The organism is Mycobacterium sp. SM3041 (genome assembly GCF_039668335.1).
Classification (GTDB): Bacteria; Actinomycetota; Actinomycetes; order Mycobacteriales; family Mycobacteriaceae; genus Mycobacterium.
Window position 1 is genome coordinate 1 of record NZ_JAYXBQ010000017.1, and the last position, 55,176, is coordinate 55,176.

60 protein-coding genes (1 of these 60 only partly in view) are annotated in these 55,176 nt (G+C 67.5%); 29 read left to right on the forward strand and 31 right to left on the reverse strand.

Features of this window, described 5'->3' with window-relative positions; all coding sequences use genetic code 11:
• On the forward strand, positions 1-183 hold a 183-nt coding region (locus tag VXD91_RS04965), incomplete at its 5' end, for a hypothetical protein (protein ID WP_346414822.1).
• Here the strand turns inward: VXD91_RS04965 and VXD91_RS04970 are convergent.
• Together VXD91_RS04970 and VXD91_RS04975 are read right to left on the reverse strand one after the other, a co-directional pair.
• Positions 171-455 carry a hypothetical protein gene (locus tag VXD91_RS04970; protein ID WP_318987337.1) on the reverse strand — a complete coding sequence of 95 codons (285 nt, stop codon included), beginning with the start codon at positions 453-455 and terminating at the stop codon, positions 171-173. The genes VXD91_RS04965 and VXD91_RS04970 overlap by 13 nt on opposite strands.
• Before the next feature lie 2 nt (positions 456-457).
• Positions 458-1,321: an STAS domain-containing protein gene (locus tag VXD91_RS04975; protein ID WP_318987336.1), complete on the reverse strand. Its 864-nt coding sequence runs from the start codon at positions 1,319-1,321 to the stop codon at positions 458-460.
• Between the two features lie 700 nt (positions 1,322-2,021).
• Here VXD91_RS04975 and VXD91_RS04980 point away from each other — a divergent pair.
• Positions 2,022-2,372: a YiiD C-terminal domain-containing protein gene (locus VXD91_RS04980; protein WP_318987051.1), complete on the forward strand. Its 351-nt coding sequence runs from the start codon at positions 2,022-2,024 to the stop codon at positions 2,370-2,372.
• Positions 2,373-2,375: 3 nt separating this feature from the next.
• Here the strand turns inward: VXD91_RS04980 and VXD91_RS04985 are convergent, their stop codons facing one another.
• Positions 2,376-3,098, reverse strand: coding sequence for a MerR family transcriptional regulator (locus VXD91_RS04985; RefSeq protein WP_318987052.1), 723 nt, complete (start codon positions 3,096-3,098; stop codon positions 2,376-2,378).
• 80 nt (positions 3,099-3,178) lie between these two features.
• On the opposite strand from VXD91_RS04985, the gene VXD91_RS04990 reads away from it, so the two are divergent.
• The 3 genes from VXD91_RS04990 to VXD91_RS05000 are packed head-to-tail and all read left to right on the forward strand — an operon-like array spanning position 3,179 to position 6,627.
• Entirely contained in the window at positions 3,179-3,970 is a 792-nt protein-coding gene (locus VXD91_RS04990; protein WP_318987053.1) for an SDR family oxidoreductase, read from the forward strand.
• 32 nt (positions 3,971-4,002) lie between these two features.
• A complete protein-coding gene (locus VXD91_RS04995) occupies positions 4,003-4,992 on the forward strand; it encodes an SDR family NAD(P)-dependent oxidoreductase (protein ID WP_318987054.1) in 990 nt (329 codons plus the stop codon).
• Between the two features lie 12 nt (positions 4,993-5,004).
• Positions 5,005-6,627 carry an AMP-binding protein gene (locus VXD91_RS05000; RefSeq protein WP_318987055.1) on the forward strand — a complete coding sequence of 541 codons (1,623 nt, stop codon included), beginning with the start codon at positions 5,005-5,007 and terminating at the stop codon, positions 6,625-6,627.
• 15 nt (positions 6,628-6,642) lie between these two features.
• Here VXD91_RS05000 and VXD91_RS05005 read toward each other — a convergent pair whose 3' ends face one another.
• The 5 genes from VXD91_RS05005 to VXD91_RS05025 all read right to left on the reverse strand — a co-directional run bounded on the left by VXD91_RS05005 (position 6,643) and on the right by VXD91_RS05025 (position 10,360).
• Positions 6,643-7,302 carry a cation transporter gene (locus VXD91_RS05005; protein ID WP_318987056.1) on the reverse strand — a complete coding sequence of 220 codons (660 nt, stop codon included), beginning with the start codon at positions 7,300-7,302 and terminating at the stop codon, positions 6,643-6,645.
• A complete protein-coding gene (locus VXD91_RS05010) occupies positions 7,302-7,640 on the reverse strand; it encodes a winged helix-turn-helix domain-containing protein (protein ID WP_318987057.1) in 339 nt (112 codons plus the stop codon). Before VXD91_RS05010 ends, VXD91_RS05005 begins: the two co-directional genes overlap by 1 nt.
• A gap of 64 nt (positions 7,641-7,704) precedes the next feature.
• Positions 7,705-8,847 carry a protein kinase gene (locus VXD91_RS05015; protein ID WP_346414824.1) on the reverse strand — a complete coding sequence of 381 codons (1,143 nt, stop codon included), beginning with the start codon at positions 8,845-8,847 and terminating at the stop codon, positions 7,705-7,707.
• 61 nt (positions 8,848-8,908) lie between these two features.
• The gene (locus VXD91_RS05020) at positions 8,909-9,274 is read right to left on the reverse strand and encodes a group 1 truncated hemoglobin (RefSeq protein ID WP_318987059.1); all 366 of its coding nucleotides are present in this window, start codon (positions 9,272-9,274) and stop codon (positions 8,909-8,911) included.
• 111 nt (positions 9,275-9,385) lie between these two features.
• Entirely contained in the window at positions 9,386-10,360 is a 975-nt protein-coding gene (locus VXD91_RS05025; protein WP_318987060.1) for an oxygenase MpaB family protein, read from the reverse strand.
• Between the two features lie 99 nt (positions 10,361-10,459).
• On the opposite strand from VXD91_RS05025, the gene VXD91_RS05030 reads away from it, so the two are divergent.
• From VXD91_RS05030 to phoU, 5 genes are all read left to right on the forward strand, one after another.
• Positions 10,460-11,047, forward strand: coding sequence for a TetR/AcrR family transcriptional regulator (locus VXD91_RS05030; protein WP_020098821.1), 588 nt, complete (start codon positions 10,460-10,462; stop codon positions 11,045-11,047).
• Between the two features lie 130 nt (positions 11,048-11,177).
• On the forward strand, positions 11,178-12,179 hold the full coding sequence (locus VXD91_RS05035) for an acyl-ACP desaturase (protein ID WP_212813375.1): 1,002 nt from the start codon (positions 11,178-11,180) through the stop codon (positions 12,177-12,179).
• Complete coding sequence (gene dusB / locus VXD91_RS05040; protein ID WP_318987086.1) at positions 12,167-13,342, forward strand: tRNA dihydrouridine synthase DusB; 1,176 nt, start codon at positions 12,167-12,169, stop codon at positions 13,340-13,342. The genes VXD91_RS05035 and dusB overlap by 13 nt, the downstream gene beginning before the upstream one ends.
• 2 nt (positions 13,343-13,344) lie before the next feature.
• Positions 13,345-15,444 carry an LCP family protein gene (locus VXD91_RS05045; protein WP_318987061.1) on the forward strand — a complete coding sequence of 700 codons (2,100 nt, stop codon included), beginning with the start codon at positions 13,345-13,347 and terminating at the stop codon, positions 15,442-15,444.
• A 78-nt stretch (positions 15,445-15,522) separates the two neighbouring features.
• On the forward strand, positions 15,523-16,191 hold the full coding sequence (phoU, locus tag VXD91_RS05050; protein WP_212813379.1) for a phosphate signaling complex protein PhoU: 669 nt from the start codon (positions 15,523-15,525) through the stop codon (positions 16,189-16,191).
• On the opposite strand, the gene VXD91_RS05055 is transcribed toward phoU, so the two are convergent.
• Complete coding sequence (locus VXD91_RS05055) at positions 16,188-16,700, reverse strand: MarR family transcriptional regulator (RefSeq protein ID WP_212813381.1); 513 nt, start codon at positions 16,698-16,700, stop codon at positions 16,188-16,190. The genes phoU and VXD91_RS05055 overlap by 4 nt on opposite strands.
• Positions 16,701-16,776: 76 nt before the next feature.
• On the opposite strand from VXD91_RS05055, the gene VXD91_RS05060 reads away from it, so the two are divergent.
• Positions 16,777-17,751, forward strand: a complete 975-nt coding sequence (locus tag VXD91_RS05060; protein WP_346414826.1) for a zinc-binding alcohol dehydrogenase family protein — start codon at positions 16,777-16,779, stop codon at positions 17,749-17,751.
• 254 nt (positions 17,752-18,005) lie between these two features.
• Here the strand turns inward: VXD91_RS05060 and pstB are convergent, their stop codons facing one another.
• From pstB to VXD91_RS05090, 6 genes are all read right to left on the reverse strand, one after another.
• On the reverse strand, positions 18,006-18,782 hold the full coding sequence (gene pstB / locus VXD91_RS05065; protein ID WP_020098814.1) for a phosphate ABC transporter ATP-binding protein PstB: 777 nt from the start codon (positions 18,780-18,782) through the stop codon (positions 18,006-18,008).
• Between the two features lie 15 nt (positions 18,783-18,797).
• A complete protein-coding gene (pstA, locus tag VXD91_RS05070; protein WP_346414884.1) occupies positions 18,798-19,712 on the reverse strand; it encodes a phosphate ABC transporter permease PstA in 915 nt (304 codons plus the stop codon).
• Positions 19,713-19,720: 8 nt separating this feature from the next.
• Entirely contained in the window at positions 19,721-20,752 is a 1,032-nt protein-coding gene (gene pstC, locus VXD91_RS05075; protein ID WP_036427561.1) for a phosphate ABC transporter permease subunit PstC, read from the reverse strand.
• A 72-nt stretch (positions 20,753-20,824) separates the two neighbouring features.
• Positions 20,825-21,934 (reverse strand): phosphate ABC transporter substrate-binding protein PstS, encoded by a 1,110-nt coding sequence (gene pstS / locus VXD91_RS05080; RefSeq protein WP_346414827.1) that lies wholly within the window; start codon positions 21,932-21,934, stop codon positions 20,825-20,827.
• A gap of 149 nt (positions 21,935-22,083) precedes the next feature.
• Positions 22,084-22,974 carry a mycothiol synthase gene (mshD, locus tag VXD91_RS05085; protein WP_346414828.1) on the reverse strand — a complete coding sequence of 297 codons (891 nt, stop codon included), beginning with the start codon at positions 22,972-22,974 and terminating at the stop codon, positions 22,084-22,086.
• Positions 22,971-23,747, reverse strand: a complete 777-nt coding sequence (locus VXD91_RS05090) for a response regulator transcription factor (protein WP_346414829.1) — start codon at positions 23,745-23,747, stop codon at positions 22,971-22,973. The genes mshD and VXD91_RS05090 overlap by 4 nt, the downstream gene beginning before the upstream one ends.
• A gap of 208 nt (positions 23,748-23,955) precedes the next feature.
• On the opposite strand from VXD91_RS05090, the gene lmeA reads away from it, so the two are divergent.
• The 6 genes from lmeA (at position 23,956) to VXD91_RS05120 (ending at position 27,952) form a co-directional block, all read left to right on the forward strand.
• Positions 23,956-24,753 carry a mannan chain length control protein LmeA gene (lmeA, locus tag VXD91_RS05095; RefSeq protein WP_318987066.1) on the forward strand — a complete coding sequence of 266 codons (798 nt, stop codon included), beginning with the start codon at positions 23,956-23,958 and terminating at the stop codon, positions 24,751-24,753.
• Positions 24,750-25,175, forward strand: coding sequence for a thioredoxin family protein (locus tag VXD91_RS05100; protein ID WP_318987067.1), 426 nt, complete (start codon positions 24,750-24,752; stop codon positions 25,173-25,175). Before lmeA ends, VXD91_RS05100 begins: the two co-directional genes overlap by 4 nt.
• 204 nt (positions 25,176-25,379) lie before the next feature.
• A complete protein-coding gene (locus VXD91_RS05105; protein ID WP_346414830.1) occupies positions 25,380-25,850 on the forward strand; it encodes a DUF4395 domain-containing protein in 471 nt (156 codons plus the stop codon).
• Positions 25,851-25,888: 38 nt separating this feature from the next.
• Entirely contained in the window at positions 25,889-26,725 is an 837-nt protein-coding gene (locus VXD91_RS05110; RefSeq protein WP_061001504.1) for a sulfurtransferase, read from the forward strand.
• A 1-nt stretch (position 26,726) separates the two neighbouring features.
• On the forward strand, positions 26,727-27,029 hold the full coding sequence (locus VXD91_RS05115) for a DUF1416 domain-containing protein (RefSeq protein ID WP_020098804.1): 303 nt from the start codon (positions 26,727-26,729) through the stop codon (positions 27,027-27,029).
• 236 nt (positions 27,030-27,265) lie between these two features.
• Positions 27,266-27,952: an FABP family protein gene (locus VXD91_RS05120; protein WP_061001505.1), complete on the forward strand. Its 687-nt coding sequence runs from the start codon at positions 27,266-27,268 to the stop codon at positions 27,950-27,952.
• A gap of 349 nt (positions 27,953-28,301) precedes the next feature.
• Here VXD91_RS05120 and VXD91_RS05125 read toward each other — a convergent pair whose 3' ends face one another.
• A complete protein-coding gene (locus VXD91_RS05125) occupies positions 28,302-29,108 on the reverse strand; it encodes an aminodeoxychorismate lyase (RefSeq protein ID WP_133428304.1) in 807 nt (268 codons plus the stop codon).
• Positions 29,109-29,146: 38 nt separating this feature from the next.
• Here VXD91_RS05125 and VXD91_RS05130 point away from each other — a divergent pair, with 38 nt between their 5' ends.
• Both VXD91_RS05130 and VXD91_RS05135 read left to right on the forward strand, forming a co-directional pair.
• Positions 29,147-30,211, forward strand: a complete 1,065-nt coding sequence (locus VXD91_RS05130; protein WP_133428305.1) for a folate-binding protein YgfZ — start codon at positions 29,147-29,149, stop codon at positions 30,209-30,211.
• Between the two features lie 169 nt (positions 30,212-30,380).
• Complete coding sequence (locus VXD91_RS05135; protein WP_060998895.1) at positions 30,381-30,593, forward strand: DUF3073 domain-containing protein; 213 nt, start codon at positions 30,381-30,383, stop codon at positions 30,591-30,593.
• 64 nt (positions 30,594-30,657) lie between these two features.
• Here the strand turns inward: VXD91_RS05135 and purM are convergent, their stop codons facing one another.
• Positions 30,658-31,740, reverse strand: a complete 1,083-nt coding sequence (gene purM / locus VXD91_RS05140) for a phosphoribosylformylglycinamidine cyclo-ligase (protein WP_020098790.1) — start codon at positions 31,738-31,740, stop codon at positions 30,658-30,660.
• 63 nt (positions 31,741-31,803) lie between these two features.
• Positions 31,804-33,336 (reverse strand): amidophosphoribosyltransferase, encoded by a 1,533-nt coding sequence (gene purF / locus VXD91_RS05145; protein WP_060998897.1) that lies wholly within the window; start codon positions 33,334-33,336, stop codon positions 31,804-31,806.
• 216 nt (positions 33,337-33,552) lie between these two features.
• Here purF and VXD91_RS05150 point away from each other — a divergent pair, with 216 nt between their 5' ends.
• Positions 33,553-34,896 (forward strand): DoxX family protein, encoded by a 1,344-nt coding sequence (locus VXD91_RS05150; protein WP_237163070.1) that lies wholly within the window; start codon positions 33,553-33,555, stop codon positions 34,894-34,896.
• A 3-nt stretch (positions 34,897-34,899) separates the two neighbouring features.
• Here VXD91_RS05150 and VXD91_RS05155 read toward each other — a convergent pair whose 3' ends face one another.
• Genes VXD91_RS05155 through VXD91_RS05165 form a run of 3 tightly spaced genes read right to left on the reverse strand, consistent with a single transcriptional unit; the run spans position 34,900 to position 38,096 of the window.
• Positions 34,900-35,280 carry a sterol carrier family protein gene (locus tag VXD91_RS05155; RefSeq protein WP_060998900.1) on the reverse strand — a complete coding sequence of 127 codons (381 nt, stop codon included), beginning with the start codon at positions 35,278-35,280 and terminating at the stop codon, positions 34,900-34,902.
• A 53-nt stretch (positions 35,281-35,333) separates the two neighbouring features.
• Positions 35,334-37,622 carry a phosphoribosylformylglycinamidine synthase subunit PurL gene (purL, locus tag VXD91_RS05160; protein ID WP_346414831.1) on the reverse strand — a complete coding sequence of 763 codons (2,289 nt, stop codon included), beginning with the start codon at positions 37,620-37,622 and terminating at the stop codon, positions 35,334-35,336.
• 51 nt (positions 37,623-37,673) lie between these two features.
• Positions 37,674-38,096 (reverse strand): DoxX family protein, encoded by a 423-nt coding sequence (locus tag VXD91_RS05165; protein WP_346414832.1) that lies wholly within the window; start codon positions 38,094-38,096, stop codon positions 37,674-37,676.
• A gap of 137 nt (positions 38,097-38,233) precedes the next feature.
• On the opposite strand from VXD91_RS05165, the gene VXD91_RS05170 reads away from it, so the two are divergent.
• A complete protein-coding gene (locus VXD91_RS05170; RefSeq protein ID WP_163692779.1) occupies positions 38,234-38,404 on the forward strand; it encodes a hypothetical protein in 171 nt (56 codons plus the stop codon).
• Positions 38,405-38,408: 4 nt separating this feature from the next.
• Here VXD91_RS05170 and VXD91_RS05175 read toward each other — a convergent pair whose 3' ends face one another.
• Positions 38,409-38,762 (reverse strand): VOC family protein, encoded by a 354-nt coding sequence (locus tag VXD91_RS05175; protein ID WP_133428308.1) that lies wholly within the window; start codon positions 38,760-38,762, stop codon positions 38,409-38,411.
• Between the two features lie 14 nt (positions 38,763-38,776).
• Positions 38,777-40,036 carry a M18 family aminopeptidase gene (locus VXD91_RS05180; protein WP_346414833.1) on the reverse strand — a complete coding sequence of 420 codons (1,260 nt, stop codon included), beginning with the start codon at positions 40,034-40,036 and terminating at the stop codon, positions 38,777-38,779.
• 51 nt (positions 40,037-40,087) lie between these two features.
• Between VXD91_RS05180 and VXD91_RS05185 the strand changes: the two genes are divergently transcribed.
• Positions 40,088-41,104 carry a Dyp-type peroxidase gene (locus VXD91_RS05185; RefSeq protein WP_346414834.1) on the forward strand — a complete coding sequence of 339 codons (1,017 nt, stop codon included), beginning with the start codon at positions 40,088-40,090 and terminating at the stop codon, positions 41,102-41,104.
• On the forward strand, positions 41,101-41,898 hold the full coding sequence (locus VXD91_RS05190) for a family 1 encapsulin nanocompartment shell protein (RefSeq protein ID WP_133428311.1): 798 nt from the start codon (positions 41,101-41,103) through the stop codon (positions 41,896-41,898). The genes VXD91_RS05185 and VXD91_RS05190 overlap by 4 nt, the downstream gene beginning before the upstream one ends.
• Positions 41,899-42,122: 224 nt before the next feature.
• Here the strand turns inward: VXD91_RS05190 and purQ are convergent, their stop codons facing one another.
• Together purQ and purS are read right to left on the reverse strand one after the other, a co-directional pair.
• On the reverse strand, positions 42,123-42,797 hold the full coding sequence (gene purQ / locus VXD91_RS05195) for a phosphoribosylformylglycinamidine synthase subunit PurQ (RefSeq protein WP_135355853.1): 675 nt from the start codon (positions 42,795-42,797) through the stop codon (positions 42,123-42,125).
• Positions 42,794-43,033: a phosphoribosylformylglycinamidine synthase subunit PurS gene (gene purS / locus VXD91_RS05200; RefSeq protein WP_020098778.1), complete on the reverse strand. Its 240-nt coding sequence runs from the start codon at positions 43,031-43,033 to the stop codon at positions 42,794-42,796. The genes purQ and purS overlap by 4 nt, the downstream gene beginning before the upstream one ends.
• Positions 43,034-43,115: 82 nt before the next feature.
• On the opposite strand from purS, the gene VXD91_RS05205 reads away from it, so the two are divergent.
• Positions 43,116-43,766 (forward strand): MBL fold metallo-hydrolase, encoded by a 651-nt coding sequence (locus VXD91_RS05205; RefSeq protein WP_133428312.1) that lies wholly within the window; start codon positions 43,116-43,118, stop codon positions 43,764-43,766.
• A 17-nt stretch (positions 43,767-43,783) separates the two neighbouring features.
• Entirely contained in the window at positions 43,784-44,377 is a 594-nt protein-coding gene (locus VXD91_RS05210; protein WP_061002477.1) for a phosphatase PAP2 family protein, read from the forward strand.
• A gap of 3 nt (positions 44,378-44,380) precedes the next feature.
• Here VXD91_RS05210 and VXD91_RS05215 read toward each other — a convergent pair whose 3' ends face one another.
• From VXD91_RS05215 to VXD91_RS05225, 3 genes are all read right to left on the reverse strand, one after another.
• Positions 44,381-46,021, reverse strand: coding sequence for an FAD-binding dehydrogenase (locus tag VXD91_RS05215; RefSeq protein WP_346414835.1), 1,641 nt, complete (start codon positions 46,019-46,021; stop codon positions 44,381-44,383).
• A gap of 49 nt (positions 46,022-46,070) precedes the next feature.
• The gene (locus tag VXD91_RS05220) at positions 46,071-46,775 is read right to left on the reverse strand and encodes a DUF2334 domain-containing protein (RefSeq protein WP_061002481.1); all 705 of its coding nucleotides are present in this window, start codon (positions 46,773-46,775) and stop codon (positions 46,071-46,073) included.
• 322 nt (positions 46,776-47,097) lie between these two features.
• Positions 47,098-47,649, reverse strand: a complete 552-nt coding sequence (locus VXD91_RS05225; RefSeq protein WP_138247840.1) for a TetR/AcrR family transcriptional regulator — start codon at positions 47,647-47,649, stop codon at positions 47,098-47,100.
• 80 nt (positions 47,650-47,729) lie between these two features.
• Between VXD91_RS05225 and VXD91_RS05230 the strand changes: the two genes are divergently transcribed.
• The gene (locus VXD91_RS05230) at positions 47,730-48,176 is read left to right on the forward strand and encodes a DoxX family protein (RefSeq protein WP_133428317.1); all 447 of its coding nucleotides are present in this window, start codon (positions 47,730-47,732) and stop codon (positions 48,174-48,176) included.
• Here VXD91_RS05230 and VXD91_RS05235 read toward each other — a convergent pair.
• A complete protein-coding gene (locus VXD91_RS05235; RefSeq protein ID WP_346414836.1) occupies positions 48,105-50,261 on the reverse strand; it encodes a S9 family peptidase in 2,157 nt (718 codons plus the stop codon). The genes VXD91_RS05230 and VXD91_RS05235 overlap by 72 nt on opposite strands.
• On the reverse strand, positions 50,258-51,157 hold the full coding sequence (locus VXD91_RS05240) for a phosphoribosylaminoimidazolesuccinocarboxamide synthase (RefSeq protein ID WP_346414837.1): 900 nt from the start codon (positions 51,155-51,157) through the stop codon (positions 50,258-50,260). Before VXD91_RS05240 ends, VXD91_RS05235 begins: the two co-directional genes overlap by 4 nt.
• Before the next feature lie 30 nt (positions 51,158-51,187).
• Between VXD91_RS05240 and VXD91_RS05245 the strand changes: the two genes are divergently transcribed.
• The 3 genes from VXD91_RS05245 (at position 51,188) to VXD91_RS05255 (ending at position 54,038) form a co-directional block, all read left to right on the forward strand.
• On the forward strand, positions 51,188-51,817 hold the full coding sequence (locus tag VXD91_RS05245) for a hypothetical protein (protein ID WP_346414838.1): 630 nt from the start codon (positions 51,188-51,190) through the stop codon (positions 51,815-51,817).
• A gap of 397 nt (positions 51,818-52,214) precedes the next feature.
• On the forward strand, positions 52,215-53,078 hold the full coding sequence (locus VXD91_RS05250; RefSeq protein WP_135355864.1) for a cyclopropane mycolic acid synthase family methyltransferase: 864 nt from the start codon (positions 52,215-52,217) through the stop codon (positions 53,076-53,078).
• A gap of 75 nt (positions 53,079-53,153) precedes the next feature.
• Positions 53,154-54,038: a cyclopropane mycolic acid synthase family methyltransferase gene (locus VXD91_RS05255; RefSeq protein WP_346414839.1), complete on the forward strand. Its 885-nt coding sequence runs from the start codon at positions 53,154-53,156 to the stop codon at positions 54,036-54,038.
• A gap of 73 nt (positions 54,039-54,111) precedes the next feature.
• Here VXD91_RS05255 and VXD91_RS05260 read toward each other — a convergent pair whose 3' ends face one another.
• Positions 54,112-55,176, reverse strand: the 3' portion of a protein-coding gene (locus VXD91_RS05260; protein WP_346414840.1) for a geranylgeranyl reductase family protein. 147 nt of this gene lie beyond the right edge of the window; 1,065 of the gene's 1,212 nt are visible here — the last part of the coding sequence; the start codon falls outside the window, past its right edge; its stop codon occupies positions 54,112-54,114.

Below are 55,176 nucleotides of genomic sequence, written 5' to 3' on the forward strand. Positions count from 1 at the left end.
ATGCTCAACATCGAATGTCTACGAAATGCCGCAATCCATTACCGAAACCAGCTGACCGAGTTCTATCTGATGTTCGGCGAACCCCAAGACCCGCTGGACGCGAACAGGTCCGTGCCGACCCTCCAGCAGCTCAATGACGAGCACGCGTACCTATCAGCCAAGTTGAGGCGCTACGAAACCTGAAGACGGTCCGCGACGTTGTGAACCTCGGCGCGGTCACGCAGGTATCCGATGAACTCGCGATCGGAGACGCTACTGACTTCAAGTCGTCGGGCGTTCCGTTTGACGAGGACTTCCCGCACGATTTCATCAGCGAACGACGCGGCAGCCGCGATCAGCGAGGCGCAATGCAACTGCACCACTTGACCCGACAGATCATGAGGAAGCTCTGCAAGGATCTGCTGTGCCCGCGGGCGCGAACCTGCCAATGCTGGTGCTTCGAGTGAAACCGTCATCCTTACACCTCCTTCGCGCTCGGTTTAAACCCAGCGTAGATCACTGTTCCTGGGAAGGCAGCGGTTACCCGTCGACACGAGAGAGGGCCACTGCTACCACTGTTCTGTCCAATCGCCGCGCCGCTCCAAGCCGTCAAGCTCCCCTGATGCCGGCGGATGCGTTGATGAAGATCATCGAGCCCTGCGCCGCGCCCTGCTTCGCCAGTACCCGAGACTGTGCGCTGGAAGGCTTTCGCCATCGCGTCCACAGGGCCTGATACCCAGTAACGCCGACTCAGCGTTGTTTCGAACCCGTGCCCAGCGTCTGCTACCGCGAAGTTGATCAAGCCGGTACCTAGGCTACTCGGCATCACTTGCATCGCCGCCCATCCGCCGCCGGCCCCACTGTGGTCGGCAACATTGTTGACGACTTCGGATATTCCCTTGAAGAATTCGATTGCATCAGCTTGGTTGCTTCCGTCCGCAACCATTGCCTGGAATACGCGTTCAGCGAGTTCGTCTCCGCCGTTAGTGTCGAAGCGCTGTAATTCGAATAGGCGGTGTCCAGTATCTCGCTCATTAACTTTGGGAAGAGTGACACCAGAGCAAAAGTATTGTCGCAGACAATCGTCCAAATGCATACGTGACATGTAGGTCCGGACCGCGTGGTGCTGAGGCTCGATAAATCTCAGCGCCCGTCCGCAGTTCGCGGCGTCTTCGGCAACTGCGGCAATCGTGGCGAGTCCCATACTGTCGATAAAGGCCGCCTTCGACATGTCAATCACAACTTCATCGGCATCCGCGGGAGTTTCTGCACTCCATTCGCCAAGCGTTGAGGCCTTGAAAGGCCCGGCATACCTGATGCCTGGCGGCGGCCGCAGATTCACTGCCAGATCATGTCACGCCCCAGAATCCTCATTGTGACTGTGGGACCCATTGTCGAAAACGCGGGACTGATCGAGCTTCAGGCGCATGTCGAGCAGGCGGACCATCGCGCTCATGGCCGGGGAGCGGTTCGGTAGGCGCACCGCAGCGTTCGTGGTCACAAACCTGGCTTGCCCATATCCAAGCAATTAAGCCGCCCGACGTTCCATCGAGGTGTCGTCGGCCACCAAACGAGTTTCGCTCGTCGAGTAGCTGGTCCAACGCGGTGGTGCTATCGACCGCGCCAAATTCGCGCTGGCCGACTCCCACGATGGCGATCATTCTGAGATCGGCGTCGATGGCGGCAATGTTTCGCATATCGGTATAGACGTATCCGGCGCCCCAACGGTTCCATTGAACGTACGATCGAACAATGGGTGACCCGCCGGCGGTCCCGATACCGGCCGACACGTGGCGGGGGACTTCCGCCGGATCGACCCACCGCTGCCCGTGCGAGTTGACCTCGGCGACATGTTCCGCGCCCACCACACCACGACGGCAAATACCAGCCTGGAGGCTTGCAGCTGCACCTCGTGGTTACCGGGCAGCTCATTTGCTGGGGCGCGCTGAAGAATCAGCAGCCGACGGCGGCCGACGAGGAGCCCCCTATGGGCGGTCTGTCGAAGGGGACACAAGCAAGGCGGGTCGGCTCGAAGCTATCACTTGCGGAGGTTAACGACAGCCCCAATCGCGGGGAACGGCAACCACTTTGGCGTGATGTATGCCGGGGTGTTGTTCACCGTCGCTGAGGTGCTCGGCGGGATTCTCGCGCTCACCGCGTTCGACCAGAGCCAGTTCTTCCCGCTCGTCAAGGACATGTCGATCCAGTACAAGGCACCCGCCAAATCCGATGTGCGGGCCCAAGCCGAGATGAGCGGCGACGACATCGCGCGGATCGAGGCCGAAGCCGCACAGAACGGTAAGTCGGAGTACGTCGTCGAAGCCGTGGTCACCGACGCCGACGGGACCGTCGTCGCCACCACCCAGGCGACCTGCCAGCTCCGGCGGAAGTAGCGCCTATTTGGCCGGAATCTCCAGTTCCGCCACGCGTTCCTGCACCGCCTGACTGATCGCGGCAGTGAAGCGGTCGGCCATCATCTGCGCCGCCAGCGGCCGCAGGTTCGGCACCACCTTGGCGATCCGCCCGAGGTACACATTGGGGTCCTCCGCCTCGCGAATCCGGCTGAACACGACGTCCGTCACCTCATTGGCGAGGGCATCGATGTGCTTGTCGACGACGCCGGCCAGGCGCCGGATGTCGTCGGCCGGCACGTTGGTGTCGCGCAGGTTCATGGCGGCGCCGAGCACCGACTGCCGGACGCTGAAACGGCCGTCATCCAGGCGTCGAATCGCACCCAAGGCTTCGAGCGTGTCGAGGGCCCGGTCGTCCAGCGCCAGACCGGCACGTTGTTCAAGTTCGCGTAGGTCGACGGCCTCATCGTCAGCCGGGCTCCACGGTGTGAGAAGTGCCGCACGCACGGCGAGGTCGTGGGCCGTCGCGCCTTCCGGCAGCCGCGCCAGCACCTTGGTGATGGCGGCCAGCGTGTAGCCGTGCTGTTGCAGCTGCTGCACCAACTCGAGCCGAATGCGATGTGGCGCACCGTAATACGCGAGGCGGCCGCGCCTCTCGGCGGGCGGCAGCAGGCCGCTCTCGTTGTAGAAGCGAATGGTTCGCACCGTCGTGCCGGTACGCGCGGCCAGTTCGTCGATGGTGAATTCCTCGACTGTGACATCTGTCATTCCACGAAGTATAGACACCAACATTCACACTGTGCCAGTGTTACTGGCACAGTCACACGTCACTAGGAAATGAGAGCCACATGACCCTGCCGAAGCCCGATGGCACCACCGAGGTCGTCATCACTGGCGCCTCCTCCGGAATCGGAACCGAACTGGCCCGCGTGCTCGCCGCCCGCGGCTACAGCCTCTTCCTGGTCGCACGTCGCCAGGACCGCCTCAACGCCCTCGCCGACGAACTGCGCACCGACCACGGCGTCGGCGTGACGGTGCGCCCATGCGATCTGGCCGACGCTGCGCAGCGACAGACGCTGATCGAAGAACTGCGCACCCGGCCGGTCGCCGGCCTCTGCAACTCCGCCGGCTTCGGCACCAGCGGCGCCTTCCACACGCTGCCGATGGACCGCGAGCGCGAGCAGGTCGAGGTCAACGTTGTTGCGCTGCAAGAACTCACGCACGCCGTGCTGCCCGGCATGGTGGAACGCGGCGCCGGCGCCGTCCTCAACGTCGCCTCCGTCGTGGCCTTCCAGCCCATGCCGTCGATGGCGACCTACGGCGCGTCCAAGGCGTTCGTCAACTCGTTCTCCGAAGCCGTGCACGAAGAACTGCGCGGCACGGGCGTCTCCTGCACCTCGCTGTGCCCCGGACCGGTCCCCACCGAATGGGCCGAGGTCGCCTCGGCACACGAGTTCAGCCTGCGGCCGGCTCAGGTCTCCCCCGTCGACGTCGCGACGCAGGCCGTCGACGGCATGCAGGGCGGCGCCCGCCAGATCGTGCCCGGCACCGTCGTCAAGCTCATGGCCATCACCGGCTCGATCACTCCCCACACCCTGCTGCTGCCCGCCCTCCGCCTGGCCCGCCGGGCCCTGGGCTGAAATCGACCCCGCTCAAGAACGGACCACCTGCCATGAACCTCTCCGACATCACCGCACTGGCGACCAAGCCCGTCGCCGCCGTCAGCGCCAAGCCGCTCGCCGTGTTCGCCAGCGTCATGAACACGCCCATCAAGACCCGCCCGATCTACCTGCAGACCGTGGTCGACGCCCTCACCGGCTACACACTCGAGGACGCCGTCGCGGGGAAGATCGTGGTGATCACGGGCGCCTCGGCCGGTATCGGCGAGACCACCGCCCGCCGCATCGGCGCCGCCGGCGGCGAGGTCGTGCTGGTGGCCCGCACCCGGGAGAACCTGGAACGCGTCGCCGAGGACATCCGCGCCGACGGCGGCACCGCGCACGTGTACCCGTGCGACCTGAGCGACCTCGACGCCATCGGCGCCATGGCCGACCAGGTGCTGGCCGACCTGGGTCATGTCGACATCCTCATCAACAACGCCGGCCGGTCCATCCGCCGCTCGCTGGAGCTGTCCCACGACCGGATGCACGACTACCAGCGGACCATGCAGCTCAACTACTTCGCGCCCGTCCAGCTCATCCTGAAGTTCACGCCGGGCATGCGTGAGCGCGGCTTCGGGCACATCATCAACGTGTCCTCGATCGGCGTGCAGACCAAGCTGCCGCGCTTCGGCGCCTACATCGCCAGCAAGTCGGCACTGGACGGACTGTGCGACACGTTGCAAGGTGAGACGGTGTCGGAGAACATCACCTTCACGACGGTGCACATGCCGTTGGTGCGGACCGCGATGATCGCCCCGACCAAGATGTACGACCGCTTCCCCACCCTGACGCCCGAGCAGGCCGCGGCCACGCTGTGCGACGCGATCATGCACCGGCCGCGCCGCCTGAGCCCGCCGTCCGGACAGCTGACGGCCCTCACCGACGCCCTCAGCCCGCGTCCGTTCGACCTGGTGCGGAACAAGGTCTACTCGATGTTCGGTGAGTCCGCCGCTGCGCAGGCGGCACCGGCAGAGTCCGCCGAACCCGTTGCGGCTGAATAGAAAAGGAACCTGATGGAGCTGAACTCACTGCTTGCCGAGCCGGCCCGGCGGGCCGGTCTCGAAACCCGCGCCCTCGTGGCATTGGTGCGGGCCGGCGCCATCGGCGTCGACCTGCCGCACCGGTTGGTGCAGGTCCTGGCGGCACTCAACACCTACGGGCCGTTCGGCGCCGCACCGCGCATCGCCGCGATCCGGCACGGCGCCTATCCGGCGATCGCCGACGAGCGCGGCGAGCTGACGTACGCCGAATTCGATCAGGCGGTCAACCGGATTGCCAACGCATTGCGTGCTCGCCTGGCCCCCGGAGCCACCGTCGGCATCCTCTGCCGCAACCACCGCGCACCCCTGATCGTGGCGTTCGCCGCGTCGCGCGCCGGGGTCAACGCGGTGTGGCTCAACACGGCGTTCTCGGCCCGCCAGGCCGCAGAGGTCGCCAACCGCGAAGGCGTCGACCTGCTGGTGCATGACGTCGAGTTCACCGATCTGGTCGCCGACATCGAGGCCCCGCGCGGCACGTACGTCACCGATATCGACAGCGCCAGTGACGATCTCGACGCCCTCGCGGCCGACGCGTCGCCCAAGGCGCCGCCGGCTCCAGCCAAGCAGGGCCGGATCATCCTGCTGACGAGCGGCACGACGGGCACGCCCAAGGGCGCACCGCGCGCCGAGCCGCGCAGCTTCATCCTCCCGGGCGGTCTGTTGGAGCGGCTGCCGATGCGTGCGCGTGAAGCCACCATCATCGGGCCGCCCCTGTTCCACGGCACGGGTCTGCTGATCGCCATCATGACGATCGCGCTGGGTTCAAAGTTGGTGCTGCGGCGCAAGTTCGAGGCCGAACAACTGGTGGCGGACATCGAGCGGCACCAGGCCACCACGGTGTGCGTCGTGCCGATCATGCTGCAGCGGGTGCTGGGCCTCGGCGCGGACACCGTCCGCAGCTACGACACCACGAGCCTGCGCGCCGTCTTCTGCGCCGGCTCCCAGTTGCCCGCGGCCGTCGCCACCGCCGCACAGGACCTGCTCGGTGAGGTGGTCTACAACCTCTACGGCTCAACGGAAGTGGCGCTTGCGACCATGGCGACACCCGCCGACATCCGCGAGGCACCCACTTCTGTCGGCAAGCCGATGCTCGGCTGCCGGATCAAGATCTTCGACGATAACGGCCACGAGGTGCCTTCCCCCGGAACCGGCCGGATATTCGTCGGTGCGGCAACGCAATTCGAGGGCTACACCGGTGGCGGCACCAAGGAGTTCATCGACGGCTTGATGGCCAGCGGCGACGTCGGGCACTTCGACGACAAGGGCCGCCTCTACATCGACGGCCGCGACGACGACATGATCGTCTCCGGCGGCGAGAACGTGTTCCCCGTCGAGGTCGAGGAACTGCTGATCACCCACCCCGCCATCGTGGAGGCCTCCGCCGTCGGCGTCGACGACGAGGAGTTCGGAAAACGCCTGCGCGCCTTCGTGGTCACCGTCGAGGGGACCGAGGTGTCGGAGGATGAGGTCAAGCAGTTCGTCAAGGACAACCTGGCCCGCTACAAGGTGCCGCGCGAGGTGGTGTTCCTCGACGAGCTGCCGCGCAACCCGACGGGCAAGGTGCTCAAGCGGGATCTGGTCGCCCGGAACGACTGAGAGCCCCCGTCGGGCTCAGTCAGAGCAGCCACACCCGTCGGGTGCTGCGGCGGGCTCGCGGACGGCCGGCGCACAGCACACATCGCCTCGCAAGGCGCCCACACCTTCCCTCACCGCGATCCCGGCGATCACCAACGCCGCGATCGGGTCGGCCCACGACCAGCCCAGAACACTGTTGACCACGAGACCGATCAACAGCACGGCCGACAGGTAGGTGCACAGCAGTGTCTGCTTGGAATCAGCCACCGCCGAACGCGATCCGAGTTCCCGGCCGGCCCGTCGTTGTGCGTACGACAGCACCGGCATGACGATCAGGCTTGCCGCCGCGAGCACGATGCCGACAGTCGAGTGCCGGGCTTCGCCGAAACCCAGCAGGGCACGGATCGCGTCGGCCGTCACGTAGGCGGCCAGCGCGAAGAACGAGAACGCGATGACGCGCAGGGCGGCCTTCTCGCGGGCTTCCGGATCGGCGCCCGCGAACTGCCAGGCGACCGCCGCAGCCGAAGACACCTCGATCACCGAGTCGAGGCCGAAACCGACCAACGCAGCCGATGACACCCGGGCCCCTTCCGACAGCGCCACGACGGCCTCGATGACGTTGTAGGAGATGGTCGCCGCGACCAGCCACCGGATGCGTCGCGCCAGCTGCCCGCGACGGGGCTCGGCGAGCGTCATCAGGCGCACCCGCACGGCTCGCCGTCGGCACCGATGCACACGCAGTCAGGATCCACCGCAAGGACCAAACCCATGAGGTCGTCGAGCGCACGCCCGATGCGGTGGTCCGCGAGCTCGTATCGCATGCGGCGACCTTCCGGTACTGCGACCACCAGCCCGCAGCCGCGCAAGCATGTCAGGTGATTGGAGAGGATCTGCCGAGAGACGCCTAACTGGTCAGCGAGCTCGGACGGATACCCGGGAGACCGGTTGAGGCTCAACAGGACTCGCGCCCGCGTCGAATCCGACAGGGCATGCCCGAAACGAGACAGAGCGTCGGTGTGCTGCGCGGTTGCCACGTCTTGAAATGTACATGAAATTCTGTATCCATAAATCTATGTACACTCTGCGCGCTATCGCGGTTCAGTCGCGGTGCTTGTTCTTCGGGCCTTTGCCGTGCCCGTTTCCCGGACCGTTGGGCGTGGGACGGTCGTCGATGGGCACCGGGGTGGAGGTCAGCGGCGGCGCCGACGTGGACGTCGGGGTCGGCTCCGGTGTGCTCGTGCCGACCGGCGCCGGCGTCGACGGCCGTGACGCGGCGTCGACGATCACCGCGACGACCGTCACCAGCACCACGATGACAGCCGCACCCCAGAGCAGCAGTCGCGAGCTGCGGCGCGGCGCGGCGACCGGCAGCAGCGACGTCGTCGGGTCCGGTAGCGGCTGCCCGAGCACCAGCGTCGGGGGACGACCGGCGGGCACGGCGCCGGACAGGCCGGCACGCATCTCCTCGGCACTGCCGAAGCGCGCCCGCGGGTCGCGGGCCATCGCCCGTTCGACGACGACCGCCAGCGTGGGGTCGACATCGGGACGCAACGCCCGCAGTGGCACCGGATGCCCTTCGGTGACGGCCCGCGCCAGGTCGACGAGGTTGTCCTGCGGAAAGGGCCGCCGGCCGGTGAGTGCCTCGTACCCGACGACCCCGACGGCGTAGAGGTCGTCGGCCACCGTCGCGGGCCGTCCCGACAGCCGCTCGGCGCTGAGATAGCCCATCGTGCCGACCACCTGGCCGGCCACGGTGTGGTTCGAGTCGGCGCTCTTGGCGATGCCGAAATCGGCGATCTTCGCCGCTCCCGAATCGGCCAGGAGGATGTTTCCGGGCTTGATGTCGCGGTGCAGAATGCCTGCCGCGTGGGCCGCGGCCAGCGCCGAGAGCACGCCGTCGAGGACGGCTCGGACCACGTGTTGGGGCAGCGGACCCGCGGCGATCACGTCGGCCAACGTCCGTCCCGGCAGCCGTTCCATGACGATGAACGGGGTGCCGTCCTGCTCGCCGTAATCGTGCACCGCGACGACGTGCGGATGGTTCAGCCCGGCCGCCGCGCGGGCCTCGACCTGGAAGCGATGCCGGAAGTCCGGCTGATTACTGAACTGCGCGTACAGCAGTTTGACGGCCACCGGGCGCTGCAACTGGGTGTCCCAGGCGTCGCGCACCTCTGCCATACCGCCGTGGCCCAGCGTCCCGCGCAATTGGTAGCGGTCGGCGAGAACGCCCGGCACTGACATGGCCTCAACGCTAGTCCTGATGCCACCCCGCGGGCCCAGGCAGAGTCGGTGCCGTGGGCGCTCAGGCGCTCTTTGCCGTAGCGATGTCGTCGGCCAGCGGCGCGATCGCTGCCATGATCCGCTGCACTGTCCGCGCCGGAACGCCCGCCGCAGCCAGGCTTTCACTCAGATATGCGGCGACCAGATTGAAGTGCTGCCTGGAGATCCCCCGGCCGCGGTGGATGTCCCGCATGGATGCGCCCGTGTAGGGCTCCGGCCCACCCAATGCCGCGGCGAAGAATTCCACCTGCCGACCCTTGAGCCGTGGCATGTTCGCCCCGGCGAAGAAGCCGGCGAGTTCCGGGTCGGCCAGCACGCGCTCGTAGAAGTCCGCCACCACCTGTTCGAGCGCCTCTGCCCCTCCGATCTGTTCATAGATGCTCGTCATGCGTCGAGCCAACACCGGCCGTGTTGCCTAACCATTGCTCGACGGTGACCCAGCGACTAAATCGATCTCACAGACCCCTCGAAATGCTGCGAGTACCGCAAAACGCCTGGGTCAGTCCACCTTTGGGCAGTAGAACTGCGGCTGGCCCCGGTACTCGACCGGCGGCAGGTTACGTGCGGGCGTCTCCACCAGCGGTGAATCGATGGGCAGCCGGCCGGTCGCCCGGTCGATCGCCGATCGCTTGCGCGGATGCATGAGCCTGCGCTTCGGGCCGTATTTCGAGACCAGCGTGATGACCTGGCACAGGCGGTCATGCACCCATTGCTGACGAGCAGACCACGTGTAGCCCATCAGTTCGCGCACCGGCGGGTCGTAGAGGGCCACCGTCATGAACGTCAGGAAGCGCTGCATCACCTTGAGGTTCTGGGCCCACAGCCAGTCCGGAATCCATTGCAGCGACGGATGTTTGGGCATGGTCGACAAATCCATGACCTCGCGCGCCGCATAGTTGTTCTCCAGGACGTTGCGGCACATGTGATCCCAGTAGACCTCGAAGTCCTCCCAGCTCTTCGGCACGGGCCGCATGCTCATGCCGTACATGCGGTACCACTGCACGTGCTCGTCGAACAGCTGTCGCTTGTCCGCTTCGGAGATGCCGCCGCCGAACTTCTCGGCGGCCAGCAGGGTCGACTTGAAGAACGTCGAATGGGCCCAGTAGAAAACGTCGGGGTTCAGCGCGCTGTAACGGCGCCCCTGCTTGTCGACGCCCTTGATCCCGATGTGGTAGTCCCGCACCTCGGCGCCGGTCTGGGGCGCGCGATCGCCGTCGAACACCACGCCGCCGATCGGGTAGATCGACCGGAGCAGCCGCGGAATCCGCTCCATGAAGAAGATCGAGTGCTCCTCGACTGCCGCCCCGAGCTGCGGATGCATGTTCTGCATCGAGCCCGCCCAGGTGCCCTGGAACAGCCCGGTCCACTGGCCGAAGTACTTCCACGTCAGCGAGTCGGGCCCCAGCGGCACCGCGTCATAACCACCGGCAGTGACCGGGCAGCCGGCCGCCACGGGCGCAGAGTCGCTGGTCATGGGGCATGCGTCGGAAGTATTTTGAGTCACCGGCATTCTTTCCTGGATGTCAGCGGGTATCCTGACTACACGCGTTGTCAGCCACAGCTTAGGAGTCACGTGCCTTCCGGTCAACGACAGGGCCGCTGGTCCGCCGTCCCCCTGGCGGACCGCCCGACGCGGCGCCGCGAGGCGCTCATCGAAGCCGGCATCGCCGCCCTCGGCCATTCCGACGGCCCGGCGGCGACGGTCCGGACGGTGTGCCGCACCGCCGGCCTGACCGAGCGCTATTTTTACGAAAGCTTCACCGACCGTGAGGATTTCGTCCGCGCCGTGTACGACGAGGTGTGCACGACGGCCATGGCGGCACTGACCACCTCACAGAGTCCGCGCGACGCCGTCGAGCGATTCGTCACCATGATGGTCGACGACCCCACCCGCGGCCGTGTACTGCTCATCGCCCCGGCGCAGGAGCCGGTCCTCACCCGGTCGGGCGCCGACTGGATGCCGAGCTTCATCGAACTGCTGCAGCACAAGATGTTCCCCGACGGCGATCCGGCGCGGCGGGCACTCGAGGCCACCAGCCTCATCGGCGCCCTCACCGCGCTGTTCACCGGATATCTGGGCGGCAAGCTGCCCGTCACCCGCGAGCAGTTCGTCGACTACTGCGTCGACATGCTGATGAGCCGGGTCCCGTCGCACCGGTAACACCTACGAAGCCGCGACATCACAGTTCAGATTCACCGATCGGACATGCGTCACAGCAACTTGATGTCACTACGGGACACAGATACTCTGACTGCTACCAACAGGTACAGATATCTATTCGGGAGGCGCCATGACAGCCGACTACACCGACCTTCAGCTGCTGCATGAGCTGGAGCCGGTCGTCGAGACGCTCGTCGACCGCCACATGAGCATGCGGAAAGACTGGAACCCGCACGACTACATCCCCTGGAAAGAGGGCAAGAACTACTACGCCCTCGGCGGCCAGGACTGGGATCCGGAGCAGTCGAAGCTCTCCGAGGTCGCCCAGACCGCCATGGTCCAGAACCTGCTGACCGAGGACAACCTGCCGTCCTACCACCGCGAGATCGCGATGAACATGGGCATGGACGGCGCCTGGGGCTACTGGGTGAACCGGTGGACCGCCGAGGAGAACCGCCACGGCATCGCCTTGCGCGACTACCTCGTCGTCACCCGCAACTGCGACCCGGTCGAGCTCGAGGAACTGCGCGTCGAGCAGGTCACGCGTGGCTTCTCGCCCGGCCAGAACCTGCAGGGCGACCTGTTCGCCGAGAGCCTGTTCGACTCGGTCATGTACGTCTCGTTCCAGGAGCTGGCCACCCGCGTCTCGCACCGCAACACCGGCAAGGCCTGCAACGACCCCGTCGCCGACCAACTGCTGCAGCGCATCTCGGGTGACGAGAACCTGCACATGATCTTCTACCGCGATGTCTCGGCCGCCGGCCTGGACATCAACCCGAACCAGGCGATGGCCTCGCTGCACCGCATCGTGGAGAACTTCAAGATGCCCGGGTACACCGTGCCCGACTTCCGCCGCAAGGCCGTCATCATCGCCGTCGGTGGCGTCTACGACCCGCGCATCCACCTCGATGACGTCCTCATGCCGGTGCTCAAGAAGTGGCGCATCTTCGAGCGCGAGGACTTCACCGGTGAGGGCGCGCGCCTGCGCGACGACCTCGGCCGGATCATCAAGGAGCTCGAGGACACCTGCGCGAAGTTCGAGGTGGCCAAGGAACGTCGCCTCGAGCGTGAGCGGAAGATGGCCGAGAAGAAGGCCATGAAGAACCTCCTGGTGTCGACATCAGCGTCGTAACCGAAGCTGTCAACGAGACGGCCCGATCCCTTCGGATCGGGCCGATCTCGTTGCGTTCTCCGGTCGTCCTCGCGCCGATGGCCGGTGTGACGAACGTCGCCTTCCGCACTCTGTGCCGCGAGCAGGAGCTCGCCCGCGTGGGCACCGTGAGCGGCCTGTACGTCTGTGAAATGGTCACCGCGCGGGCGCTCGTCGAGCGCAACGCCGCGACGCTGCACATGACGACGTTCGCGCCCGAGGAATCGCCCCGCTCCCTGCAGCTCTATACCGTCGACCCGGCGACCACGTACGCTGCGGCCAAGATGATCGTCGACGAGAACATGGCCGACCACATCGACATGAACTTCGGCTGCCCGGTGCCCAAGGTCACGCGCCGCGGCGGTGGCTCGGCCCTGCCCTACAAACGCAAGCTGTTCGGCCAGATCGTGGCGGCAGCCGTCCGCGCGACCGAAGGCACCGACATTCCCGTCACCGTGAAATTCCGGGTCGGGATCGACGACGCCCACCACACGCACCTCGATGCCGGCCGGATCGCCGCCGAGGAAGGTGCCGCGGCCGTCGCACTGCATGCCCGCACCGCCGCGCAGCGCTACTCCGGCACCGCCGACTGGGACCAGATCGCCGCACTGAAAGCCCATGTCACCGGCATCCCGGTGCTCGGTAACGGCGACATCTTCGACGCCGACGACGCACTGCGGATGATGGCCGAGACCGGCTGCGACGGCGTCGTCATCGGCCGCGGCTGCCTGGGCCGGCCCTGGCTGTTCGCCGAACTGTCCGCCGCCTTCAACGGCCAGCCCCGCCCCACCCCGCCGACGCTCGGCGAGATCGGGGACATCATCCGCCGGCACGGCCAGCTGCTCGCCGATCATTTCGGCGAGGACAAGGGCATGCGCGACATCCGCAAGCACGTCGCCTGGTACCTGCACGGGTTGCCCGCCGGCGCTGAGCTGCGTCGCGCGCTGGCCCTGGTGAAAACCCTGGCCGAACTCGACGAGCTGCTCACCCAACTGGATTCCGATGTGCCGTTCCCGGACTGCGCAGAGGGCCCACGAGGCCGGCAGGGGTCGCCGGGTTCCGTGGTGCTGCCCGAAGGCTGGCTGGACGACCCCGACGACTGCACGGTGCCGTTCGGCGCCGACATGGTCAACTCCGGCGGGTAAACGTGAGCGACCGCGACCGGACCACCCCCGGTGAGGGTGACGGCGATGCTGCCGGTGACAACCCCTGGGTAACCCGTACGACGCGGGCCGCGGGCCCCGTCCGGGCGCCGTGGGAACGGGCCGGTCGCCTGCAGAGCCAGCCGGACGACGAGAGCGCGGACGACGAGGAAACCGGTAGCCACGGCGGCGGTGGCGTCACCGTCGCCGAACTCATCGCCCGGCTCTCGGGCGGCGCGGTGCCGCCGGCACCTGTCGTCGAGGCACCCGCACCACCCGAGCCGCCGAAGCCCCAGCGGCCCGCGCCGAAGCCGGCCCCGGCGCCACGGAACGCGCCGAAGCTCGAGCCCGTCGCCCCACCAGTGGCCGAGGAGCCCGCGCGCACCGCCCGCCGTCGAGTCGAATCCGAGCCCGTCACAGAGGTTTTCGGCGCGCCGCTCGCCGACCCCGACGCGCTGCCCGAACGGCCGCGGGCCGTGGTGCGCACGGACGTCCGGAACTACATCGACCATCCCGAGCGGCCGGCGCACATCGACGCGCCCCCACCGGTCGATCACCACACCCGCCACAGGTTCGCGGTCGCCGGTCGCATCCTCATGGCGCTGGTGGCCGTCATCGCGCTGTCGATGACCGGCGCCGCCTGGCAGTGGCAGAACATCAAGAACAACAACATGAACCGGGTCTCGGCGCTGGACCTCAACTCCCGCGACATCATCGACCCCAACGCACAGTTCGGCGACGAGAACTTCCTGATCGTCGGCGTCGACAGCCGCTACGGCCAGAACGCCGACATGGGTGCCGGCACCACCGAAGACGCCGGCGGCACCCGCTCCGACACGATCATGCTGGTCAACATCCCGGCGAACCGCAAACGCGTTGTGGCGGTGTCGTTCCCGCGCGACCTGGCCATCAAGTCGACGCAGTGCGAAGCCTGGGATCCGAAGACCGGCGGCTACGGGCCCATCTACGACGAAGACACGAAAAGCTATGGGCCCGACCAGGTTTACACCGAGACCAAGCTGAATTCGGCCTACTCTTTCGGCGGGCCGAAGTGCCTGGTGAAGGTGATCCAGAAGCTGTCCGGCCTGTCGGTGAACCGGTTCATGGCAGTCGATTTCGCCGGCTTCTCCAAACTCGTGGACGCCGTCGGCGGCGTCGAGGTCTGCAGCAGCACACCGCTCGAGGACTACGAACTGGGCACCGTGCTGGAGCACTCCGGCCGCCAGGTCATCGACGGTCACACCGCGCTGCAGTACGTGCGCGCCCGCCAGGTCACCACCGAGGTCAACGGTGACTACGGCCGCATCAAGCGCCAGCAGATGTTCCTGTCCTCCCTGCTGCGGTCGATGATCTCCAAGGACACGTTCTTCAACATCGGCAAGCTCAACAACGTCGTCAACCTGTTCATCAACGACTCCTCGGTCGACAACGTCACCACCAAGGACCTGGTGCAGCTCGGCCAGTCCATCCAGGGCGTCAGCGCCGGCCGCGTCACCTTCGTCACCGTGCCCACCGGCGTCACCGACTCCGAGGGCAACGAACCGCCGCGGGTCGACGACATGCGCGCGCTGTTCGACGCGATCATCAACGACGAGCCACTGCCCGAGGAACGCAACGCCGACAACACCCCGGTTCCGCCCACGCCGGCTGCCCCCAGTAGCACCGCGGCCAGCCCGGACGGCGAAGAGGTCAACACCACGACGACCGACCCGAGCCAGGTGACGGTCCGGGTGTCCAACTCGACCGGCCAGGACGGCTTGGCCGCGACGGCGACCAAGGAACTCGAGCAGCACGGCTTCACCGTCAACTCGCCGGACGACTACCAGGGTCAGGTGACGTCGACGACGGTGTTCTACTCGGCAGGGCACGAACAGGCCGCCGCGACCGTGGCGTCCACGTTGCCCAACGCCCACGTCGAGCGGGTGTCGGGCCTGGGCGACGTGGTGCGCGTGGTGCTCGGGACCGATTTCACCGCGGTGGGAACCCCGGCCGCCAGCGGTTCAGCCGCCCAGATGCGGGTGACCCATGGCAGCCTGTCGGGTGAGCCGACCAAGTTGCCGGAAGACCTCAGCATCACCAATGCGGCCGACACCACCTGCAAATAGCATCTGACCTGTCCCATTCACCGGCCGTTCATTGCCAGATCACGGCATGTCCAAGGGCCAGAAAGTAGTCTGGAGCCCATGCGTACCGCGTACCACGAGCAGCTTGAAGGCCTGACCAACCGCCTAGGCGAGATGTGCGGACTGGCGGGTGTTGCCATGGAGCGCGCAACCCAGGCTTTGCTGCAGGCCGATCTGGTGCTGGCCGAGCAGGTCATCTCCGACCACGAGCACATCTCCGCCCTGAGCGCGCAGGCCGAGGAGCAGGCGTTCGTCCTGCTGGCCCTGCAGTCCCCGGTCGCCGGTGACCTGCGGTCCGTCGTCGGCTCCATCCAGATCGTCGCCGACGTCGACCGGATGGGTGCGCTGGCGCTACACGTCGCCAAGATCGCCCGCCGCCGGCACCCGCAGCACGCGCTGCCCGAGGAGGTCAACGGCTACTTCGCCGAAATGGGCCGCCTCGCAGTCGAATTGGGCAACACCGCACAAGAGGTGCTGCTCACCCGGGACCCGGAGCGCGCGGCCCGCATCCAGGAAGAAGACGACGCGATGGATGACCTGCACCGTCATCTGTTCAGCGTGATGATGGACCGCGAGTGGAAGCACGGCGTGACCGCGGCGGTCGACGTGACCCTGCTCAGCCGCTTCTACGAGCGCTTCGCCGACCACGCCGTCGAGGTCGCGCGGCGGGTGATCTTCCAGGTCACCGGCCGGTTCTCCGACGACGACGGCCTGCCCACCATCAGCTAGGCCCGTTCGGCGGGTACCAGCCGCACGCCGTCGCGGCCGGCGGCCAGCAGGTCCTGCAGCATCTTCTCCAGCACCGACAATTCCGCGGCGGTGTAGCGCGACAGGAAGTCGTGCCGGCCGGCGTCCATCTCGTCGTGCATGCGCTGGTGTACCTCGATGAGGCGTTTTCCGTCCGCGGTGGGGGTCAGCTGCAGCTCTTTGCGGTTGCCCGGCACCGGCGTGCGGGTCACGAGCCCGGCGTCGACGAGTCTTTGGACGTGCTTCGACACGGTGCCCTTGAGCTGCCCGGCGCGGGCGGCCAGGCCCACCACACTGATCGGGCCGTCGGCGAGCTCCGCCAGTAGATGCAGACCGAGGGTGGGCAGCTCACGCACGGTACGTTCCAGCCGCGGCGGGCAGTGTGCGGCGAGATAGTCGCGCTCGGCGTCGACCTCGTCAGTGTCGAACTTGTCCCCCACCGCGCCGACCAACGCACTGATGTCGGCGATCAGCGCGGATTTGGTTTTCATGGAAACCATCTTGCCATTCGGCGAGCCATCGGCATATAGTTTCCGCAGAAACCATATTCTGAGTCGAGGAGCGCACATGAAGGCAGCGGTCGTGCACGAGTGGGGCCAGCAGCCCCGGTACCTGGATTTCCCCGAGCCTCAGCCACACGACGGCGCCGTCGTCGCCACCGTTGAGGCGTCGGCACTGACCAACCTGAGCCGCATGGTCATCATGGGAAACCACTACAGCAGCAAAGAGATTCAGCTCCCTGCCATCGCCGGGGTCGACGGCGTCGCCCGCCTCGATGACGGCACACGGGTGTACACCGGGTCGCTCGCCCCGTACGGGCTGATGGCCGAACGCACCCTCGTCGTCCCGGCCGGCGCCGTCCCGGTGCCCGAGCACGTCGACTCGGTGACCGCGGCGGCGGTGCCCAATCCCGGCATGTCGGCGTGGATGAGCCTGGACTACGCGGCTCAGACCAAACCCGGCGACCACGTGCTGATCCTCGGCGCCACCGGCGTCACGGGATCACTGGCAGTGCAGTTGGCCAAATTCGTCTTCGGGGCGGGACGCGTTGTGGTGGCCGGCCGCAACCCCGAACGGCTGGAGTGGCTCCGCACCGTCGGAGCCGACGACGTCATCGCGCTCGGCACCGACGATCTCGCGGAAAGCGTTGTGGCCCAACACTCGGCGCGGCCGTTCGACGCCGTCATCGACTACCTGTGGGGCACACCCGCGGAGCAGACGCTGACCGCCCTCGCCGCCGCGCATCCGTCGACCCATTTCCACGCCACGCGCTTCATCCAGGTCGGTTCGATGACCGGCGCGAGCATCAGCATCGACGCCGCGACGTTGCGCAGCACGGGCATCACGCTTCAAGGCGTGGGCATCGGCAGCGTCCCGCCCGAGGCCCTGCAGCGCGCCCGTACCGAAGGCCTGCCCCGGTTGTTCGCGATGCTCGACGCCGGTGAGCTGCAGCTGACCACCGTCGCCCGCCCCCTCGCCGACATCGAAAACGTCTGGGCGGCAAAGGAACCCTCCGGCACCCGCGTCGTCATCACGCCGTAGGGATTGCGTGCATTGCCGGAGCGGCGCGAGAAGTCCGTGAGTTCAATCGGGGTGGCCGTACGCCAGTGCTGATTGAACTCAGGGACCTCTGATCGCCGAAAAAGGTACCTGTCTTCAATCACGATGGCCGCAGTGTCTTCGTGATTGAAGACACGTACCTCCGAGGCCGACCCAGCGCTCAGATGCCGCACCACCGCGCCACGTACGCCCGCGCCGACAAAGCAACCCCCGCGCATATCCGCGGGTGGCCCGACCTAACCGAAGCGGCCGGAGATGTAGTCCTCGGTGGCTTTCTTGGACGGGTTGGAGAAGATCTTCTCGGTGTCGTCGATCTCGATCAGCTGGCCGGGCTTGCCGGTGGCCTCGAGATTGAAGAACGCGGTCTGGTCGCTGACACGCGCCGCCTGCTGCATGTTGTGCGTGACGATCACAATCGTGAAGTCCTGCTTCAGTTCTGCGATCAGGTCCTCGATGGCGAGCGTCGAGATCGGGTCCAGCGCCGAGCACGGCTCGTCCATCAGGAGCACGTCGGGCTGCACCGCGATGGCGCGGGCGATGCACAAGCGCTGCTGCTGACCACCGGAGAGACCACCACCGGGCTTGTCGAGGCGGTCCTTGACCTCGTTCCAGAGGTTGGCGCCCTTGAGCGACCGCTCGGCGACCTCGTCGAGCGTCTTCTTGTTGCGCACGCCCTGCAGCTTCAGCCCGGCCACCACGTTGTCGCGAATGGACATGGTGGGGAACGGGTTCGGGCGCTGGAACACCATGCCGATGGTCTTGCGGACGCCAACGGGGTCCACGCCGGGGGCGTAGATGTCGTCACCGTCGAGCAGCACCGATCCGGTGGCGCGGGCGCCCGGGATCACCTCGTGCATGCGGTTGAGGGTGCGCAGCACCGTCGACTTACCGCAGCCCGACGGCCCGATGAACGCCGTCACGCTGCGCGGCTCCACCGACAGGCTGACGCTCTGCACGGCGTGGAACGAGCCGTAGTAGATGTTGAGGTCTTTGAGATCCAGACGCTTGGCCATTGACGGTACTCCTGCTCACACTTTCTTCGGGGCAAAGAACTTGGCGCCCAACCGCGCCGCCACGTTCAGCAGCGCGATCAGCAGCACCAGGGTCAGTGCCGCTCCCCACATCCGGTCGGTGGGGACCTCGTTGGCGCCGGCACCGGCGCCGATCTGGTCGTACATCATGCCCGGCAGCGAACCCATGAAGCCGCCGAACATGTCGAAGTTCATGGCCTGTGCGTAGCCCACCAGGACCAGCAGCGGGGCCGTCTCGCCCATGACACGGGCCAGCGACAGCATGACGCCCGTGACGATGCCCGAGAGCGCTGTCGGGATGACAATGCGCACAATGGTTTTCCACTTCGGGATGCCCAGTGCGTAGCTGGCCTCACGCAGGTCCATCGGCACGATGCGCAGCATCTCCTCCGTGGACCGCACGATGACCGGGATCATCAGCAGCACCAGCGACAGCGACACCGCGAAACCCGTGCGCTGGAAGCCCAGGGTGGCGACCCACAGCGCGTAGACGAACAGCGCGGCGACGATCGACGGGACACCGGTGAGGATGTCGACCATGAACGTGGTGACCTTGCCCAGCTTGGTGCCGCCGCCGTACTCCACGAGGTACACCGCCACCATCACGCCGATCGGGATCGAGATGACGGCGCACACCAGCGCCTGCAGCACGGTACCGACGATGGCGTGGTACGCGCCGCCGCCCTCGACGAACGCCGTCATGCCGGACTGTGAGTTGGTGAACCATTCCGACGCCGTGAGGGCCTTGTAGCCCTTGGTGACAACGGAATACAGCACCCACACCAGCGGGATCAGCGCCACGAGCAGTGACAGGCTCACGAGCACCGTCGCGACCTTGTCGGTCACCTTGCGGCGCAGGCCCACCCCTTCGAACGACTGGTGCTTGACGGGCCGCTCCAGCATCGCCACCATCTTTGCGTTCATTTCGCCGTCCTTCCGGCCACGACCGCGCGCGCCGCGGAGTTCACCACGAACGTCAGGATGAACAGCACCAGGCCGGCGGCAATGTAGGCGCCCGCTTTGTACTGGTCGTTGAATTCGCTTGCGGTGGCCGCGATCTTGCTGGCGAACGTGTAGCCGCCGTCGAACAGGGTCCAGCTGAACTGGGTCTGCGTACCGCGCAGGATGATCAGCAGCGCGATGGTCTCACCGAGCGCGCGGCCGAGGCCGAGCATGGCGCCGCTGATGTAGCCCGAGAGGCCGAACGGCAGCACGGTGGTGCGCACGACCTCCCAGCGGGTGGCGCCCAGCGCCAGCGCGGCTTCGATCTGGCCGCGCGGCGTCTGGATGAAGACCTCACGGGTGACAGCGGTGATGATCGGCAGGATCATCACCGCGAGCACGATGCCAGCGGTGAAGATGGTGCCGCCGCCGGCGACCGAGGCGTTTCCGGTCTTGAACAGGAACAGCCAGTCGAGATTCTTGTTGAGCCACAACGCAAACGGCTTGAGCACGGGTGCCAGCACGTAGAGGCCCCACACGCCGTAGACGATCGACGGCACCGCCGCGAGCAGGTCCACCACATACGCCAGCGGTCCGGCCAGCCGGCGCGGTGCGTACTGCGTCTGGAAGATCGCGATACCCAGCGCCACCGGCATCGCGATCAGCAGCGCGAACACCGACACGAAGACGGTGACCTGCAGCAGATCGAGGATGCCGAAGTGCATCGCCGAGGTGTCGGTGGTGACCCAGTTGCCACCGAAGGTGAAGAAGTTCTCTTTGTTGCGGGCCAGCGCCGGGATGGCGCGCCACAGCAGGAACACACCGATGGCCGCGATGAGGGCGACGATCAGTACGCCGGAACCCTCGGCGAGCAGGCGGAAAATCCGGTCGCCCAGGCGAACTTTCGAGCCCTTCAGCGGGTCGAGAGACACCGGCGTCGGCTCGGGGAAGGGTGCGGCAAGCGCCTCCCCCGACCCCGCGTCGGCTGGATTCGGTGTTGTCACTGTCATCCTGTCAGGAACCTAACGGTCGTGGGCTCCGGTTCCATCCTTACTGCGATGGAACCGGAGCGCCAGCACTGCTTAAGCGATTGCGTCGACCGACTGCAGCAGACGCGTCTTGAAGGCGTCGGGCAGCGGGATGTAGCCCGCCTTCGACAGGTTGGCCTGACCCTGGTTGGCGGCGACCTTCAGGAACGACTTCACCGCGGCGGCGGTGTCGGCGTCGTAGCCCTTCGAGCAGACGATCTCGTAGGTGGCCAGCACCAGCGGGTACGCGCCGGCTTCCTTGGTCGAGTACAGCGACTTCAGGTCGAGGGCCAGATCGTTGCCGTCCTTGGCGAACTTGGCGGAGGCGATGGCCTTCTTGGCGTTGTCGTCGGTCAGTTCGACTGCGCCCGAACCGGTGTCGATCTGCGCGAACGGCAGGCCGGCGGCCGCGGCCGGGCTCTTCTCGACGTAGCCGATGGCGCCCGGGGTGGCCTGGACGGCCTGCACGACGCCGGCCGACTTCTGCGCGCCCTCACCGGCGCCGCCCTGGAACTCGCTGCCGGCGCCCTTCTTCCAGCTCTCCGGAGCCGCGGCGGACAGGTACTTCTGGAAGTTGTCGGTGGTGCCCGACGAGTCCGAGCGGTAGACGGGCTTGATGTCGGCGTCCGGCAGGCTGGTGCCGGCGTTCAGCGCGGCGATGGCCGGGTCGTTCCACTTCTTGATCTCACCCTGGAAGATCTTGGCCAGCACATCGGCGTTGACGACGAGCTTGCTCACACCTTCGATGTGGTAGGCCAGGGCGACGGGGCCGAAGACCAGCGGCAGATTCCATGCCGGGTTGCCACCGCAACGCTCGGCGGCCTTCTCGATCTGCTCCTTGGCCAGCGCCGAGTCCGAGCCGGCGAAGTCGACCTGCTTGGCGATGAACTGCTGGCGGCCGGCGCCCGAGCCGGTGCCGTTGTAGGACAGGTTCTTGCCCGAGCAAACCTGGCCCCAAGCCTTGTTGAACTCGGCGATCGCGTTCTGCTGCGCGGTCGAGCCCTCGGCGGTCAGCGCGTTCTTGCCGCCGCACTCGGCGGACGAACCGGACGTCGACGACGCGGTGCCGGACGTGTTGTCATTGCCACACGCGGTCATGCCGACGGCAAGCGACGCGGCCGCTGCGGTGACGACGAATGCTTTACCGATGCTGGTGAACTTCACGGGTCCTACTTTCGGTGTCGGCCGATGGTCGGCTTTCAAGGGTCGGCTTCCGACTCCCGCGCAACGTATGCGGCCGTAATGGACGAATCACTGATGCCGAATGAACACCGGGTGAACACGGTCAGGGACTTTTCAGCCAACTCGCCGTTTCAGCTAACGGTCGGAGCCGCCGCGTAGGCGACATCGGCGCTGTACAGCTCGAACCCCAGACGTCGGTAGGTTTTCACCGCCGCGGTGTTGTCTGCCTCGACATACAGCAGTACGGTCCCGTCCGTCCCCAGCCGGTCGGCCAGGTGGTGCAGGCCGGCCAGCGTCAGCAACGCCCCGAGGCCGCGGCCCTGCGCGTCCGGACCCACCCCGACGACGTACACCTCGCCCAGGCCCGAGCCCGGGTGAATCTTCGTCCAGTGGAAGCCGAGCAACCGTTCCCCGGCCAGATCGTCGGCGTCGTACGCCAGGAACAACCCGGCCGGGTCGAACCAGGACTCAGCCCTGCGCTCGTCCACCTCGGCCTGCGTCCAGCCGCCCTGCTCGGGGTGCCAGTGAAAGGCCGCGTTGTTGACGCGCAGCAGTTCGTCGTCGACTTCGGGCCCGGGATACGTGGTCAGCCGAACGCCCGGGACGTCGGTCAGCGCAGGCAGGTCGGACAACGAGCGGCGCATCTGCCAGAGTTCGCGCACCGCGGTCAGGCCGAGTGCCGCGGCGGTGGCCCGCGCGGCATCGAGATTGCCGTGCGCCCAGATTCGGGTGGCCGGACCACCGGCGTCCAGGCCGGTGCGGATCAGGTCGCTGCCGATCCCCCGGCGCCGGGCCGGGGCGGCGACGACGGCCTCGGCCATGTCCGGCGCGAGATTCAGATAGCCGACCAAAGCGCCGGAGTCATGCGCCAGCAGGTGCCGGGTGCGGTCCAGCGGGAGTTCGCGCAGCACCTGGTCCCCGACCGGGGCCACGCCGTCGGCGGCGGTCGCCGCCGCGACGAGTTCACGGATGGCCGTCTGGTCGGCAGCACTCAGTGCGGTGTGCCAGGTCAGTTCTGTCACTGCACGGGCTGGGTCTGGCGGGCGCCGTTCTCGACGTCACCGGAGTCGCCGTCGTCCTCGTCGTCGATGTCGTCGACCGATTCGGGGGCGCCGTTGGCGCGGCCGCGCGCGGGCCGCACGGCCTTGTAACCGACGTTGCGGACGGTGCCGATCAGCGATTCGTAGTCGGGGCCGAGCTTGGCGCGCAGGCGCCGGACATGCACGTCGACGGTGCGGGTGCCGCCGAAGAAGTCGTAGCCCCACACCTCCTGCAGCAGCTGGGCGCGGGTGAAGACCCGGCCGGCGTGCTGAGCCAGGTACTTCAGCAGCTCGAATTCCTTGTAGGTCAGATCCAGCGGCTTGCCACGCAGCCGCGCGGTGTAGGTGCCCTCGTCGATGACGAGTTCACCGAGGGTGATCTTGCCGGCGCTCTGCTGGTCGGCGACGCCGTTACGGCGTCCCACGAGCAGACGCAGCCGGGCGTCGATCTCGGCCGGGCCGGTGCCGGGCAGCAGGATTTCGTCGATACCCCACTCGACGTTGACGGCCACCAGGCCGCCTTCGTTGACCACGGCCACCACGGGTACGGACGCTCCGGTGCTGCCCAGCAGACGACAGAGTCCGCGGGCGGCCGCGAGATCAGTGCGCGCGTCGACGATCGCCACATCGGCGTTGCCGGCTTCCAGCAACGACGACACCTCGGTGGGTGCCGGCCGCACACTGTGCGGCAGTAGCGCCAGCGCCGGGAGCACAGACTCCGGGTGCGGGTCGACGGTCAGTAGCAGAAGATCCAACGGGTCCTCCAGTACGTCCGGGGCCGCACCGGACCCGCCCCCGCGACGACGCTGTCGCAGTTCAATCCGATTCAACTCCGGAGAATCATGGCTGACACATGGCCGTTACCGGCCAAGATCATCTAACGATAGCTTGCCACCTGCGATTTAGCGGCTTGGAACGGCCGGTCGCAACACTGCGTGGCTGGCCGTACGCCAGAATGTTCGGATGCGTAAGGTGCTGACCCGGCTGCTGATCCCAGCGGTCGTGCTGATCCTCGCGGTCGTCGGCACCGATTTCGGCTTCGCGATCTTCGCCGAATACCGAATGTCCCGCAGCGTCCGGACCGCGGCCCACCTGCACTTCGATCCGTGGGTGTCCATCCTCGGTTTCCCCTTCGCGACCCAGGCGGCGCGGGGCCGCTACCAGCAGGTCGAGGTCAAGGCCGCCGCCGTCGCGCACCCCGTCGTGGGGAAGGCGTCCATCGAGGCCACGCTGTACGACATGGTCGCGACGCCCAAGTCCTGGCTGATCGGACCCGACGCCAAGTTGACCGCGGCCAAGCTGGAAAGCCGCATCATCGTCGACTCGACCCATGTCGGCCGCTTCATGGGTATCAAGGACCTGTTGGTGGAAGCCCCGACCAACGATTCCAACGACGCCACCGGCGGCACCACCGAATCCGGTATCTCCGAGAACCACGGCCTCGTGTTCACCGGGACCCCGGCCGCCGCCGGCCTGAACAAGCGCGTCAGCGTCTCGGTGGACCTGTCCATCACCGGCGCCGACCACACGAACCTGGTGTTCACGGCGACCGATGTGCTCACCGGTCCGGGCACGGCGGAAGAAAAGGTGCCCGACGACAAGAAGGCCGCGGTCCTGCGGGCCTTCTCCACCACGATGCCGGGGATGAAGCTGCCGTTCGGGCTGACGCCGACCAGCGAGGGCGCGCGCGGCTCCGACGTCATCATCGAAGGCATCGCCACGGGAGTAACCGTGCCCCTGGATGGGTTCAGACAGTCATGAACTCCACAGTCGTGGTGCTGACGGTCCTGGTCGCCGCGCTCGGGATCGCGTACATCATCGGCCGCCTGCTGACACTGCGTGCCGGCCTGATGAAGGAAGTGGTGCCGGCCGAGACGTCGGCCGAAAACGACAACGCCGACCTCGGCCTGTCGACCACCGGCCCGACCGTCGTGCATTTCAGCGCAACGTGGTGCGGACCCTGCGCGGCCGTGCGCCGCGTCGTCGACCAGGTCTGTGACGACCTCGGGGTCGCGCACGTCGAACTCGATCTGGACGCCAATCCCGTTGCGGCCCGACGACTGTCGGTGCTCTCGCTGCCGACGACGTTCATCTTCGACGCCGCGGGGCAGCAGCGGTACCGCACCGCGGGCGTCCCGAAATCCGCTGATCTGCGCGAGGCCCTGCTACCGCTGTTGGCCTGACCACCCCGTCTTTGGGTAAGCTGTCTGCCGTGTTGGCCCCCCGCGAGCTCCTGCTCACCAAGCGTCGCGCAGTAGATCTGTGCCGCGTTGCGGGTTGTTGCTGTTGTTGTTGTAGCTGCTGAGTAGCCGCGCCGTCATTTCGTGTTGCGCTCCGAGCAGCCCTTCTGTGGCCAGTCCACGATCACAAACAACAGGAGCTTTCCCATGTCAGACAATTCCATCGAAACCCCGCAGGTCGACGTGCGTGGACCCCGCTTCGCAGCCTGGGTCACCACCGCGGTGCTGATCGCTGCGCTGCTGGTGTCGGCCGTCAGCCCGATCACCGCGGCCGTGATTCTCGGCGTGCAGGCCGTGGTGTTCGCGATCGGCGCCGTCGGCGGGCCGCGCAAGCACCCGTACGGCCGCATCTTCGCCGCCTTCATCGCGCCGCGGCTGGCGCCGGTGACCGAGAAGGAACCGGTCGCGCCGCTGAAGTTCGCCCAACTCGTCGGGCTGCTGTTCGCGATCGCCGGATTCGCCGGCTTCGCAGCGGGTACCCCCGCACTGGGCCTGGGTGCCACCGCGTTCGCGTTGATCGCCGCCTTCCTCAACGCCGCGTTCGGCATCTGCCTCGGCTGCCAGATCTACCCCCTGGTGGCGCGACTGCGCCGCACCGGCATCCCCGCCACCACCTGACCCGCTAGAGCGCATAAGCAACCGAAAGGAATTCGTACATGGCACGTTCCGACGTCCTGGTCTCGACCGAATGGGCCGAGAACAACCTCGACACCGCCGGCGTGGTGTTCGTCGAGGTCGACGAGAACACCAGCGCCTACGACGACGAGGGGCACATCCCCGGCGCCGTCAAGCTGGACTGGCGCGATGATCTGCAGGACTCGGTCAAGCGTGACTTCGTCGACCAGCAGCAGTTCTCGAAGCTGTTGTCCGACAAGGGCATCAGCAACGACGACACCGTCGTCCTGTACGGCGGCAACAACAACTGGTTCGCGGCTTACGCCTACTGGTACTTCAAGCTGTACGGCCACAACGACGTCAAGCTGCTCGACGGGGGCCGCAAGCGCTGGGAACTCGACGACCGCCCGCTGGTCAAGGACGCCACCGTCCGCCCGGCGACCTCGTACGAGGCCAAGCCGATCGACAACAGCATCCGCGCGTTCCGCGACGAGGTGATCGCCGCCATCAACACCAAGAACCTGGTCGACGTGCGTTCGCCCGACGAGTTCTCCGGCAAGATTCTGGCTCCGGCGCACCTGCCGCAGGAGCAGAGCCAGCGCCCCGGACACGTGCCGAGCGCCATCAACGTGCCGTGGAGCCGGGCCGCCAACGACGACGGCACCTTCAAGTCCGACGAGGAGCTGGCGAAGATCTACGCCGACGCCGGCCTCGACGGCGAGAAGGAGACCATCGCCTACTGCCGCATCGGTGAGCGCTCGTCGCACACCTGGTTCGTGCTGCAGGAACTGCTCGGCCACCGGAATGTAAAGAACTACGACGGCAGTTGGACCGAATACGGCTCCCTGGTGGGTGCCCCGATCGAGTTGGGAAACTGATATGTGCTCTGCACCCAAGCAAGGCCTGACGCTGCCGGCCAGCGTTGATCTGGAGAAGGAAACCGTCATCACCGGCCGCGTCGTCGACGGCTCGGGCCAGCCGGTCGGTGGCGCGTTCGTGCGGCTGCTGGACAGCACCGACGAATTCACCGCCGAGGTCGTCGCGTCGGCCACCGGTGACTTCCGGTTCTTCGCCGCGCCCGGCACCTGGACGCTGCGTGCGCTGTCCAAGGTCGGCAACGGCGACGCCGTGGTGGCGCCGACCGGTGCCGGTATCCACGAGGTCGACGTCAAGGTCGCATGACCTGAGTTAGTTCTCACTGCCGCGAGCGGCCGTGTTTGTACCCGACACTCCGTGTCCGGACGTACAGATGCGGCCGCTCGTCGCATCTGAGGGGCCGGTGCGGCGCACGTCACACCGGTAGCGCGAGTAACCTGTCTGTCCGTGGTGCTTTTCTTCGAGATCCTGCTGGTCGCGGCCTCGCTGGCCATCACCTGGTTCGCGCTCTACGCGCTGTACCGCCTGATCACCGACGAGTCGTGACGTCCGACCAGGATCCTGACGGCTTGGGCGAGCTCGGCGCACTGGCCGGTTCCGGCGACCGTGCCATCGCCGCGGCTGCCGATCGCGCCAAGGCCACGGCCGCGCGCAACGTACCCGGGTTCGACGATCTGCCGCTGCCCGCGGACACCGCCAACCTGCGCGAAGGCGCGGACTTCAACGACGCCCTGCTGGCTCTGCTGCCGCTCGTCGGCGTCTGGCGCGGCGAAGGCGAAGGCCGCGATTCCGCCGGCGACTACCGGTTCGGTCAGCAGATCATCGTGTCGCACAACGGCGGCGACTACCTCAACTGGGATGCCCGCTCCTGGCGGCTCGACGAGAACGGCGAATACGCCGGTCCGGGCCTGCGCGAGACCGGCTACTGGCGGTTCGTGAACGACCCGACCGATCCCCACGGGCAGGACGAGTCCCAGGCCATCGAGTTGCTGCTGGCGCATTCGGCCGGCTACGTCGAGCTGTTCTACGGCACCCCGCTGAACCAGGCCTCCTGGGAACTGGCGACCGACGCCCTGGCTCGCAGCAAGTCCGGCATGCTGGTCGGCGGCGCGAAGCGGCTCTACGGGATCATCGAGAACGGCGATCTGGCGTACGTCGAGGAGCGGGTGGACGCCGACGGCGGCCTGACCCCGCATCTCTCCGCGCGCCTGTCGCGTTTCGTCGGCTGACGTTTCTGCGGCTTCGATTCCTGCGGCTTCGTGCCGAGATGGACCGATTGGCTGCGATACCCCTCGGATCACGACCATTTCGTCGACCTCGGCGCAATTGATGCCGGCTGACCTACCCCAGACATGAGGCGACCCCCGAGCCAAGGTTCCTGGTTGGACAAGACCGGGAGGCTCGGGGGCCGGGTGGCTGCGGGAATTCGCGAGTGCGCTCGGGAATTACCCGGCGCTACTAGCGGGCAGCCACCTCACATGTCCTCAAAGAATCAATCAATTTGTCGGACCACCTCCTTCCCTGTGTACGTGCGACCGTACTCCCAGCTCGAAGGCTCGACAACCGATTTTTCCGGCCTCAGATCGGCCCGTCGATCAGCTCGGTGATCAGCGGCGCAAAGGGTGAACCCGCCAGCGTCCGCCCGTCCAGGGTATGTACCCGCGCCGCCAGCGTGATCGCGGACAGCAGCCAAACACCTTGTGCGGCAACCAAATCCGGCACCGTGACGCGCCGGTACACGCACTCGATCCCCCGCGCCGCGGCTGTCGCGAACAGCGCGCGCTGCGTGGTCGACGGCAGGATCGGCGACGCATCAGGTGTCACCAGAACCGGTTCCCCGGCTGTGCCACGAACCGCCAGAACGACGGCCGATCGCGGCCCTTCGAGCACCGCGCCCGCCGCGTCGACGAAGACGGCGTCGCCGGCGCCGGCCTGTTCGGCATGGCGCAGCGCGGCCACGTTCGCGGCATAGGACAGCGATTTCGCGGCGGCGAGCGGCCAATGCGGACGCACCAGCGTCACCGCCGCGACGCCGTCCTGACGGGCTGCAGCGACGCGAGCCGGCACCACCGACAGCATCACGAAGGCCACCACACCCTCGACGCCGCGGCCGAGCACCAGCCGCAGCACGGCCTCCCCGCCGGGCCACTGGCCGATCGCGGCCGCCACCGCCGCCAGCCAGCTGACGGTGTCGGGACACGGCAGGCCCGCCAGCGTCGCCGATCCCGCGAGCCGCGTCAGGTGCTCGTCGAGCAGGCGGACGACGCCGTCACGCACCAGCGCCGTCTCGAAGACCCCGTCACCGCGGGAGAACACCGGGTCGTCGCTGCGAATCACGGTCCGGCAGCCGTCCACCGCGACGACGACGGGCGGCTGGGCGGTCATGGCAGAAGGCTAGTCGGGGCGCTGGCTAGGCTCGAAGTATGAGCGCAGTTCCCGCACCCGAAACCGGACCCGACGCCGGCGCCGTCTGGCACTACGGCGACCCGCTCGGGGAGCAGCGTGCCGCCGCCACCGAGGCCGTCATCGTGGACCGCGGCCACCGCGCGACCATCGAGCTCACCGGCGACGACCGCCAGAGCTGGCTGCACACCATCTCGAGCCAGCACGTCAGCTCGCTTCCGGAGGGGTCCGTCGTCCAGAACCTGAGCCTGGACGGACAAGGCCGGGTCGAGGACCACTGGCTGCAGACCGAACTCGGCGGCGTCACCACGCTGGACACCGAGTCGTGGCGCGGGCAGCCGCTCGCCGACTTCCTGCGCAAGATGGTGTTCTGGTCGAAGGTCGAGGTGAATCCGGCCGACCTGGCGGTGCTGTCGCTCCTCGGCCCGGCCGTCAACGTCCTCGACCTGCCGACCCCGGACGCCGAGTGGACCGCGGCCCCGCTGCCCGACGGCGGTTTCGTGCGCCGCGTCGGCCCGCAGGACATCGAGCTGGTGGTGCCACGGGCCGCCGCCGCGGCGTGGCGGCAGCGGCTGGTCGACGCGGGCGTCCGGCCCGCGGGGCTGTGGGCCTATGAGGCGCTTCGGGTCGCGGCGCTGCGGCCGCGGCTGGGCGTGGACACCGATGAGCGCACCATCCCGCATGAGGTCGGCTGGATCGGCGGGCCGGGCATCGGCGCCGTGCATCTGGACAAGGGCTGCTACCGCGGCCAGGAGACCGTCGCGCGCGTCCACAATCTGGGCAAGCCGCCCCGCATGCTGGTGCTGCTGCATCTGGACGGCGGCGACGACCGTCCCGCGACGGGTGATCCGGTGCTCGCCGGTGGCCGGGCGATCGGCCGGGTGGGGACCGTCGCCGAGCATGTCGACCTGGGCCCGATCGCGCTGGCACTGCTCAAGCGCGGCGTGCCCGCGGACACCGAACTGACCTCCGGCGGCGACGCCCAGGTACCTGCGGCGATCGACGCGGACTCACTGCCGGAGGCCGATACGTCCGCCGGCGCGGGCCGGGCAGCGGTGGACCGGCTCCGCGGCGGCGCCCGCTAGGCCACGGAACTGGCGTCTTCCGCCTGATTCGTTCCCCGGACGCCCGGTGAGGGTGGCCTGCCAGCATGAGACCGCCGGGCACGGTAAGCTAACGGCAGGACAATAAACACACTCAGATCGGAGCCGCCTGCACATCGGGCCGCTCCGTTATTGCGCGAGGGGGTCCCTTATGGGCCGCGGCCGGGCAAAGGCAAAGCAGACCAAGGTTGCTCGAGACCTTAAGTACAGCTCACCGCAGACCGATTTCACTCGGTTGCAGCGAGAGCTCTCGAACGACTCCGTTGGTTACAGCTCCAGTGCCATCGATGACGACCTGGACGACGACTCGGGCGACGAGCCCGCCGGTCGCTGGGCCGTACCCGAAGACGACTGGCGTCACTAGACCCCACGAGCGGCCCTGAGTCCCAGGGCCGCAGGCCCAGCCCCGCGCGCGCGCGACCCGAAGGTCAGAAGCGCGGGTGCTGGCCCACCAGCTCGGCGCGAACGCTGCTCTTGCCACCCTTGTTGACGGTGCCCAGAGTCCAGCAGTCCAGGTGCCGGGCAGTCAGAATCGCCAGTGCGCGGTCGGTGTCCTCCGGCGCGACGACGGCGACCATGCCGACACCCATGTTGAACGTCTTCTCCATTTCGGCACGCTCCACGCGGCCGCGCTGGGCGATCATCTGGAACACCGGTGCCGGCGTCCAGGTACCGCGGTCCATCTCAGCGGTCAGGCCGTGCGGGATGACGCGTTCCAGGTTTCCGGCCAGTCCGCCGCCGGTGACGTGGCAGAAGGTGCGTACCTGGGTCTCGGCGGCCAGCGCGAGGCAGTCCTTGGCGTAGATCCGTGTCGGCTCCAGCAGCTCTTCGCCGAGCGTGCGGCCGAACTCCTCGACGTGCCCGGACAGGCTCATGCGGTCGATCTCGAGCAGCACCTTGCGGGCCAGCGAGTAGCCGTTGGAGTGCAGGCCGGTGGCGGCCATGGCGATGATCACATCGCCGGGGCGGACGTTCTCGGGGCCAAGCAGGTCGTCGGCCTCGACGACGCCGACGCCGGTCGCGGAGATGTCGTAGTGGTCGGGCTCCATGAGGCCCGGGTGCTCGGCGGTCTCACCACCCAGCAGCGCACAGCCGGCCTGCACACAGCCTTCGGCGATGCCCGAGACGATCTCGGCCACCCGCTCGGGCACGGTACGGCCCACGGCGATGTAGTCCTGCAGGAACAGCGGCTCGGCGCCACACACCACGAGGTCGTCCACGACCATCGCGACGAGGTCGATGCCGACGGTGTCGTGCTTGTCCATGGCCTGCGCCACGGCGAGCTTGGTGCCCACACCGTCGGTCGACGAAGCCAGCAGCGGCTCGCGGTACCCGGCTTTCAGACCGAACAGCCCGGCAAAACCTCCGAGGCCACCCCGGACCTCGGGGCGGGTGGCCTTCTTGGCGTGGGGCTTGAACAATTCGACGGCGCGATCGCCTGCCTCGATGTCAACCCCCGCCGAAGCGTAGGAGGCGCCAATCGATTCAGCTCGCTCATCCTGGCTAGTCATCGGCCCCAAGGCTACCTGTCGCACCCTCGCGGATGCACGTCGCGCCTGTTGACGGCCGTCAGGTCAGGGACGGCGCAGGGCCGAGGCGTTGTCGTTGTCGGCAGTCAGCGGCAGCCCGGTGCGAGCCGCCGACGCCAACATGTGCTCGACGACGTTCTTGCCGAGGGCGGCTTCACCTGGCAGTTCGATCGGGTAGTTGCCGTCGAAGCAGGCCGCGCACAGCCGGGTGGCGGGCTGCTCGGTGGCGGCGATCATGCCCTGGCGGCTGATGTAGCCCAATGAATCGGCGCCGATCGCGTGGCGGACCGCTTCGAGCATCTCGTCTTCGCTCGCCTCGGTGCTCTTGGCGTTGGCGATCAGCTCGGCGGGGGTGGCGAAGTCGATGCCGTAGAAGCATGGCCACTTCACCGGCGGCGACGCGATGCGTACGTGCACCTCGACAGCACCGGCCTCGCGCAGCATGCGGACCAGGGCGCGCTGGGTGTTGCCGCGGACGATCGAGTCGTCGACGACGATCAGCCGCTTGCCGCGGATGACTTCCTTCAGCGGGTTGAGCTTGAGCCGGATACCGAGCTGACGGATGGTCTGCGACGGCTGGATGAACGTGCGCCCGACGTAGGCGTTCTTCATGAGGCCCTGGCCGAACGGGATACCCGAGCCCTGCGCGTAGCCGACGGCCGCGGGCACGCCCGATTCGGGCACCCCGATCACCAGGTCGGCGTCGACGGGCTTCTCCTGGGCGAGCCGGCGGCCGATGTCGACGCGCGCGGCGTGGACCGAGCGGCCGGCGATGGTGCTGTCCGGGCGGGCCAGGTAGACGTACTCGAAGACGCAGCTCTTGGGCTCGGGGTTGGCGAACCGGGTGGAGCGCACGCCGTCGGCGTCGATGGCCAGCAGCTCACCGGGCTCGATGTCGCGGACGAACGAGGCGCCGACGATGTCCAGCGCCGCGGTCTCGGAGGCGACGACCCAGCCGCGGTCCAGCCGGCCCAGGGACAGCGGGCGGACGCCGTGCGGGTCGCGCGCGGCGTACAGGGTGTTCTCGTCCATGAAAGTCAGGCAGAACGCGCCACGGACCGTCGGCAGCAGTTCCAGGGCGGACTGTTCCAGCGTCGAGTCGGCCGCGCCGTGCGCCAGCAGGGCGCCCAGGATGTCCGAGTCGGTGGTGGCGGCGACATGGCCACGCGCGTTGATCAGTCCGGCTTCGCGGGCCCGCGCCGCCAGTTCGGCGGTGTTGACCAGGTTGCCGTTGTGGCCGAGCGCGACGCCGGTGCCGGCGGCGGTGTTGCGGAACACCGGCTGGGCGTTCTCCCACGTCGTGGAGCCGGTGGTGGAGTAGCGGCAGTGCCCGACGGCGACGTGGCCGTGCATGGCGGCCAGGGTCTGCTCGTCGAACACCTGACTGACCAGACCGAGGTCCTTGAAGACCAGAATCTGCGATCCGTCAGCGACAGCGATACCTGCCGCTTCCTGCCCTCTGTGTTGCAGGGCATAGAGACCGTAGTAAGTGAGCTTTGCCACATCCTCGCCAGGGGCCCAGACCCCGAATACGCCGCATTCCTCGCGTGGCTCGTTCTCGGTCTGTTCGGTCACGATAGGGCTGCTCCCGGGGAGGCGGTTGGTGACGGGTTCGAGTCTACGGTCCCGTTGGGCGCGAAACGGAATCGAATCTTCCTTCTGTTGGCGCGTCGTACACCGTAGGCGTGTCGGCCGGGCCGGTTTCCGGCTCGGCCGCCGCGCCGCGGACGGCTTCGCGCGGGGGCGTCAGCCGTCTCATCAGCCCACTTCAATCCGGCTGTTTATATGGATTTCATGGCCAGTCAATTATCCGAGAGTCCCGGTTCCGTTGTCGCCGATCCCGTCGCCGCCGACCCCACCCGGCCATGGTCGACCGTGACGAAGATCGCATTCAGATTCTGCTTTCTGTACTTCGGTCTGTTCTGTGTGTTGTTCGCGCAGATCACCTTTGCCTTCTTCGGGATCGTCGGCGAGTGGCTGCCCAAGCTGGCGGTGATGTGGCAGATGACGCTGCTGGGCCCGCCACTGAGGTGGGTCGGTCGCGAGGTCTTCGGCGTCGACGCGGTGCTCCATCAGGACTCCGGCAGCGGCGATCAGACCGTCGTCTGGGTGATGGTCTTCACCCTGGCGGTCGTCGCGGCCGTCGGCACCGCGGTGTGGACGCTCATGGACCGGCGGCGGCCCGACTACGCGCGGCTGTCAGCGTGGTTCCTGACGTTCCTGCGGTTGTGCGTCGCCGGCCAGATGCTCTTCTACGGGTTCGCCAAACTGGTGCCCACCCAGATGCCGTCTCCGCCACCGTCCGCGCTGCTGCGGTCCTTCGGCGACTTGAGTCCGGCCTCGGTGCTGTGGCTGCAGGTGGGCAGCTCGCACCCGTACGAGATGACCCTCGGCGCCGTCGAGGTACTGGCCGGATTGCTGATGTTCCTGCCGCGCACCGCGACCCTGGGCACGCTGCTCGGGCTGGCCAGCATGGCCCAGGTGTTCCTGTTGAACATGACGTTCGACGTGCCGGTCAAGATCTTGTCCGGCCATCTGCTGCTGATAAGCCTGGTGCTGCTCGCGCCGCAGCTGCGCCGGCTGACGGACCTGTTTGTCCTGCAACGCCCGTCGGAGCCGGTGAGCCAACCCGCCCTGTTCAGCTCCGCGCGGGCCAATCGCAGAGCCGCCACCGTGCAGGCCGTGCTCGGGCTCTGGGTACTGGCCGGATGCATCCTCGCCAGCTGGCAGGCGTGGCACGCCTACGGCGGCGGCAAGGCCAAGCCCGAGCTGTACGGGATCTGGTCGGTCCGGGAGTTCAGCGTGGACGGCAAGCCGCTGCCGCCACTGACGACCGATCAAACCCGTTGGCAACGGCTGGTTTTCGAGACCGACGGCGCCCTGACGTATCAGCGGATGAACGGCGAGCTGGTCGACGCCCCCGCCACCATCAAGTCCGACACCATCACCGCGACCGGCCCCGGCGGCGCGGCACTGGCCGAACTGAAGGTCTCGCGGCCGGCGGCCCGGCAGCTGCAACTGACCGGCACGCTGCAGGGCCGGCCGGTGCAGATCACCCTCGATCAGGTCGACCTCGATCAATTCACGTTGCGCAACAGGGGCTTCCACTGGGTGCAGGAGTACCCGTTCTTCAAGTGAGCGCTACAGGTCGACCAGCGGCAGCCACGGGCCGATCTCCGGTGCCCGCGACCCCGACAGCTCGACGGCGCCCGCGGCGTCATCGAGCGACAGCAGTCCGGTCGCCAGCAGCAGCCAGGTTCGCGGGTCGGTCTCCACGACGTTGGGCGGGTTGCCGCGGGTGTGGCTGAGCCCCGAAATGCACTGCACGGCAACAAAAGGCGGCACCCGCACCTCGACGCTGGCGCCGGGCGCGACGGCTGCCAGGGTGCGCGCCGTCAGCCGGACGGCGTCCGCGATCGCGGCGCGCGGCGGCGTTCCGGTCTGCTCGTCGCGCAGCCAGTCGGCGACGAGCAGCACCGCCGCCCGGGTCTGGGCCGGGTCGGGCGCCTTGCGGGTCACCATCTCAGGGATTTGTGCACGATTTTCCGCGCTGGGCGCGGATTTTCGTGCACAAATCACTCATGGGAGAACAGGGCGGGCAGCACGCTCTCGGAGGTCTGACGCAGTTCGTCCAACGTGACGCTGAACTGACCCTGCACCTCCACCGAGTCGCTGCCCGGGTCGACCACGCCGATGCGGACGGCCGGCAGTTCGCGGGCCTCGCACATCGCCATGAAGCGACTCTCCTCGGTACGCGGCACCGCGACCAGCACCCGGCCCGACGACTCGGAGAACAGCTGCACGAACGGGTCCGCATCCTCGGGAAGCAGGACGCGGCAACCGGTTTCGCCGGCCAGGGCCGCCTCGACGACGGCCTGGATGAGCCCGCCCTCGGACAGGTCGTGCGCGGCCGAGATCAGTCCGTCGCGGGATCCTGCGGTCAGCACCTCGGACAGCAGCTGCTCGCGCCCCAGGTCCACGCGCGGCGGCACGCCACCGAGGTGGTCGGCGGTGACCTGCGCCCAGACCGAGCCGTCGAACTCGTCGTGCGTGTCGCCCAGCAGGATCAGGGTCTCGCCGGGCTCCAGGCCGATGCCGGTCGGGATCCGGCGGTGCACGTCGTCGATGACGCCGAGCACACCGACCACCGGGGTCGGCAGGATCGCCGTCGAGCCGGTCTGGTTGTAGAAGCTGACGTTGCCGCCGGTGACCGGAATGCCAAGGGCCGCACAGCCGTCCGCGAGGCCGCGCACGGCCTGCGAGAACTGCCACATGACGCCCGGGTCCTCCGGCGAGCCGAAGTTGAGGCAGTTCGTGACGGCCACCGGGGTGGCGCCGGTGACGGCGACGTTGCGGAAGGCCTCGGCCAGCGCCAGCTGCGCGCCGGTGTACGGGTCCAGCTGGGTGTAACGGCCCGACGCGTCGGTCGACACCGCGATGCCGCGGCCGGTGGCCTCGTCGATGCGCAGGACGCCGCCGTCGGCGTGCTCGGCCAGGACGGTGTTGCCGCGGACGTAGCGGTCGTACTGCTCGGTGATGAAGGCGCGGCTGCACAGGTGCGGGCTGCCGAGCAGCTGCAGCAGGGTGGCGCGCAGCTCGTCGCCGGTCTTGGGCCGGGGCAGGTTCGCCGAGGTGTCAGCGATCAGCGCGTCCTGGGTGTCGGGGCGCTGGACGGGCCGGTTGTACACCGGGCCCTCGTGGGCGACGGTGCGCGGCGGCACGTCGACGACGGTCTCGCCGTGCCAGTTGATCTTCAGCCGGTCACCGTCGGTGACCTCACCGATGACGGTGGCCAGCACGTCCCACTTGCGGCAGACGGCCATGAAGGCGTCGACGTTCTCCGGCGTCACGACGGCGCACATGCGCTCCTGCGACTCACTGGAGAGCACCTCGGCCGGGGTCATGTTGGCCGCGCGCAGCGGCACCTTGTCGAGGTCGATGTGCATGCCACCGTCGCCGGCCGACGCCAGTTCTGAAGTGGCACAGGACAATCCGGCGCCACCGAGGTCCTGGATGCCGACCACGAGGTGCGCGGCGTACAGCTCGAGGCAGCACTCGATGAGCACCTTCTCGGTGAACGGGTCGCCGACCTGGACGCTCGGCAGCTTCTTGCGGCCGGCGCCGGACTCGTCGCCGGAGAAGGTGTCCGAGGCCAGCACCGAGACGCCGCCGATGCCGTCGAGGCCCGTGCGGGCACCGAACAGGATGATCTTGTTGCCGGTGCCGGACGCGAAGGCCAGGTGCAGGTCCTCGACGCGCAGCGCGCCCACGCAGAGTGCGTTCACCAGGGGGTTGCCGGCGTAGGACGGGTCGAAGATGGTCTCGCCGCCGATGTTCGGCAGGCCCAGCGAGTTGCCGTAGCCACCGACACCGCGGACGACGCCGTCGAGCACGCGGCGGGTGTCGGGCGCGTCGGCCGCGCCGAAGCGCAGCTGGTCCATGACGGCGACCGGGCGGGCGCCCATGGCCATGATGTCGCGGACGATGCCGCCGACACCGGTGGCCGCGCCCTGGTACGGCTCGACGTACGACGGGTGGTTGTGCGATTCGACCTTGAAGGTGACGGCCCAGCCGTCACCGATGTCGACGACGCCGGCGTTCTCGCCGATACCGGCCAGCATGCCGGCGCGCATCTCGTCGGTGGTGGTCTCGCCGAAGTAGCGCAGATGCACCTTGGAGGACTTGTACGAGCAGTGCTCGCTCCACATCACCGAGTACATCGCCAGCTCGGCATCGGTGGGCCGACGGCCGAGGATCTCGCGGATGCGCTGGTACTCGTCATCCTTGAGACCGAGCTCGCGATACGGCTGCGGCTGATCGGGCGTGGTAGTCGCGTTATTGACGGTATCGACCGAGGACGTCACGCAGAGAGTCTACCGTTGCCGAACTGGCCCGCCCGCCACGGCGAACGCCGGCTACTCGTCGCCGGCGATCAGCACCTTGAGCAGCGCCGGACGCCGCAGAATGAGCGCGCCCCAGATCAGCAGGCCGAAGGCCATCGCGAAGACGACCGGGAACCACGCCTCGTGGTGCATGTCGATGGTCACCGCGCCGCCGAGATAGGCCGTCAGCCCGACCGCGCCCAACACTGCCGTGCGCGGGATCACCCACGCGATGACACAGGCCAGCAGGACCCAGCCGATGACGTACGTCTGATACGGCGGGAAGCCGAGACCCTCGGTCGCGGTGCGCGCGAACTCCACCCCGAGGATCTTCGGGACGGCATCGGCCAGCAGGAACAGCAGGAGGAAGGCGCTCAGTGCCAGACCGGCCTTCTGCGATGCGGTGCGGCCGGCCCATGCGGCCCGGGGGTTCGATACATCTTTGGCGTCGGCCATGGCGGACTCCGTTTCTCGATCGACGGTTCAACACTAAGTCGACTCGTGCGAGCGCGGGAACTCATCGCGACGGCACTCATAGCGGGCTGATAAGTAGGACCCATCGGGGCCTCATCCGGCGGATTTAGCGTGGCCGGATGAGACTCCACCTTGGCCTCAACCGGGGTGCGCTCGCGCTGTTTGCCGTGATCGCGACCCTGGTGTGTATCTGTGCCGGCGCGATCGTCGTCGCGTCCAAGGCGTGGCATGCCGCGTCTGAGCCGTTGGTCTCCACCAGCGTCGAACTGGTCGACGAGACCAGTCCCTAGCTCGTCAGGCCGCGCCCGCGATACAGAACGCGTTGCCCTCCGGATCGGCCAGGACCACCCAGCGGGCCACCTCGCCGAAGGCATGGCGTTCGGTTTCCGTCGCACCCGCGGCCTTGAGGCGCTCGAGTTCGGGCTCGATGTCGCCTTCGAGGTGGAAGTCCAGGTGCAGCCGGTTCTTGCCGGGTGTCGGATCGTCGACCTGCTGGAAGCCGAGGTTCGGCCCTTCGGCCAGGTTGACGACGAAGAACTCCCCCGGCATCAGGGTGTGCACCTTGCCGCCGAATTGTGCGGCCCACCAGTCGGCGAGCGCCTGCGCGTCGGTGCAGTCGAATGTGACCATCTCCACTTTGAGTGCCATGGCCCGACTGTAGGTCAGGCCGGTGACAGGAAGGCCTGCAGCGCCGCGGCATAGGCCGGCACGTCGAGCGCGCCCATCACCTCACGCGCCGAGTGCATGGCCAGTTGCGCGGCGCCGACGTCGACGGTCGGGATGCCGGTGCGCGCGGCGGTCATCGGGCCGATCGTCGACCCGCACGGCAGGTCGGCGCGGTGCTCATAGCGCTGCATCGGCACGCCGGCCTGGGCGCAGGCCAGCGCGAATGCCGCGGCGGTCCGGCCGTCGGTGGCGTACCGCAGGTTGGGCTGCACCTTGAGCACCGGACCGGCGTTGACCTGGATGAGGTGGCCCGGCTCGTGTCGCTCGGGGTAGTTCGGGTGGGTGGCGTGCGCCATGTCGCCCGAGGCCACCATCGATCCGGAAAGCCGGCGCAGCAGGTCTTCCCGTGTCCCGCCGGCCGCCAGGACGACGCGCTCGAGCACCGTGGGCAGGAGATCGGACTGCGCGCCGTGGTCGGACGTCGACCCGACCTCTTCGTGGTCGAACAGCGCGAGCACCGGCACGTGGCGTTCGGCGTCGGCGGCCAGGAACGCCTCCAGCCCGGCGTAGCAGGTGCCCTGGTTGTCGAGCCGGGGCGCGCTGACGAGCTCGCTGTCGGCGCCGATCAGCCGGGACGGCGTCAGGTCATGCGTCATCAGGTCGGCGGCCAGGACGTCGGCGCCGTCCACGCCCGCGCGCTCGGCGACGAACGCCACGAAGTCGCGTGTGCCGGTCCCGACGCCCCACACCGCGTTGACGTGCCGCTGTGGGTCGAGGCTGACGCCCTTGCGGTCGTCGGACAGGTGGATGGCCAGCTGCGGCACCCGCAGGATCGGGTCGTCGATGCGGACCAGGACGTCCTCGACGGTGTTGCCGCGCCGCACCGAGAGCCGGCCACTGATCCCGAGGTCGCGATCCAGCCAGGAGTTCAGCCACGCGCCGCCGTACGGCTGGAGCGCCACGACCTGCCAGCCGCTGACGAACCGGTCGGGGTACTGCTTGACCCGCAGGTTGGGGCTGTCGGTGTGGCCGCCGACGATGCGGAAGGGCAGTGGCTCATCGGTGCTGCGCCAGGCGACAAGCGAGCCCGCCCGCACCGTGAAGTAGGTACCCCCGGTGGCGGGCCAGGCGTCCGTCTCGGCGAGTTCGGTGAAGCCGGCGGCGGTCAGCCGCGCGGCCACTGTCGCGCACACATGGAACGGCGAGGGCGACGCGTCGATGAACCCGCAGAGGCCCGCGGCAGTAGCTCCGGTCATGAGGCCATCATCACCCGGAAATCCGTGACGGTTGCCGCTAGGGTCGGATTCGTGTGTCCCGCACGGCCTCAGCCCGTACTCACGACTTTGACGTCTGCCGCGATCTTTCTCATCGCCACCATCGATGAGGGTGCCGAGCCTGAAGTGCACGAAGCGCTCACCGGGTTGTCCGGATTGGTGCGGGCAGTCGGATTCCGCACGCCCGCAAGCCGTCTGAGTCTGGTGAGTGGCATCAGCTCGGACGCCTGGGATCGCTTGTTCAGCGGGCCGCGGCCGGCCGGATTGCACCCGTTCCCCGAATTGCAGGGCCCTCGCCACCACGCGCCGTCGACGCCGGGTGATCTGCTGTTCCACATCCGGGCCAACGCCATGGACGTGTGCTTCGAGCTGGCCAGCCAGATTCTGAAGTCGCTCGACGGCGCCGTGACGGTGATCGACGAGGTGCACGGATTCAAGTTCTTCGAGAACCGCGATCTGCTGGGTTTCGTCGACGGCACCGAGAACCCGGATGGTCCGGATGCCGTGGTCGCGGCACTGGTCGGCGACGACGACCCCGAATTCGCCGGTGGCAGTTACGTTCACGTGCAGAAGTACCTGCACGACATGGCGTCGTGGGAGTCGCTCAGCGTCACCGAGCAGGAGCGGGTCATCGGCCGCAGCAAACTCGAGGACATCGAGATGGCCGACGACGTCAAGCCGCCCAACTCGCACCTTGCGCTCAACGTGATCGAAGATGACGACGGCAACCAACTGCAGATCGTGCGGGCCAACATGCCGTTCGGCCGCGTCGGCGCAGGGGAATTCGGCACGTACTACATCGCGTACTCGGCCGACCCGGCCGTCACCGAACGCATGCTGCGCAATATGTTCATCGGCGATCCGCCGGGCAACACCGATCGCATCCTGGATTTCTCCACCGCGGTCACCGGAGTGTTGTTCTTCACGCCCACAGTGGATTTCCTCGATGCCCCACCACCCCTGCCCGTCGCACCACCGGCCGAACCCGAAGCCCAACCCAAGTCCACCGGCACCCTGTCCATCGGCAGTCTGAAAGGTCAACCGCAATGAACAACCTGTACCGCGATCTCGCTCCGATCACCGCGGCCGCGTGGGCCCAGATCGAGGAGGAGGCCGCCCGGACGTTCAAGCGGCACATCGCCGGCCGTCGCGTCGTCGACGTCAGCGAACCGGGTGGGCCGAAGACGGCCGCGGTCAGCACCGGCCACCTCGTCGACGTCACGTCACCGGCCGACGGTGTGGTGGCGCACCTTCGCGAGGCACGCCAGCTGGTCCGCCTTCGCGTGCCGTTCACGGTGACGCGCACGGCCGTCGATGACGTCGAGCGCGGCGCACAGGACTCCGACTGGGACCCGGTGAAGGAGGCCGCCAAGAAGCTGGCGTTCTCCGAGGACCGGGCGATCTTCGAGGGCTACCCCGCCGCGCAGATCGAGGGCATCCGGGCCGCCAGCTCCAACCCGGCGCTGGCGCTGCCGAGCGACCCGCGCGGCTACCCGGACGTCATCTCGCAGGCCCTGTCGGAACTGCGCCTGGCCGGTGTGGACGGGCCGTATTCGGTGCTGTTGTCGGCGGAGGCCTACACCAAGGTCAGCGAGACCACCGAGCACGGCTACCCCCTGCTCGAGCACCTCAACCGACTGGTCGACGGTGAGATCATCTGGGCGCCGGCGATCGACGGCGCGTTCGTATTGTCCACGCGCGGAGGCGATTTCGATCTGCAGCTGGGCACCGACGTCACCATCGGCTACCTGTCCCACGATGCCGAGACGGTGCAGCTGTACCTGCAGGAGACGCTGACGTTCCTGGTGTACACCGCCGAGGCGTCGGTCGCGCTCGACAGCTGACGCATCGGTAGTTCCCCCCACGCCGCGTTGATCCTGTACCCAGGGCGCACTTGTTCGAGTGAGGTGCGCCCTCAGGTCAGGGTCAACGGGTCGGGACGCTCAAATCGAGTTGACCCTGAAGCCTGGGCGCAGCTGCGTCGGCCACACCAACGAGGGTGCGCCCAGCGCGTCTCGCGTGCGATTTTCGCGATCTGTATGCACCCTCGCGGGCAAGCCAGAACGGATCAGGCGCTCAGGACCGCGTCGAGCGCCGAGAAGAAGATGCCGAGCCCGTCGTCGGACGGACCGGTGAGCGCCTCGGTGGCGTGCTCGGGGTGCGGCATCAGGCCGACGACGCGGCCGTTGGCCGAGCTGATCCCGGCGATCGAGCGCATCGAGCCGTTCATGTTGTCGCGGTAGCGGAAGACCACGCGGCCTTCGCCTTCGAGCTCGTCGAGCACGTTCTCCGACGCGACGTACCGTCCTTCACCCGACTTGAGCGGGATCAGGATGTCGGCGCCGGATTCGTAACGGCTGCTCCACGCGGTCGACGTCGCGGTGACCTCGAGCCACACGTCGCGGCAGATGAAGTGCAGGCCCTCGTTTCGGGTCAGGGCGCCCGGCAGCAGCCCGGCCTCGCACAGCACCTGGAAGCCGTTGCAGATGCCCAGCACGGGCATGCCCTTAGCGGCCGCTTCGACGACCGAGGTCATGACGGGCGCGAACTTCGCGATGGCGCCGCAGCGCAGGTAGTCGCCGTAGGAGAAGCCGCCGGGGACGATGACGGCGTCGACGCCCTTGAGATCGGGATCGGCGTGCCAGAGGCTGACGGCCTCACCGCCGACGGCCCGGACCGCCCGCGCCGCGTCGACGTCGTCGAGCGTGCCGGGGAAGGTGATGACGCCGACCTTCGTGGTCATGCGTTCTCCCGGTGCACCGAGAAGTCCTCGATGACGGTGTTGGCCAGCAGCGTCTCGGCGACGTGCTCCAGCGTCTCGTCGGACACCGTGTCGTCGACCTCGAGTTCGAATCGCTTGCCCTGGCGGACGTCGGACACTCCGGTGATCCCGAGGCGCCCCAGCGCTCCCACGATCGCCTGGCCTTGCGGGTCCAGGATCTCGGCCTTGGGCATCACGTGCACAACGACGCGGGCCACGCGCGCTCCTTTGTTCGGGTCGGATTGCTCGCGCTTACTCTACCGGCGCCCCTGTTCGCGGCGTTGCCCGCACAATGGACTGATGGAGCTGACACACTTCGGACATTCCTGCCTGTTGGCCCGGTTCACCGATGGCGAAGCCGAGGCGACGGTCCTGTTCGACCCCGGCAACTTCTCGCACGGGTTCGAGGGCATCACCGGACTGGACGCGATCCTGATCACCCATCAGCACCCCGACCACGCCGACCCGGCCCGGCTCCCCGCCCTTGTCGAGGCGAATCCGCAGGCCAAGCTGTACGCCGACCCCATGACCGCGGCGCAACTGGGTGGTGCGTGGCAGGCCGTGCACGTCGGCGACACCCTCTCGATCGGTCATCTGACGGTGCGCGGCGCGGGCGGCACGCACGCCGTCATCCACCCGGACATCCCGATCATCGACAACATCTCGTACCTGGTCGGTGATGCTGGTCACGCCGCCCGTCTGATGCATCCGGGCGACGCGCTGTTCGTGCCGGACGAGCCCGTCGAAGTGCTGGCGGCGCCGGCCGCCGCGCCGTGGATGAAGATCGCCGAGGCCGTCGACTTCCTGCGGGCCGTCGCGCCGCAGCATGCGGTGCCGATCCATCAGGGCGTCGTCGCCGAGCAGGCCAAGGGCATCTACTACGGCCGGCTCGACGAGATGACCGACACTGACTTCCGGGTGCTGACGCCCGAGCAGGAGATGCGGTTCTGAACACGCGACGGTTCTTGGTGTGGTGGCCGCTGGTCGGATTCACCGCGATGATCGCGCTGGGCATCGTCGTCCGGTCGGGCGACTCGGCCGTGGATCACTGGTTCATGCAGACGTCGCGCGCACTGCTCGGTGACCACCCGTACTGGATGCTGCTGCTGAACCGCGTCAAGGTGCTGGTGCCGCTCTATCTGCTGGCGGTCGGCATCCCCTTGTGGCGACGCGAATGGCGGCTGGCCACCGTTGCCGCGTTGTGCCCGATCATCTCGATCATCGGCGCCAAGGTGCTGAAGGTGCTGTTCGGCCGGCCCTGGTACGGCGAGAATCTGGCCTATCCCAGCGGTCACACGACTGTGGCGATCACTGTCGCGGCCATGCTGGTGCTCGGGATCGGGGTGCACGCGTGGAGTGTCTCGATCGCCGCGATCGGCGCCGCCATCCCTTCTATCGGCATGGCCAGCAACCACTTCCACTACTTCACCGACATCATCGGTGGCGCGCTCTATGCCACGTCGATGGTGTGCCTGGCAGTGCTGGCCGCCGGTCCGCAGTCACTGCGCCGTTCTCCGCGAGCTGGAGGCGCACCCCGCCTGCGCTCGTCTGCTCGCGGGTAGGACTCAGCCGACAGCGCGGGCGGCGGCACGTCCGGCGGCGCGGCCGGAGAAGATGCAGCCGCCCAGGAAGGTGCCTTCAAGCGCCCGGTAGCCGTGCACGCCGCCGCCCCCGAAGCCGGCCGCCTCACCCGCCGCGTACAGCCCGTCGAGCACCGCACCCTCGGGCGTCAGCACGCGGGAGTCGAGGTCGGTGTGCAAGCCACCCAACGACTTTCGGGTCAGGATGTGCAGCTTGACGGCGATCATCGGGCCGGCCTTGGGGTCGGTCAGTTTGTGCGGTCCGGCGATGCGGGCCAGCCGGTCCGGCAGGTAGGAGCGCGCGGCCCGGTAGGCGACGGTCTGGCCGTCGCTGGTGAGCTTGCTCGTCATCTCCTTGTCGCGGGCGGCGACCTCGGCCTCGACGGTCGCGTAGTCCAGCGGTTCGACGTCGGGCACCTTGTTCATGGCAGAAACCAAGTCGCGCAACGTGTTCGCCGCCACGAAGTCCACGCCCTTGTCGACGAACGCGCGGACCGGGGCGGGGCCACCACCCCGACTGCGTCCCAGCACTTCCCGCAGGTTCTTGCCGGTGAGGTCGGGATTCTGCTCCTGTCCGGACAGCCCGAACTCCTTGGCGATGATGCTCTGGTCGAGCACGAACCACGTGTAGTCGTAACCGGTTTGGCAGATGTACTCCAGCGTGCCCAGGGTGTCGTAACCCGGGTACAGCGGGTCGGGCAGCCGCTTGCCGGTGGCGTCCAGCCACAGCGACGACGGGCCGGGCAGGATGCGGATGCCGTGCAGCGGCCAGATCGGGTCGTAGTTGGTGATGCCCTCGGTGTAGTGCCACATCCGGTCGTTGTTGATGACGCCGGCGCCGGCGGCCTGGCTGATTCCGAGCATCCGGCCGTCGACGTGCGCGGGCACACCGGACAGCAGCTGCCCGGGCACCCGGCCCATGCGCTTGGGCCAGTTCTGGCGCACCAGGTCGTGGTTACCGCCGATGCCGCCACTGGCGACGATGACCACCTGCGCCCGGAACTCGAAGTCTCCCAGTGTGTTACGCGACGATGCCTCGCCACGAGCCGTGGCCGACGGCTCCAGCACCGCACCGCGCACGCCGGTGACGGCGCCGCCGTCGACGATGAGCTCGTCGACCCGATGCCGGTGCGCGAACCGCACTTTCGGGTGTCCGACGACGCGCCGCGCGAAGATGTCGACCAGTGCGGGACCGGTGCCCCAGGTGATATGGAAACGCGGCACCGAGTTGCCCGGCCCCTTGCCGTCCCAGCCGCCGCGTTCGGCCCAGCCGACCAACGCGAAGGTCTGCAGGCCCCGCTCGCGCAGCCAGCTGCGCTTCTCGCCCGACGCGAAGTCGACGTAGGCGCGTGCCCACTGCTCGGGCCAATGGTCTTCGTCGCGGTCGAAACCTGCTGTGCGCAGCCAATCTTCCAGCGCCCGCTCGTAGCTGTCGCGGATCCCGACACGGCGCTGCTCGGCGCTGTCAACGAAGAACAGTCCCCCGAACGACCAGAACGCCTGGCCGCCGATGTTGGCCTCGTTCTCCTGATCCACGATCAGGACCGAGCGGCCCCGCTCGAGCAGTTCGGCGGCGGCGACCAGTCCGGCCAGCCCGGCTCCCACGACGATGACGTCAGCGTCCATGGGGCCACGCTAGCGCCCCCTCGCGGTTGACGAGCCAGATGGCTCAGGTTCAGGCGGCCGCGTTCAATGCCGGGTCAGGTGCCCACTCGTAGGCCGCGGGCGCGCAACCGTGCATGAGCGACAAGTCGATGGCGTCGAGCATGGCCTGCCGCGGCCCGATCCGGCGCAGCTGGGCGGCGGCCACCGCGAGCCGGACGGTGCCGCCGCGCCGGGCCGTGCGCTCGGCGGCCAGCACCAGGGTGCGACACCACCAGGGCTCGGTGAGGAAGCCCTCGCCGATGCCGAAGACGCGCGACCGCAGGGTCGTCGAGCGCACCAGATCGGTGATGCCGCTGTCCCCGGCCAGCAGCCGGAAGCCGTTGCGCGGCAACGCCGTGATGGTGCCCTGCGATGCCGTCCAGCCGGGCGCCGCGAACAGGCGGGTACGCAGGCCGAGGTGCTCCAGGACCCGGTCGGCGCCCATCAGCCGCAGGTTCGCCTCGTGGGCGGGCAGGGCGGCGAACTCGCCACGGCGCTTCTTGCTGGCCGCTTCGTCGAACCCGTGCAGGACGACCGCGGCACCGCCGGCGCGACGGGCGGTGAGCCAGTCCACCGTAGTGGCGTCGCGGTCCAACCGGTAGCCACCTTTGAGCCGCGGGGCGACCAGCAGCGACGCGGGAATCTGCCGGGCGTCGAGTTCGGCACAGAAATCCGCGACGTCGCCCAGCGTGCGGTCCCGGATCCCCGAGATCGAGACGATCAATTGACCAGCCATGTAAGCAGTGTGACAACGTCAGGTGTCTCGGCGGTTGCCGTGACGTTGGTGCCGCCTGAACACTGGCCGTTTTCTCGCACCCCAGAGCACCCCACCTTTGCCGCGAGCGGCCGCGTTTGTACGCCAACACGCCGACGCATGTGTGCAAAATGGGGCCACTCGGCAGCCGTGAGCGACACGTTTCCGCACGCAGATTGCGGCGTGTTGCCGTACAGACACGGGCGCTCGGCAGTTGTGAGTGAGACCTTTCTGCGCGCGGAACCCGGCGTGTTGCCGTACAGACACGGGCGCTCGCGGGAGGTGGGGGCGCGGGAAGTGGGGGCTAGCCGGAGAAGAGGATGCGGGCGAGGCGTTCGGCGGTGTCGACGGGGTCGGCGTCGGTGACGGCGCCGTTGAGGGTGAGCAGGGCGAAGCCGTGGACCAGCGACCACGCGGCCAGGGCCGAGCCGTCGGGGTCGCGCTGGGCATTGGGATCGGCCAGGGTCGCGACGCCGCCCGTGAGTTCCGCGGCGGCCTCGGCTTCGGCGGCGCGTAGGGCCGGGTCGGCCGCGTCGTAGAGCATCTTGTCGAACATGACGGCGTAGTGGCCGGGGTGGTCGAGGGCGAACTGCACATAAGCCCTTGCCGCGTAGGCGAATTCAGGTTTGGCTTCGTGGAGAGCGCCAGCCAGGAGGGTGAAGCCCTCCGTCGCGAGGGCGGTGAACAAACCCCGCCGATCGGTGAAGTGGTGCGCCGGCGCCGCGTGCGATACACCGGCGGCGCGGGCCAGCTCACGCAACGAGATGGTGTCGGCGCCGCGTTCGGCGACGAGCGCAGCCGCCTGCACCAGGATGACGGCCTTGAGGTCGCCGTGGTGATAGCTCTGCCTGGCCATGTCCGCATCCTATCTTGACAGTGTCAAGTTCCAGGATATCCTTCAATCTAGACGTCGACTAGATTATGGAGGCGCAGCCCATGGCCGTTCTTCTCGCTCTCGTGTTGGGCAGTTTGGCCGCGCGCGTAGCCGGCTGGTTCGGGGTCGGTTACGTCGACAGCTGGCCGAGCGCCATCGCGGTCGGCCTGGCCCTGATGTTCTTCATGACCGGCGTCGCGCACTTCACCCCGGGCATGCGGCGCGACATGATCGCGATCGTCCCACCGCGGCTGCCCTCGCCGGAACGTCTGGTGGCCATCACCGGCGTGCTCGAACTGCTCGGCGCTGTCGGGCTCCTGTTTCCGCCCACTCGCGTCGCGGCCGCGATCTGCCTGTTCCTGCTGATGCTGGCCATGTTCCCGGCCAACATCTACGCCGCGCAGATGCCCGACACCCCGCCGTCCATGACGGCGAATCTAGGTGTGCGCTCCGTCCAGGAGGTCGTCTACCTGGCCGCTGCCATATTTGTCGCGGTCCGCGGTGGCTAGCACCCAGGCGTACTGGAACGCGGCTTCTTTCCAGCGTTCGTAACGCCCACTGGTGCCGCCGTGCCCGGCGGCCATCTCGGTCTTGAGCAGGACGGGATGGTCGTCGGTCTTGGTGCTGCGCAGCGCGGCAACCCATTTCGCCGGTTCGACGTAGTACACGCGGGTGTCGTTGAGCGACGTCATCGCCAGGATCGCCGGGTAGTCCTGGGCCGTCACGTTCTCGTACGGCGTGTAGGACTTCATGTAGTCGTAGACGTCCTTGTCCGCCAACGGATTACCCCACTCGTCCCACTCGGTGACGGTGAGCGGCAACGACGGATCGAGGATGGTGGTCAGGGCGTCGACGAAGGGCACCTGCGCCAGGATCCCGGCGAACAGCTGCGGCGCCATGTTGGCGACCGCACCCATCAGCAGGCCACCGGCACTGCCGCCGAGGGCCACGAGATTCTCCGGCCGGGTGACGCCGGTGGCGATGAGATGCTCTGCGGCACTTATGAAGTCGGTGAAGGAGTTCTTCTTCTCCAGCAGCTTGCCGTGCTCGTACCAACCGCGTCCCAACTCGCCGCCGCCACGCACATGCGCGATGACGAACACCACGCCGCGGTCCAGCAGCGACAGTCGCGCGATCGAGAAGCGCGGGTCCTCGCAGGACTCGTAGGCGCCGTAGCCGTACAGCAGCGCCGGCGCCGGCGTCGGCGCGCCCGCCCGCTGGATGATCGACAGCGGCACCTTCGTGCCGTCGGCCGCCACGGCCCAGTCCCGGCGCTCGAGATAGTCCTGCGGCCGGTAGTCACCGAGAACCGGCTGCTCGCGCAACAGGATTCGTTCCCCGGTGGCCAGGTCCAGGTCATAGATCCGCACCGGGATGACGAACGACGTCGCCCCCACCCGCAGCCGCGGCGACGACCAGTTCGGGTTGCCCGAGAGGCCGACCGACATCAGTTCCGACTCGAAGGCGATCTCCTGGGTGTCGCCGTAGTTGCCGTCGGAATCGAAGGGCCACAGCTGAATCCGCGGCAAGGCTTCGCGGCGATAACTGACCACCAACTGGTCGGCGAACGCGTCGACACCATCGAGGCGCACGTCGTCGCGGTGCTCGATGAGCGTGCGGGCGCCCTCGAGGCCGGCCAGCGGGGCAGCGGACACCGGCACATCCACGAGGGTGAAGTTCTCGGCGCCGTCGTTGTGCAGGATCAGGAACCGATCCTCGCCGCCGACCACCGCGTGCTCGACCGAGTACTCCACGGAATCCTTGCGCGGCAACACGACCGTGAACTCGGCCTTGGAATCGCGCGCGTCGGCGTAGCGCACCTCGGAGGTGACCGCGCTGCCGGCCGCGATGAAGATGTACTTGTCACTGCGGGTGCGGCCCACGCCCACCCAGAACCGCTCGTCGGATTCGTGGTGCACCTTCTCGCCCGGCAGCCCGGAGCCCAGGCGGTGTCGCCAGACGGTGTCGGGCCGCCAGGCCTCGTCGACCGTGACGTAGTAGAGCGTCCGGTTGTCGGCCGCCCAGGTGCCGCCCGCGCCGATGCCGGTGATCCGGTCGTCGTACAGCTCACCCGTGCGTAAATCCTTGAACTTCAACGTGTATCGCTCGTCGCCGACGGTGTCGACGGAGAACGCCAGGATGTTGGCGTCGACACTGACGGTGGCCGCGCCGAGAGAGAAGAAGTCATGCCCCTCGGCCTCGACGTTCTCGTCCAGCAACACCTGCTCGCCGGGGACCTCGGTGTGCTCGTCGAGCTGCGGCGGGGTCCAGTCGTCGGGATCGCTGATGGGGCACCGGCAATGCACGCTGTACTGCTTGCCCTCGAAGCTGCGGGCGTAGTACCACCAGTCGCCGCGACGGGTCGGCACCGACAGGTCGGTCTCTTTGGTACGGGCCTTGATCTCGTCGAAGATCTTCTGCCGCAACGGTTCCAGTGGTGCGGTGATCTCCTCGGTGTAGGCGTTCTCCGCGTTCAGGAGTGCGAGCACCTCGGGATCGTTCTTGTCGCGCATCCACTCGTACGGGTCGATGAACACGTCGCCGTGGTGTTCGCGGCGATGCTCGACCTTCTTGGCGATCGGCGGGGTGCTCACGCGCCGACCCAATCGGCAAAGCGGCGGCCCGAAATCCGTTCGTACGCTTCGATGTATCGCGCCCGGGTGGCCTCGACGATGTCGTCGGGCAACGGCGGGGGCGGGGTGTCACCGGCGCGGTCCCAGCCGGAGTCCGGGCCGGTCAGCCAGTTCCGGACGAACTGCTTGTCGAAGCTGGGCTGCACCACACCTTCGGTGTAGCCCTCGACCGGCCAGTACCGCGACGAGTCCGGTGTCAGCACCTCGTCGGCCAGCACCAGCCCGCCGTCGGCATCGACTCCGAACTCGAACTTGGTGTCCGCCAAGATGATTCCCTTGGTCAGCGCGTGCGCGGCGGCGGCGCTGTAAACCTTCAGGGTCTCGTCACGCAGCTGCTCGGCCCGCTCGGCGCCGACGAGCTTCACGACGGCATCGAACGCGATGTTCTCGTCGTGTGCCCCGATCTCGGCCTTGGTCGCCGGCGTGAACAGCGGCTCACCGAACCGACTGGCCTCTGTCAGGCCCTCGGGTAGCGCGATGCCGCACACCTGGCCCGTCTTGCGGTAGTCGATGAGCCCCGAACCGGTCAGGTAGCCGCGCGCCACGCACTCGACCGGCATCATGTCCAGGCTGCGCACCACCAGAGCGCGGCCCAGCACCTCGGCGGGGATGCGGTCGTCATCGGCCGGGCCGGCGAGGTGATTGGCGGTGCCCAGCTGCTCGGCCAGATAGTCGAAGAAGAAAACGCTCATTGCGGTCAGCACGCGGCCCTTGTCCGGGATCTCGCTGTCGAGGACGTAGTCGAAAGCCGAAATCCGGTCCGATGCGACGAACAGCAGGTGGTCGTCGTCGATGCGGTACAGGTCGCGAACCTTGCCGCTGGTCAGATGCCGGTAGTCGGACAAAGCTGGGCGCATCGGACCACCCTATCTGTTGGGATGGTCGGTATGAGTTCGCGCTATGTGCCCTACGCCCGGACGCCGGGCCGGTTGCTTGCCCAGCTGACCAGCGACGTCGTCGCGCTGGTGTGGTTCGTCATCTGGATCTCCGTCGGCGTCGCGGTGCACAGCGCGATCGCCACCATCGCCGACGTCGGGCGTCAGGTGCACGACGGTGCCGACGGTGTCGCGGACAGCCTGGCCTCTGCCGGCCACAACGCCGACGGCATTCCCCTGATCGGGAAGGCGTTCGGGACCCCGTTGCGGTCGGCGGGCCACGCCGCGGTCGACATCGCGGGCGCGGGCGACAGCCTGAACAGCACCGCGAGCTGGCTGGCCTGGGTACTTGCACTGGCAGTGGCGCTACCGCCCATCCTCGCCGTGGCAATGCCGTGGCTGGCACTGCGGATCCGGTTCTTCCGCCGCAAGTGGACCGCGGTGACGCTCGCGTCGACCGACGCCGGCGAGCAGCTGCTGGCGTTCCGGGCGCTGGCCAACCGGCCGTTGGCAAAGCTGACCGAGGTTTCCGACGACCCGGTGACCGCCTGGCGTACCCACGACCCCGTCACGATCCGGAAGCTGGCGGCTCTGGAGTTGCGGTCTGCCGGGCTGCGCCCGGCCCGCCCCACGTCGTCCTGAGGGAAATTGCCGACATTTCGTGGGCGTTTGCTCTTGCATTGCCGCTGAGTCGTTGCTTCACTGTATGCCGCCGGCAATATATTTGAGGACTTCTCTGGCTGATCGCTCCAGAAGCGCGGGCGCCGCCAGACCGCGAACTCCTGCCCGGCTACTCGCTGCTCTACCGATCGTTGCTGCCCAATCGATCGTTCCAGCAGTTCTCTACCCATCAATTTGGGTGTCTTACCCATCCAACTGAAACCTGGCAACGAATACCAGTTTGTCGTGCTCGTGAACCGTGCGGGCACCACAGACGTGTACAGGGCACAGCACTTCCCTACGAGCCGTCAATGTTGCCGGCTCCTCAGGTGTGCGCGTGATCAGCATTTCTCTGGCCGTTGGGCCGGGAGAGGAAGCCATGGCAGAAAAACTCAAACCGCATTTTGCGGACGTCCAGGCGCATTACGACCTGTCAGATGATTTCTTCAGACTGTTTCTGGATCCGAGCCAGACCTACAGTTGTGCATATTTCGAGCGCGACGACATGACGCTGGAACAGGCCCAATTGGCGAAGATCGACCTCGCGTTGGGCAAGCTGGGCCTCGAGCCCGGCATGACACTGCTCGACGTCGGCTGCGGCTGGGGCGCGACGATGCGGCGCGCGATCGAGAAGTACGACGTCAACGTCGTCGGGCTGACACTGTCGAAAAACCAAGCCGCATATGTCAATCACGTGCTCGACGGCGTGGACACCACACGTTCGCGCCGCGTGTACCTCGAAGGCTGGGAACAGTTCGACGAAACGGTCGACCGCATTGTGTCCATCGGCGCGTTCGAGCATTTCGGCCATGATCGCTATCCGGCGTTCTTTCAGATGGCCTATGACGCGTTGCCGTCCGATGGCGTCATGCTGCTGCACACCATTTGCGGCATCGACCCGCGCCGGGCCGAGGAAATGGGCATTCCGTTGACGTTCGCGTTGGCCAGATTTGTGAAGTTCATCGTGACCGAGATCTTCCCCGGTGGCCGTCTGCCGTCCATCGAGATGGTTGAAAACCTCTCCACCGCAGCCGGATTCCGCGTCACCCGCGTGCAGTCACTGCAGCCGCACTATGCGAAAACCCTCGACCACTGGGCCGAGGCACTGGAGGCGCACCGCGACGAGGCCATCGCGATCCAGTCGGTGGAGGTCTACGACCGGTACATGAAATATCTGACCGGTTGCGCCGACATGTTCCACCGCCGCCAGGTGGACGTCAATCAATTCACCCTGCAGAAGTAGCAGACCAACCACAGCCTGTCCCCAGACCGCAATCACAAAGACGCGGCGTTGCGCCGCGTTGGAAAGCACGGATCCATGCCTGCTGGTTCCCAAGAAGAAATGCGTCCACATTTCGAAGAGATTCAAGCCCACTACGACCTGTCGGACGATTTCTTCGCCCTGTTCCAAGACCCGTCGCGCACCTACAGCTGCGCGTACTTCGAGCCTCCGACCCTGACCCTTGAGGAAGCGCAGCTCGCCAAGATCGACCTCAACCTCGACAAGCTCGACCTCAAACCGGGAATGACGTTGTTGGACATCGGTTGTGGCTGGGGCGCGACCGCAAGACGAGCAGTCGAGAAGTACGACGTCAACGTCATCGGGTTGACGCTGTCGAAGAACCAGAGGGCATTCACTCAACAACTGCTGGACGACATCGGCAGCGACCGGACCCGCCGGGTCCTCCTACAGGGCTGGGAACAATTCGACGAGCCCGTCGACCGGATCGTGTCCATCGAAGCCTTCGAGCATTTCGGGTTCGAGCGCTATCCGGATTTCTTCAAGAAGTGTTTCGACATCCTTCCGGCCGACGGTCGGATGACGATCCAGAGCAGCGTCGGCTTCCATCCGTACCAGTTGAACGCGGACGGTAAGAAAGTCACCTTCGAAACCGCACGCTTCATCAAATTCATCGTCACCGAAATCTTCCCCGGCGGGCGGATTCCGACGACGGACATGATGATCGAGCACGGCGAACGGGCCGGTTTCGTCGTCCCCGAGGCCATATCCCTACGGCCGCACTACATCCGGACGCTCAAGACCTGGGGCGACGCACTCGAGGCCAACCACGCGAAAGCTGTTGAGGTCCAATCAGAAGAGGTGTACCAGCGCTTCATGAGATATCTGCGCGGGTGCGAACGATACTTCACCGAAGGACTGCTCGACGTCACGCTCGCCAGTTATCACAAGCGCAGCGCCTAGGTAAACGTGCGACCGGCCCCGGGCGGGCCGGTTGCACGTCAAATACGTTGATGCACAGCGCTTTTGCCCACCCCTACGATTCGGGACCCGGCCCCGCCGAATGCGGCGAGGTTTCAGGGTCGGACCATTGCTCCCAGAACAGCAGCCTCGCCCGCACCGACGGATTGCTGACGGCATCGAGCGTGCGCACCCCGGCGGCCGCGATCGCAGGCACACCGACCAGCCGGTGGAACCATCGACCGCGGCGATATTCCTTGCCCCATGCCGCTTCCACTCGCTGGGTGTAGTTGGTGAAATCGTCTGGCCCACCGTTGGTCAGCGCCGCGATGGCGCATTCACCGGCCGCCAGTCCGGATTGCAACCCCTTGGAGATCCCTGCGCCTGAAGCCGGCCGCGCCGCGCCGAGCGCGTCGCCGGCGAACAGGACACCGGGTCGCCACGGCGGCCACGCCGTGAATCCCATCGGTAGCCGCCACGCCCGTACCGCCTTCGCTTTCATCAACTCGCCGATCGACGGTAGCTGCCACTCTTGGGGTAGTCCGGCCAGGAACTCACCAAGCAACTGCGTCGCGTTGATCTGCTGCCACTTCTTGTAGCTGTTCACATACCCGAGACCGATGTTCACCCGGCCCCCGCCGAGTGGGAAAACCCAGCCATAACCCGGCAGTTGATCGCCGCGGAATCTCAGTTGTAAGTGCACATCGAGCGAGTCGACATCCGGTCGATTGGCGGACATCTCGGCCCGGATCGCGATCGCGGCGTAACCGTTGTGCTGCGAGACGAGATTCAGGGCCCGCTTGATCGGCGAATGGGCGCCGTCTGCGGCAATCACCGCATCAGCTGCGACCCGTTCGCCGCTTTTGAGCACCACTCCTGCCACGCGCCCACCGTCATCGAGAATCGGTCCGGCGACCTCGGTGCCGCGGCGCACCTCGGCGCCGCAGAACTCGGCCCGGTCGAGCAGCATCAAGTCGAGATCCAGTCGGCGCGCCACGTGACCGTGATCAGGCATCCCCGGGCGGTCCGGGAATGCCAGGTCCCAGCGGCTCGGACTGTAGACGGTGGCCCGATTCACGCGGTGGAACTTCGCGACCTGCTCAGCGAGTCCCATCTTCTGGATGTAGCTGACGGCCCGCGG

Bases quoted from the DNA above. Each gene is read 5' to 3' on its own strand.
- VXD91_RS04970 (WP_318987337.1), bottom strand. From the start codon at position 455: ATGACGGTTTCACTCGAAGCACCAGCATTGGCAGGTTCGCGCCCGCGG.
- VXD91_RS04985 (WP_318987052.1), bottom strand. From the start codon at position 3,098: ATGACAGATGTCACAGTCGAGGAATTCACCATCGACGAACTGGCCGCG.
- VXD91_RS04990 (WP_318987053.1), top strand. From the start codon at position 3,179: ATGACCCTGCCGAAGCCCGATGGCACCACCGAGGTCGTCATCACTGGC.
- VXD91_RS04995 (WP_318987054.1), top strand. From the start codon at position 4,003: ATGAACCTCTCCGACATCACCGCACTGGCGACCAAGCCCGTCGCCGCC.
- VXD91_RS05000 (WP_318987055.1), top strand. From the start codon at position 5,005: ATGGAGCTGAACTCACTGCTTGCCGAGCCGGCCCGGCGGGCCGGTCTC.
- VXD91_RS05005 (WP_318987056.1), bottom strand. From the start codon at position 7,302: ATGACGCTCGCCGAGCCCCGTCGCGGGCAGCTGGCGCGACGCATCCGG.
- VXD91_RS05015 (WP_346414824.1), bottom strand. From the start codon at position 8,847: ATGTCAGTGCCGGGCGTTCTCGCCGACCGCTACCAATTGCGCGGGACG.
- VXD91_RS05020 (WP_318987059.1), bottom strand. From the start codon at position 9,274: ATGACGAGCATCTATGAACAGATCGGAGGGGCAGAGGCGCTCGAACAG.
- VXD91_RS05025 (WP_318987060.1), bottom strand. From the start codon at position 10,360: ATGACCAGCGACTCTGCGCCCGTGGCGGCCGGCTGCCCGGTCACTGCC.
- VXD91_RS05035 (WP_212813375.1), top strand. From the start codon at position 11,178: ATGACAGCCGACTACACCGACCTTCAGCTGCTGCATGAGCTGGAGCCG.
- phoU (WP_212813379.1), top strand. From the start codon at position 15,523: ATGCGTACCGCGTACCACGAGCAGCTTGAAGGCCTGACCAACCGCCTA.
- VXD91_RS05055 (WP_212813381.1), bottom strand. From the start codon at position 16,700: ATGAAAACCAAATCCGCGCTGATCGCCGACATCAGTGCGTTGGTCGGC.
- VXD91_RS05060 (WP_346414826.1), top strand. From the start codon at position 16,777: ATGAAGGCAGCGGTCGTGCACGAGTGGGGCCAGCAGCCCCGGTACCTG.
- pstB (WP_020098814.1), bottom strand. From the start codon at position 18,782: ATGGCCAAGCGTCTGGATCTCAAAGACCTCAACATCTACTACGGCTCG.
- pstA (WP_346414884.1), bottom strand. From the start codon at position 19,712: ATGGTGGCGATGCTGGAGCGGCCCGTCAAGCACCAGTCGTTCGAAGGG.
- pstC (WP_036427561.1), bottom strand. From the start codon at position 20,752: ATGACAGTGACAACACCGAATCCAGCCGACGCGGGGTCGGGGGAGGCG.
- lmeA (WP_318987066.1), top strand. From the start codon at position 23,956: ATGCGTAAGGTGCTGACCCGGCTGCTGATCCCAGCGGTCGTGCTGATC.
- VXD91_RS05100 (WP_318987067.1), top strand. From the start codon at position 24,750: ATGAACTCCACAGTCGTGGTGCTGACGGTCCTGGTCGCCGCGCTCGGG.
- VXD91_RS05105 (WP_346414830.1), top strand. From the start codon at position 25,380: ATGTCAGACAATTCCATCGAAACCCCGCAGGTCGACGTGCGTGGACCC.
- VXD91_RS05110 (WP_061001504.1), top strand. From the start codon at position 25,889: ATGGCACGTTCCGACGTCCTGGTCTCGACCGAATGGGCCGAGAACAAC.
- VXD91_RS05115 (WP_020098804.1), top strand. From the start codon at position 26,727: ATGTGCTCTGCACCCAAGCAAGGCCTGACGCTGCCGGCCAGCGTTGAT.
- VXD91_RS05125 (WP_133428304.1), bottom strand. From the start codon at position 29,108: ATGACCGCCCAGCCGCCCGTCGTCGTCGCGGTGGACGGCTGCCGGACC.
- VXD91_RS05130 (WP_133428305.1), top strand. From the start codon at position 29,147: ATGAGCGCAGTTCCCGCACCCGAAACCGGACCCGACGCCGGCGCCGTC.
- VXD91_RS05135 (WP_060998895.1), top strand. From the start codon at position 30,381: ATGGGCCGCGGCCGGGCAAAGGCAAAGCAGACCAAGGTTGCTCGAGAC.
- purM (WP_020098790.1), bottom strand. From the start codon at position 31,740: ATGACTAGCCAGGATGAGCGAGCTGAATCGATTGGCGCCTCCTACGCT.
- VXD91_RS05150 (WP_237163070.1), top strand. From the start codon at position 33,553: ATGGCCAGTCAATTATCCGAGAGTCCCGGTTCCGTTGTCGCCGATCCC.
- VXD91_RS05155 (WP_060998900.1), bottom strand. From the start codon at position 35,280: ATGGTGACCCGCAAGGCGCCCGACCCGGCCCAGACCCGGGCGGCGGTG.
- VXD91_RS05165 (WP_346414832.1), bottom strand. From the start codon at position 38,096: ATGGCCGACGCCAAAGATGTATCGAACCCCCGGGCCGCATGGGCCGGC.
- VXD91_RS05170 (WP_163692779.1), top strand. From the start codon at position 38,234: ATGAGACTCCACCTTGGCCTCAACCGGGGTGCGCTCGCGCTGTTTGCC.
- VXD91_RS05175 (WP_133428308.1), bottom strand. From the start codon at position 38,762: ATGGCACTCAAAGTGGAGATGGTCACATTCGACTGCACCGACGCGCAG.
- VXD91_RS05180 (WP_346414833.1), bottom strand. From the start codon at position 40,036: ATGACCGGAGCTACTGCCGCGGGCCTCTGCGGGTTCATCGACGCGTCG.
- VXD91_RS05190 (WP_133428311.1), top strand. From the start codon at position 41,101: ATGAACAACCTGTACCGCGATCTCGCTCCGATCACCGCGGCCGCGTGG.
- purQ (WP_135355853.1), bottom strand. From the start codon at position 42,797: ATGACCACGAAGGTCGGCGTCATCACCTTCCCCGGCACGCTCGACGAC.
- VXD91_RS05205 (WP_133428312.1), top strand. From the start codon at position 43,116: ATGGAGCTGACACACTTCGGACATTCCTGCCTGTTGGCCCGGTTCACC.
- VXD91_RS05215 (WP_346414835.1), bottom strand. From the start codon at position 46,021: ATGGACGCTGACGTCATCGTCGTGGGAGCCGGGCTGGCCGGACTGGTC.
- VXD91_RS05220 (WP_061002481.1), bottom strand. From the start codon at position 46,775: ATGGCTGGTCAATTGATCGTCTCGATCTCGGGGATCCGGGACCGCACG.
- VXD91_RS05225 (WP_138247840.1), bottom strand. From the start codon at position 47,649: ATGGCCAGGCAGAGCTATCACCACGGCGACCTCAAGGCCGTCATCCTG.
- VXD91_RS05230 (WP_133428317.1), top strand. From the start codon at position 47,730: ATGGCCGTTCTTCTCGCTCTCGTGTTGGGCAGTTTGGCCGCGCGCGTA.
- VXD91_RS05240 (WP_346414837.1), bottom strand. From the start codon at position 51,157: ATGCGCCCAGCTTTGTCCGACTACCGGCATCTGACCAGCGGCAAGGTT.
- VXD91_RS05245 (WP_346414838.1), top strand. From the start codon at position 51,188: ATGAGTTCGCGCTATGTGCCCTACGCCCGGACGCCGGGCCGGTTGCTT.
- VXD91_RS05250 (WP_135355864.1), top strand. From the start codon at position 52,215: ATGGCAGAAAAACTCAAACCGCATTTTGCGGACGTCCAGGCGCATTAC.
- VXD91_RS05255 (WP_346414839.1), top strand. From the start codon at position 53,154: ATGCCTGCTGGTTCCCAAGAAGAAATGCGTCCACATTTCGAAGAGATT.